The 57,065-nt window shown below is 60.9% G+C and carries 50 protein-coding genes and 1 pseudogene (2 of these 51 running past the window's edge); 31 read left to right on the top strand and 20 right to left on the bottom strand.

Going from position 1 to position 57,065, the window contains the following annotated elements; translation table 11 throughout:
• Positions 1-72, top strand: partial view of a DUF2790 domain-containing protein gene (locus BLQ09_RS16570; protein WP_092357843.1) — the end only. It extends 198 nt beyond the left edge of the window; only the last 72 of its 270 coding nucleotides appear in the window; the start codon falls outside the window, past its left edge; it ends in the stop codon at positions 70-72.
• Between the two features lie 61 nt (positions 73-133).
• Here the strand turns inward: BLQ09_RS16570 and BLQ09_RS16565 are convergent, their stop codons facing one another.
• Both BLQ09_RS16565 and ilvA read right to left on the bottom strand, forming a co-directional pair.
• Positions 134-403, bottom strand: coding sequence for a DUF1652 domain-containing protein (locus BLQ09_RS16565; RefSeq protein ID WP_027606409.1), 270 nt, complete (start codon positions 401-403; stop codon positions 134-136).
• A 233-nt stretch (positions 404-636) separates the two neighbouring features.
• On the bottom strand, positions 637-1,659 hold the full coding sequence (gene ilvA / locus BLQ09_RS16560; protein ID WP_081744442.1) for a threonine ammonia-lyase, biosynthetic: 1,023 nt from the start codon (positions 1,657-1,659) through the stop codon (positions 637-639).
• Between the two features lie 248 nt (positions 1,660-1,907).
• On the opposite strand from ilvA, the gene BLQ09_RS16555 reads away from it, so the two are divergent.
• Together BLQ09_RS16555 and map are read left to right on the top strand one after the other, a co-directional pair.
• Positions 1,908-2,108, top strand: a complete 201-nt coding sequence (locus tag BLQ09_RS16555; RefSeq protein WP_027606410.1) for a ParD-like family protein — start codon at positions 1,908-1,910, stop codon at positions 2,106-2,108.
• A complete protein-coding gene (gene map, locus BLQ09_RS16550) occupies positions 2,108-2,863 on the top strand; it encodes a type I methionyl aminopeptidase (RefSeq protein ID WP_092357841.1) in 756 nt (251 codons plus the stop codon). Before BLQ09_RS16555 ends, map begins: the two co-directional genes overlap by 1 nt.
• Positions 2,864-2,895: 32 nt before the next feature.
• Here map and BLQ09_RS16545 read toward each other — a convergent pair whose 3' ends face one another.
• On the bottom strand, positions 2,896-4,482 hold the full coding sequence (locus BLQ09_RS16545) for a RimK family protein (protein WP_027606412.1): 1,587 nt from the start codon (positions 4,480-4,482) through the stop codon (positions 2,896-2,898).
• A 94-nt stretch (positions 4,483-4,576) separates the two neighbouring features.
• Here BLQ09_RS16545 and BLQ09_RS16540 point away from each other — a divergent pair.
• Positions 4,577-5,026: pseudogene (locus BLQ09_RS16540) on the top strand (GNAT family N-acetyltransferase); the annotation flags it as partial.
• Here BLQ09_RS16540 and sfnG read toward each other — a convergent pair.
• The gene (sfnG, locus tag BLQ09_RS16535; protein WP_092357837.1) at positions 5,022-6,107 is read right to left on the bottom strand and encodes a dimethylsulfone monooxygenase SfnG; all 1,086 of its coding nucleotides are present in this window, start codon (positions 6,105-6,107) and stop codon (positions 5,022-5,024) included. The pseudogene BLQ09_RS16540 and the gene sfnG sit on opposite strands and share 5 nt — an antisense overlap.
• Before the next feature lie 268 nt (positions 6,108-6,375).
• Here sfnG and BLQ09_RS16530 point away from each other — a divergent pair, with 268 nt between their 5' ends.
• A complete protein-coding gene (locus BLQ09_RS16530; protein WP_092357835.1) occupies positions 6,376-7,614 on the top strand; it encodes an acyl-CoA dehydrogenase family protein in 1,239 nt (412 codons plus the stop codon).
• Between the two features lie 292 nt (positions 7,615-7,906).
• Here the strand turns inward: BLQ09_RS16530 and BLQ09_RS16525 are convergent, their stop codons facing one another.
• The 4 genes from BLQ09_RS16525 to BLQ09_RS16510 all read right to left on the bottom strand — a co-directional run bounded on the left by BLQ09_RS16525 (position 7,907) and on the right by BLQ09_RS16510 (position 11,622).
• The gene (locus BLQ09_RS16525; RefSeq protein WP_027606416.1) at positions 7,907-8,692 is read right to left on the bottom strand and encodes a sulfite exporter TauE/SafE family protein; all 786 of its coding nucleotides are present in this window, start codon (positions 8,690-8,692) and stop codon (positions 7,907-7,909) included.
• A 91-nt stretch (positions 8,693-8,783) separates the two neighbouring features.
• A complete protein-coding gene (locus BLQ09_RS16520; protein ID WP_027606417.1) occupies positions 8,784-9,554 on the bottom strand; it encodes a class I SAM-dependent methyltransferase in 771 nt (256 codons plus the stop codon).
• A gap of 58 nt (positions 9,555-9,612) precedes the next feature.
• Positions 9,613-10,917, bottom strand: a complete 1,305-nt coding sequence (locus BLQ09_RS16515) for an ATP-binding protein (protein WP_027606418.1) — start codon at positions 10,915-10,917, stop codon at positions 9,613-9,615.
• 3 nt (positions 10,918-10,920) lie between these two features.
• On the bottom strand, positions 10,921-11,622 hold the full coding sequence (locus BLQ09_RS16510) for a response regulator (RefSeq protein WP_027606419.1): 702 nt from the start codon (positions 11,620-11,622) through the stop codon (positions 10,921-10,923).
• 171 nt (positions 11,623-11,793) lie between these two features.
• Here BLQ09_RS16510 and BLQ09_RS16505 point away from each other — a divergent pair, with 171 nt between their 5' ends.
• From BLQ09_RS16505 to BLQ09_RS16475, 7 genes are all read left to right on the top strand, one after another.
• Positions 11,794-12,951: an efflux RND transporter periplasmic adaptor subunit gene (locus tag BLQ09_RS16505; protein ID WP_027606420.1), complete on the top strand. Its 1,158-nt coding sequence runs from the start codon at positions 11,794-11,796 to the stop codon at positions 12,949-12,951.
• A 12-nt stretch (positions 12,952-12,963) separates the two neighbouring features.
• Positions 12,964-16,053, top strand: coding sequence for an efflux RND transporter permease subunit (locus BLQ09_RS16500; protein WP_027606421.1), 3,090 nt, complete (start codon positions 12,964-12,966; stop codon positions 16,051-16,053).
• Positions 16,054-16,145: 92 nt separating this feature from the next.
• Complete coding sequence (locus BLQ09_RS16495; RefSeq protein ID WP_092357833.1) at positions 16,146-16,787, top strand: DUF1345 domain-containing protein; 642 nt, start codon at positions 16,146-16,148, stop codon at positions 16,785-16,787.
• Positions 16,788-16,859: 72 nt separating this feature from the next.
• A complete protein-coding gene (locus tag BLQ09_RS16490) occupies positions 16,860-17,729 on the top strand; it encodes an AraC family transcriptional regulator (protein ID WP_027606423.1) in 870 nt (289 codons plus the stop codon).
• Between the two features lie 22 nt (positions 17,730-17,751).
• Positions 17,752-18,357, top strand: a complete 606-nt coding sequence (locus BLQ09_RS16485) for a LysE family translocator (RefSeq protein WP_027606424.1) — start codon at positions 17,752-17,754, stop codon at positions 18,355-18,357.
• Between the two features lie 129 nt (positions 18,358-18,486).
• Positions 18,487-19,287, top strand: a complete 801-nt coding sequence (locus BLQ09_RS16480) for a hypothetical protein (RefSeq protein WP_085205426.1) — start codon at positions 18,487-18,489, stop codon at positions 19,285-19,287.
• A gap of 110 nt (positions 19,288-19,397) precedes the next feature.
• Positions 19,398-19,838: a hypothetical protein gene (locus BLQ09_RS16475; protein WP_027606426.1), complete on the top strand. Its 441-nt coding sequence runs from the start codon at positions 19,398-19,400 to the stop codon at positions 19,836-19,838.
• A 62-nt stretch (positions 19,839-19,900) separates the two neighbouring features.
• Here the strand turns inward: BLQ09_RS16475 and BLQ09_RS16470 are convergent, their stop codons facing one another.
• From BLQ09_RS16470 to BLQ09_RS16460, 3 genes are all read right to left on the bottom strand, one after another.
• A complete protein-coding gene (locus BLQ09_RS16470; protein ID WP_043293609.1) occupies positions 19,901-22,156 on the bottom strand; it encodes an autotransporter outer membrane beta-barrel domain-containing protein in 2,256 nt (751 codons plus the stop codon).
• Positions 22,157-22,405: 249 nt separating this feature from the next.
• Positions 22,406-24,397 (bottom strand): hypothetical protein, encoded by a 1,992-nt coding sequence (locus BLQ09_RS16465; RefSeq protein WP_027606428.1) that lies wholly within the window; start codon positions 24,395-24,397, stop codon positions 22,406-22,408.
• 150 nt (positions 24,398-24,547) lie between these two features.
• On the bottom strand, positions 24,548-26,512 hold the full coding sequence (locus BLQ09_RS16460) for a hypothetical protein (protein WP_098479688.1): 1,965 nt from the start codon (positions 26,510-26,512) through the stop codon (positions 24,548-24,550).
• Between the two features lie 238 nt (positions 26,513-26,750).
• Here BLQ09_RS16460 and BLQ09_RS16455 point away from each other — a divergent pair, with 238 nt between their 5' ends.
• The 5 genes from BLQ09_RS16455 to BLQ09_RS16435 are packed head-to-tail and all read left to right on the top strand — an operon-like array spanning position 26,751 to position 31,865.
• Positions 26,751-27,770 (top strand): LacI family DNA-binding transcriptional regulator, encoded by a 1,020-nt coding sequence (locus BLQ09_RS16455; protein ID WP_043293610.1) that lies wholly within the window; start codon positions 26,751-26,753, stop codon positions 27,768-27,770.
• Between the two features lie 60 nt (positions 27,771-27,830).
• Positions 27,831-28,613 carry a sugar phosphate isomerase/epimerase family protein gene (locus BLQ09_RS16450; RefSeq protein ID WP_027606430.1) on the top strand — a complete coding sequence of 261 codons (783 nt, stop codon included), beginning with the start codon at positions 27,831-27,833 and terminating at the stop codon, positions 28,611-28,613.
• Positions 28,606-29,547: a sugar kinase gene (locus BLQ09_RS16445; protein WP_027606431.1), complete on the top strand. Its 942-nt coding sequence runs from the start codon at positions 28,606-28,608 to the stop codon at positions 29,545-29,547. The genes BLQ09_RS16450 and BLQ09_RS16445 overlap by 8 nt, the downstream gene beginning before the upstream one ends.
• A 45-nt stretch (positions 29,548-29,592) precedes the next feature.
• Positions 29,593-30,891: an MFS transporter gene (locus BLQ09_RS16440; protein ID WP_027606432.1), complete on the top strand. Its 1,299-nt coding sequence runs from the start codon at positions 29,593-29,595 to the stop codon at positions 30,889-30,891.
• Positions 30,888-31,865 (top strand): NAD(P)-dependent oxidoreductase, encoded by a 978-nt coding sequence (locus tag BLQ09_RS16435; RefSeq protein WP_027606433.1) that lies wholly within the window; start codon positions 30,888-30,890, stop codon positions 31,863-31,865. The genes BLQ09_RS16440 and BLQ09_RS16435 overlap by 4 nt, the downstream gene beginning before the upstream one ends.
• A gap of 75 nt (positions 31,866-31,940) precedes the next feature.
• Here the strand turns inward: BLQ09_RS16435 and BLQ09_RS16430 are convergent, their stop codons facing one another.
• Positions 31,941-33,566, bottom strand: coding sequence for a methyl-accepting chemotaxis protein (locus BLQ09_RS16430; protein WP_027606434.1), 1,626 nt, complete (start codon positions 33,564-33,566; stop codon positions 31,941-31,943).
• 233 nt (positions 33,567-33,799) lie between these two features.
• Here BLQ09_RS16430 and BLQ09_RS16425 point away from each other — a divergent pair, with 233 nt between their 5' ends.
• From BLQ09_RS16425 to BLQ09_RS16415, 3 genes are read left to right on the top strand one after another with little or no spacing between them, the layout of a single operon-like run.
• Positions 33,800-35,227: a nucleobase:cation symporter-2 family protein gene (locus tag BLQ09_RS16425; RefSeq protein WP_027606435.1), complete on the top strand. Its 1,428-nt coding sequence runs from the start codon at positions 33,800-33,802 to the stop codon at positions 35,225-35,227.
• A 13-nt stretch (positions 35,228-35,240) separates the two neighbouring features.
• Positions 35,241-35,702 carry an LEA/WHy family protein gene (locus BLQ09_RS16420; RefSeq protein ID WP_027606436.1) on the top strand — a complete coding sequence of 154 codons (462 nt, stop codon included), beginning with the start codon at positions 35,241-35,243 and terminating at the stop codon, positions 35,700-35,702.
• Positions 35,703-35,709: 7 nt separating this feature from the next.
• Positions 35,710-36,261 carry a GNAT family N-acetyltransferase gene (locus BLQ09_RS16415; protein ID WP_027606437.1) on the top strand — a complete coding sequence of 184 codons (552 nt, stop codon included), beginning with the start codon at positions 35,710-35,712 and terminating at the stop codon, positions 36,259-36,261.
• Between the two features lie 27 nt (positions 36,262-36,288).
• Here the strand turns inward: BLQ09_RS16415 and BLQ09_RS16410 are convergent, their stop codons facing one another.
• Entirely contained in the window at positions 36,289-37,215 is a 927-nt protein-coding gene (locus BLQ09_RS16410) for a carbon-nitrogen hydrolase family protein (protein ID WP_027606438.1), read from the bottom strand.
• Between the two features lie 91 nt (positions 37,216-37,306).
• Here BLQ09_RS16410 and BLQ09_RS16405 point away from each other — a divergent pair, with 91 nt between their 5' ends.
• Complete coding sequence (locus BLQ09_RS16405; protein WP_027606439.1) at positions 37,307-38,227, top strand: LysR family transcriptional regulator; 921 nt, start codon at positions 37,307-37,309, stop codon at positions 38,225-38,227.
• On the opposite strand, the gene BLQ09_RS16400 is transcribed toward BLQ09_RS16405, so the two are convergent.
• On the bottom strand, positions 38,199-38,453 hold the full coding sequence (locus BLQ09_RS16400) for a hypothetical protein (RefSeq protein WP_003190904.1): 255 nt from the start codon (positions 38,451-38,453) through the stop codon (positions 38,199-38,201). The two genes, BLQ09_RS16405 and BLQ09_RS16400, sit on opposite strands and share 29 nt — an antisense overlap.
• Positions 38,454-38,618: 165 nt before the next feature.
• On the opposite strand from BLQ09_RS16400, the gene BLQ09_RS16395 reads away from it, so the two are divergent.
• Positions 38,619-38,939 carry an ElaB/YgaM/YqjD family protein gene (locus BLQ09_RS16395; RefSeq protein ID WP_032887039.1) on the top strand — a complete coding sequence of 107 codons (321 nt, stop codon included), beginning with the start codon at positions 38,619-38,621 and terminating at the stop codon, positions 38,937-38,939.
• 40 nt (positions 38,940-38,979) lie between these two features.
• Here the strand turns inward: BLQ09_RS16395 and BLQ09_RS16390 are convergent, their stop codons facing one another.
• Positions 38,980-40,014: an Ldh family oxidoreductase gene (locus BLQ09_RS16390; protein ID WP_027606441.1), complete on the bottom strand. Its 1,035-nt coding sequence runs from the start codon at positions 40,012-40,014 to the stop codon at positions 38,980-38,982.
• 180 nt (positions 40,015-40,194) lie between these two features.
• Between BLQ09_RS16390 and BLQ09_RS16385 the strand changes: the two genes are divergently transcribed.
• On the top strand, positions 40,195-45,300 hold the full coding sequence (locus BLQ09_RS16385) for a dermonecrotic toxin domain-containing protein (RefSeq protein ID WP_092357829.1): 5,106 nt from the start codon (positions 40,195-40,197) through the stop codon (positions 45,298-45,300).
• 20 nt (positions 45,301-45,320) lie between these two features.
• On the opposite strand, the gene BLQ09_RS16380 is transcribed toward BLQ09_RS16385, so the two are convergent.
• Entirely contained in the window at positions 45,321-45,590 is a 270-nt protein-coding gene (locus BLQ09_RS16380; protein WP_034104642.1) for a PepSY domain-containing protein, read from the bottom strand.
• 142 nt (positions 45,591-45,732) lie between these two features.
• On the opposite strand from BLQ09_RS16380, the gene BLQ09_RS16375 reads away from it, so the two are divergent.
• From BLQ09_RS16375 to BLQ09_RS16345, 7 genes are all read left to right on the top strand, one after another.
• The gene (locus tag BLQ09_RS16375; RefSeq protein ID WP_092357827.1) at positions 45,733-46,728 is read left to right on the top strand and encodes a FecR family protein; all 996 of its coding nucleotides are present in this window, start codon (positions 45,733-45,735) and stop codon (positions 46,726-46,728) included.
• A gap of 325 nt (positions 46,729-47,053) precedes the next feature.
• Entirely contained in the window at positions 47,054-47,503 is a 450-nt protein-coding gene (locus BLQ09_RS16370; protein WP_027606445.1) for a hypothetical protein, read from the top strand.
• Complete coding sequence (locus tag BLQ09_RS16365) at positions 47,503-48,054, top strand: hypothetical protein (protein ID WP_027606446.1); 552 nt, start codon at positions 47,503-47,505, stop codon at positions 48,052-48,054. The genes BLQ09_RS16370 and BLQ09_RS16365 overlap by 1 nt, the downstream gene beginning before the upstream one ends.
• Positions 48,055-48,121: 67 nt before the next feature.
• Complete coding sequence (locus BLQ09_RS16360) at positions 48,122-48,868, top strand: hypothetical protein (RefSeq protein WP_027606447.1); 747 nt, start codon at positions 48,122-48,124, stop codon at positions 48,866-48,868.
• Positions 48,869-48,929: 61 nt separating this feature from the next.
• Complete coding sequence (locus BLQ09_RS16355; protein ID WP_027606448.1) at positions 48,930-49,610, top strand: C39 family peptidase; 681 nt, start codon at positions 48,930-48,932, stop codon at positions 49,608-49,610.
• Between the two features lie 38 nt (positions 49,611-49,648).
• Positions 49,649-50,392, top strand: a complete 744-nt coding sequence (locus tag BLQ09_RS16350) for a hypothetical protein (RefSeq protein WP_027606449.1) — start codon at positions 49,649-49,651, stop codon at positions 50,390-50,392.
• Between the two features lie 49 nt (positions 50,393-50,441).
• The gene (locus BLQ09_RS16345; protein WP_027606450.1) at positions 50,442-51,746 is read left to right on the top strand and encodes a hypothetical protein; all 1,305 of its coding nucleotides are present in this window, start codon (positions 50,442-50,444) and stop codon (positions 51,744-51,746) included.
• 81 nt (positions 51,747-51,827) lie between these two features.
• Here the strand turns inward: BLQ09_RS16345 and BLQ09_RS16340 are convergent, their stop codons facing one another.
• Positions 51,828-53,150: a sigma-54 dependent transcriptional regulator gene (locus tag BLQ09_RS16340; protein ID WP_027606451.1), complete on the bottom strand. Its 1,323-nt coding sequence runs from the start codon at positions 53,148-53,150 to the stop codon at positions 51,828-51,830.
• 344 nt (positions 53,151-53,494) lie between these two features.
• Between BLQ09_RS16340 and BLQ09_RS16335 the strand changes: the two genes are divergently transcribed.
• The gene (locus BLQ09_RS16335) at positions 53,495-53,755 is read left to right on the top strand and encodes a hypothetical protein (protein ID WP_027606452.1); all 261 of its coding nucleotides are present in this window, start codon (positions 53,495-53,497) and stop codon (positions 53,753-53,755) included.
• Positions 53,756-53,820: 65 nt separating this feature from the next.
• Here the strand turns inward: BLQ09_RS16335 and BLQ09_RS16330 are convergent, their stop codons facing one another.
• The 3 genes in view from BLQ09_RS16330 to gnd are tightly spaced (each overlapping or abutting the next) and all read right to left on the bottom strand, a layout consistent with a single transcriptional unit that may run on beyond the window.
• Positions 53,821-54,645, bottom strand: coding sequence for an HAD family hydrolase (locus BLQ09_RS16330; RefSeq protein WP_092357825.1), 825 nt, complete (start codon positions 54,643-54,645; stop codon positions 53,821-53,823).
• Positions 54,642-56,165, bottom strand: coding sequence for a glucose-6-phosphate dehydrogenase (zwf, locus tag BLQ09_RS16325; protein WP_092357823.1), 1,524 nt, complete (start codon positions 56,163-56,165; stop codon positions 54,642-54,644). Before zwf ends, BLQ09_RS16330 begins: the two co-directional genes overlap by 4 nt.
• Positions 56,162-57,065 carry the 3' portion of a phosphogluconate dehydrogenase (NAD(+)-dependent, decarboxylating) gene (gene gnd, locus BLQ09_RS16320; RefSeq protein ID WP_223841635.1) on the bottom strand. It continues 125 nt past the right edge of the window, so only the last 904 of its 1,029 coding nucleotides appear in the window; its start codon lies beyond the right edge, outside the window — the gene reads right to left on this strand; the stop codon is at positions 56,162-56,164. The genes zwf and gnd overlap by 4 nt, the downstream gene beginning before the upstream one ends.

Here is a 57,065-nt window from a genome sequence, read left to right as displayed (position 1 = left end):
CTGGACAAGGCGGGCAAAGTGGAAGACGTGAGCTACTGGAAAATGTCCGAAGCCTGCGATTTCCAGAATTGATGGGCAAACATACACAGCATTGGGCCTGGCATTTACCAGGCCCACCGTTCATGACCAACGATCAGTAGTAACCGCGCCCTCCAGCCCGCTGCTGGACAGGTGCATGGCTGTGCTTGAGGTCTTCACGCAACCCGGTAATGAGGTTGCAAATAGCTCGACTGCTGTCGAGTTTGTCAGCATTGATACCTTTGACCTCCAAATCCACCCGGTCACGGTCGCGGTCGTCATAGACCTTGATCGTCAGCGAAGCATCTTCGGCTTTGGTGCATTCGCACCGTTTAGGCAGGAAACTTCCTTCAATAATGCTGCGAAGTTCTAATTCCGAAAGCATGGCCAACCTCTCCTTTTTTGAGACTTGCCAATCGATTGTTATAAGTCTGCAGGCGCGTGCCTGCCACGTCTCGCCAGCCCTGGAAGACGCTTACCTTTACCAGCCTACTCGGCAAATTCCGTTTTTGTTGTAACTTTTCTTCATAAGCAATGTAGGAATTTATATAGCTTAGATCACCTCAGTTAAATCATCGTCGAACCGCTTCGATTAATCGTTTAACCCCACGCTTCGAATTAAACTGCAGCTTGTGCCGCCACTCTTTCAGCAACATATCGCAAACTATCAAAGTTGATATTTGCACCTGAATTAACCGCGACCAAGGTCTGCCCACTTACCCCACGACTGGCCACGTACTTGCGAACCCCCGCCACCGCCAGCGCACCGGAAGGTTCGGTGATGGAACGCGTATCGTCATAGATCAACTTCATCGCGCTGCACAGTTCGTCATTGCTGACGGTGATCACTTCGTCGACCCAATCGCGGCAGATCTCAAAGCCATAGGCGCCGATCTGGGCGACTGCGGTGCCATCGGCGAACCTGTCGACACTTGGCAACACCACCCGTTCCCCGGCCTGCAGTGCGGCGAGCAGGCAACTGGAGCCTTCGGGCTCGACCCCGATGATGCGCACTTCGGGCCGCAGGTATTTGACGTAGGCCGCAATGCCGGCTATCAGGCCGCCGCCGCCCACGGGCACGAAGATCGCGTCCAACGGGCCTTGTTGCTGGCGCAGGATTTCCATGGCCACCGTGCCCTGGCCGGCGATCACTTCCGGGTCATCGAAGGGCGAAACGAAGGTGCAGCCGGACATCTCGGCCAGTTGCAGCGCATGGGCCAGGGCAAACGGGAAGCTCTCGCCGTGCAGCACCGCTTCGGCGCCCCGGGAGCGCACGCCCAGCACCTTCAATTCCGGCGTGCTGCACGGCATCACGATCCGCGCCTGGAGCCCCAGCGTCTTCGCCGCCAGTGCCACGCCTTGCGCATGGTTACCCGCCGACGCCGTCACCACACCGCGCGCTTTCTGCGCGCCGGTAAGCTGCACCAGCTTGTTGTAGGCGCCGCGAATCTTGAAGGAAAAGGTCGGTTGCAGGTCTTCGCGCTTGAGCAGCACCTGGTTGCCGAGCATTGCCGAGAGTGCCGGCGCGGCTTGCAGGGGCGTACGCACCGCGAGGTCATAGACCGGCGCGGCGAGGATCTTTTTCACATAGTGTTCAAGCAATGCCGTATCAGCGGTAGGCGGTGCGGGGCACGTGCTCATGGGTGTCTCCTGGTTTTTAAAGGCCCTGGAGACGGAACAAACAAAACCCGCCTCTAAGGCGGGTTGGGGTGCAGCCGTGTGCTATCCCGCCAAATGAGGAATGGCGGTAATAATGCTTGGCTGGCTGCGGAAGGCTGGATAGGTCATGCCTGGAAATTAACCGGCCATCCGGATCAAGTCAACATCATGTTTACTGACGACATATGAAACATATACGATTCGTATATCCAACCACTACAGTGAACCTCATGGGCATCGTCAAGATCAGCGACCAACTGCACGAACAACTCCGGCTGGCCAGTGCGGCCATGGACCGCTCCATCAACGCCCAGGCCGAGTTCTGGATCAAGGTCGGCCTGCTCGCCGAACTCAATCCCAGCCTGCCCTACCACGAGCTGATCAACAAACTGTTGCTGGACAAGCCCGACCTGATCCGGGGGCGCAGCTGATGATCAAGACCGCCGCCCAACTGGCTGTGATGCGCGAGTCCGGACGCCTGCTGGCCCAAGTGTTCGACATGCTCGACGGTTTTGTCGCCGCCGGCCGTTCCACCCTGGAACTGGACAGCGCCGTCGAAGCCTTTATCCGCAACGAATTGAAAGCCCGCCCCGCCAGCCTCGGGCAATACGACTACCCCTTCTCCATCAACACCTCGATCAACGAGGTGGTGTGCCATGGCATGCCCAGCGCCAAGGAAATCCTCAAGGACGGCGACATCGTCAACATCGACATCACCCTGGAAAAAGGCGGCTTTATCGCCGATTCCAGCAAGATGTACATGATCGGCACCGTCGCGCCCAAGGCGCGGCGCCTGGTGGACATGACTTTCGAGGCGATGTGGGCCGGGATCCGCCAGGTCAAGCCCGGCGCGCGCCTGGGTGATATCGGCCATGCGATCCAGAGCCATGCACAGGCCAATGGCTACAGCGTGGTGCGTGAATACTGCGGCCACGGCATCGGCAAGCAGATGCATGAAGAACCGCAGGTCCTGCACTTCGGCCGCCCTGGCACCGGGCTGGAACTGCGTGAAGGCATGGTGTTCACCATCGAACCGATGCTCAACCAGGGCGGCGCCAAGGTGCGCAGCCTGAAAGACGGCTGGACGGTGGTGACCAAGGACAACAGCCTGTCGGCGCAGTGGGAGCATACGGTGGCGGTGACGGCGGATGGCTTTGAAGTGCTGACCTTGCAAACCCGCCCTTGATTCACCCACCGCCGTAGATACCGCCTTGAACCTCACCAGACCTGGCCCTGGCGTTTCAACTCCAGGCGCCGCACGAACTCTTCCAGCACCAGGCTGTACAGGTCGTCCTGCAGGTAGGCGTCTTCGATGCCGGCATCCAGGTTGGGGTTGTCGTTGACCTCGATCACCACCACCTTGTCGCCGGACTGCTTGAGGTCCACACCATAGAGGCCGTCGCCGATCAGGTTGGCGGTCTTCACCGCCAGTTCCACCACCGCCCGGGGCGCTTCATGGACAGCCAGGGTGCGGCATTCGCCGTTGATGGCCTGGCCGATGGCCTTGTGGTTATAGATCTGCCAATGGCCCTTGGACATGAAGTACTGGCAGGCAAAGATCGGCTTGCGGTTGAGTACGCCGATGCGCCAGTCATACTCGGTGTAGAAGAATTCCTGGGCCAGCAGCAGCACCGAATGCTCGAACAACTCGGCGGTGGCCTTGAGCAAGGCTGCCTGGCTTTCGACCTTGATCACGCCACGGGAGAAACACCCGTCGGGAATCTTCAACACCAGCGGAAACCCGAGGCGCTCGCCGACCCGTTCGAAGTCCTGCGGTCGTTCCTTGTAGAGAATCTCGGTGGCAGGCATACCCAACTGATGGCTGTTGAGCAGGTCGGTAAGGTAGACCTTGTTGGTACAACGCAGGATCGACGCCGGGTCGTCCATCACCACCAGGCCTTCACTTTCGGCTTTTTTGGCAAAGCGGTAGGTATGGTTGTCGACACTGGTGGTCTCGCGGATCAGCAAGGCGTCGTATTCGGCCAGGCGCGCGTAGTCCTTGCGCTCGATCAGCTCCACATCAATGCCCAGGCCCTTGCCCACGCGGATGAAATTCTCCAAGGCACGGGCGTTGGACGGCGGCAATTGCTCCTGGGGATCATGGAGGATCGCCAGGTCATAACGGGCCAGGCGCCGTGAACGGGGCTGGCGCCAGATCCTGCGGCTGAAGTTATCGAGGGCGTGGGCGAATTGATCTTCCTGGTCGTCGCGTAACTTGTGCAATACGCCGGACTTGACCCCTACGATATGCCAACCGTTATGTTTTCTGAACTCAACTAACAAGATCGGACATGGGAATGTTTCAAACAACTGGCGGGCCAATTCCTGCAACGGCTCTATAGTGGTCCTGCCGAAGTAAAGTGTCAGGGTAAACCCTTCGGTATTACTGTAGAGGTGATGACTCAAGGCTTTATCAAGGGTTTTATCCAAGTCGTCCAGCGCCAGGCCGTACAGCGACTTCCTGGTCAGCTCACTGATGGTGCGCACCGAAGGAATCACCTTGTGTCCGCGCGCTTCGGCCAGCAACGAGCAGTAGTAGCCGTGCCCCAGGTACTTGTAGCTGCGGCACAGGTTGATCACCTGCACCCGCTTGCCTGACTCGTTCTGCCGGGTTTGTTCCAGGTACTCCTGGGCGGTGACGATGTCTTCGCTGGGAAAGTAGGAGGCCCAATCTTCCTTGCGCTCAACAATGATCACCACTTGACTGTTACTTCGAGGCGGCGCCGAAAAAAAGCCCTTCGATGTTATTGTCGCCGCGACGATTTGCTCGGATACTTCACGCCAATGACCTTGTACCGCCGACATAATATTTGATCCGCTTTAGAGAACTCGACCTTTTCTATTAAGCACGATCTTTTAGGGAAGTCCCGTTTCGTTACGCAACTTTTACGGCGGTTATATGGCTCTTTTCTCTCGCATTGCATTACCCGGTGATATACCGGCATTAGTGGCATTGGAGCACCAGTGTTTCACCACCGACCGGCTCTCATCGCGCAGTTTTCACTGGATGATCAGCCGCGCCCACGGCCAGTTGCTGGTGGCGGAACAGGACGGGCAGTTGCTCGGTTATGCGCTGGTGCTGTTTCGTCGTGGCAGCGTGTTCGCGCGCCTGTATTCCATCGCCATTGCCGAGCACGCACGCGGCCTCGGGCTGGGCAAGCAGTTGCTCAGCCATGTCGAGGCCTGCGGGGTGACGCACGGGTGCGCCCACCTGCGCCTGGAGGTGCGCACCGACAACCGCGGCGCCCTGGCGCTGTATGAACGCAACGGCTACCGGCGTTTCGCCCAGGTCAACGACTACTACGCAGACCACACCCCGGCCCTGCGCCTGGAGAAAACCCTGGTCAGGCCACCTGCTTGATCCCGGCCTTGGCTTCCAGCTCGCGCACCAGCGGCAATACACGTTTGCCGAAGTACTCCACTTCTTCCTGGAAGTGCAGGAAGCCCGCCAGCACCAGGTCCACGCCCACTGCCTTGAGTGCGACGATGCGCTCGGCAATCTGCTGCGGGGTGCCGATCAGGTTGGTCTTGAAGCCATCGTTGTACTGCACCAGGTCTTCAAAGCTCGACTTGGCCCAGTTGCCCTCGCCTTCGGGTGATGCCTTGCCGGCCTGCCTGGCCGCGTCGCCAAAGGCGTTCACGGCTTCCGGGTCGGCCTTGTCGATGATCTCTGCGAGCACGGCGCGGGCTTCTTCCTCGGTGTCGCGGGCGATGATGAACGCATTCACGCCGACCTTGACCGAATGGTTGTTGGCAGCGGCCTTGGCGCGAATGTCATCGACCTGGGCCTTGATGCCTTCCGGGGTGTTGCCGTTGGTGAAGTACCAGTCCGACACGCGCGCCGCCATGTCTCGTGCGGCCCGCGAGCTGCCGCCCTGGAACACTTCCGGCTGGCCCAGGGGCTTGGGCTTGAGGGTGTAGTTGTTGAAACGGTAGAAGTCGCCCTTGAAGGTAAAGTCGTCCTGGGTCCAGATGCCTTTGAGGGCGCGGATGAATTCTTCGGAACGGCGATAGCGCTCGTCGTGCTCCAGCCAGTGTTCGCCGATGGCCTGGAACTCGCCCTTGAACCAGCCACTGACGATGTTCACCGCAATGCGGCCATTGGTGAGCTGGTCGATGGTCGCCAGTTGCTTGGCCGCCAGCGCCGGTTGCCATGGGCCGGGCAGGATCGCGGCGATAACCTTGAGCCTGGTGGTAGCGGCCAGCAAGGCATGGCTGAACGCCACGGACTCATGCTGGTTCTCGGCGCCGTAGCCGGCGGTGAAGCGGATCTGGGTCAGGCCGTATTCGAAGCCGGCTTCCTCGGCCAATTGCGCCAGTTTGCGGTTGTAGTCGATGCCCCAGTGGGTACGTTGTTCGATCTTGCTGACCACCAGCCCACCGCTGACGTTGGGCACCCAATAGGCAAATTTCACGGCTTGCTGACTCATCGAACGGTACCTCGCACTAAGGAATGTACTGAGGGGTTGAGCAGCAAGCGTGCCAGACGCGGGCAAACGCCCGCGCCACAAGGGTTGCGACACGAATTCGGGGCTGGGAAGCTTGGAATGCCAATGTCAGGGATTGCAGCGCTTTGTCGGTTTGCTGTTGCTGGAGCAACAGTAAACAGCGTGCATCCCCCCGTAAACATTGGGCCTGGCACCCGGCACGGAGTGTGCAATCACTCCCGGCACCGATCACTGCCCCGGAGCCTTGCTCATGACCGAACACCACGTTATCAACCCGTTGTCTGTCGGCGTCGACTACCCCACGCTGGCGGCGCGCTTTCGTCCGATTTTCCAGCGCATCGCCGCTGGCGCGGTGGAGCGCGAACAAACCCGCGCCCTGCCCCATGAACCGATCCAGTGGCTCAAGGAAGCCGGCTTCGGCGCGGTGCGGGTGCCGGTGGAATATGGCGGTGGCGGTGCTTCGCTGCCGCAACTGTTCGAACTGCTGATCGAACTGGCCGAGGCCGACTCCAATGTGCCCCAGGCCCTGCGCGGGCATTTCGCCTTTGCCGAAGACCGCCTGAATGCGCCGCCCAGTGCCGGCCGCGACCTGTGGTTCAAGCGCTTTGTCGACGGCGACATCGTCGGCTGCGCCTGGACCGAAATCGGCACCGTGGCCATCGGCGAGGTTGTCACCAAGGTCAGCCCGGACGGCGATCGGTGGAAACTCAACGGTGAAAAGTTCTACAGCACCGGCAGTATTTTCTCCGACTGGATCGACGTGTACGCCCAGCGCAGCGACACCGGCGGCGATGTGATCGCCGCCACCCGCGCGCGCCAGCCCGGCGTGGAACACAGCGATGACTGGGACGGCTTTGGCCAGCGCACCACCGGCAGCGGCACCTCGCGCTTTACCGATGCGGTGGTGGAGGCGGAAAACGTCATAGACTTCGCGACCCGCTTCAAATACCAGACCGCGTTCTACCAACTTGTCCTGCTGGCCAGCCTCGCCGGTATCGGCCGTGCCGCGTTGCGCGATGTGGCCCACCAGGTGCGCAGCCGCAAGCGCATCTACAGCCACGGCAATGCCCAGCACGTCAGCCAGGATGCCCAGATCCAGCAGGTGGTGGGCGAAGTCGCCGCCCTGGTCTACGCCGCCGAAGCCAGCGCGCTGAAAGCCGCCGTGCCGGCGCAGCGGGCGTACCTGGCGCGGTTCGGTGGGGATGAAGTCGCCGAGCGCGAAGCCAACGTCGCGGCCGAAATCGAGTCAGCCACCGCGCAAGTGGTGGTGTCGGAGCTGATCCAGCGCGCCACCAGTGAGTTGTTCAACGCACTGGGGGCGTCGGATGTGCGCCAGGGCAAGTCCCTCGACCGCCATTGGCGCAATGCGCGGACCGTGTCGTCGCACAACCCGGTGATCTACAAGGCGCGGATCGTGGGGGACTGGGTGATCAATGGCACCGAGCCGCCGTTTGTGTGGCAGATCGGCAATGGCCCGGCGAAAGCCTGAGGCTGAGCGGGGTCAAAACTGTGGGAGGGGGCTATGCCGATCAGTTAAGAGATAGAACGGGCAAACAGTAACCTGTGGTGAGCGGGCTTGCCCCGCGTTGGGCTGCGCAGCAGCCCCAATAAGAGCGCTGCAGTGTGCCAGGCAGGTCCGGGGCTGTGTTTTGGGGCTGCTACGCAGCCCAACGCGGGGCAAGCCCGCTCACCACAGTTACAGTGTTCCTCCTTAACTGACTGGCATTAGGGCTTGCCCGCTCCCACATTTGGCCCCTGTGTATTTGAATCCTGTGTACGCCTCAAAAGGCCAATTTGTAGCCGATGGTCATCAACATGATCGCCAGGCACGGGCGCAATACGCCGTCCGGGACCTTGCCGGTCATGTGGCTGCCGAAGTAAATGCCCGGCAGCGACCCCATCAGCAGAAAGCCCAGCAGGTGCCAGTCCATATTGCCCATGCCGGCATGGCCCAGGCCCGCCACCAGGGTCAGGGGCACGGCGTGGGCGATCTCGGTGCCGACCAGGCGGCGCGTGGCCAGGAACGGATAGAGGATAAACAGCGCGACGGTGCCGAGGGCGCCGGCGCCGATGGAGGTGAGCGCAACCATGGTCCCCAGCACCGCACCGGTCACCACGGTCAGGGCATTCAGGTTGCGCGGGTTCATATGGTAGTGATCGCCGGCGTGGCGCTGGGCGAATGCCAGCAGGCGTTGCTTGAACAGGATCGCCAGGGCGGTCAGCAGCAGCACCACGCCGAGGGCCTGCTTGATCACCGCGTTCATGGCGCTGGGGTCGGTGTGCAGGCTGGCGAGGAACCACAGGGTCAGCAACACCGCAGGCACGCTGCCCAGGGTCAGCCAGCCGGTGATGGTCCAGTCGATGTTCTTGTTCTTGCTGTGGACCAGCACGCCACCGGATTTGGTGATGGCCGCGTACAGCAGGTCAGTGCCCACGGCCGTGGCCGGGTTGATGCCGAACCACAACAGGATCGGGGTCATCAAGGAGCCCCCGCCGACACCGGTCATGCCGACGATAAAACCAACGATCAGGCCCGCAATTACAAAACCAAAGTTACCCACTTCCATCAACGCTACCCGCGGCCTTATAAATTTCTGGCCGCAGGATAGCGATTTTTCTTATAACGACTTATATCAATATGATCTGACTTTATGCCTTTTATGGCAGTCGACGACAGACATACGCCTGGGTCTGATAAGGAAACGCCACCGTGTCGCGGTCCTTCAGGGCCGGATGGCTGGCGATCAAGCCACGCAACTGCTCGCTCACAAGGGCTTTTTCAGCCTCGGGCAACGCAGCAATAAAGCTCACGGAGAGGAAGCGATCCATGATCACTTCCTGGGGGCTGCCGACGTGGCTATAGGGGAAACAGGTCATTTCGGGGTCGGAAAAGTACTTGCCGTCGAAGGCTTCGCGCCAGCGTCCGGAGTGAAAACGCGGGGTGTCACCCTCGTAGGGCGTAATGATCGCAGTGATCGCCGCTACCCAGTCCACCGACTCATCGCGCACATTCCACACCAGCCCGAGGCGCCCTTCGGGCTTGAGCACGCGGTGGATTTCCGCCAGCGCGGCCTGGGTGGAGAACCAGTGAAAGGCTTGCGCGCAGACCACCGCGTCGGCGCTGGCGGTTTCCAGGGGGATGGCTTCGGCGGTGCCGTTGACCAGGCGCACGTCCGGCAACAGCCGGGTCAACTGCGCACCCATGGCCTGCACCGGTTCGACGGCGATCAACGTCGGTGCCAGGGTGCTGAGCAGGCGCGTGAACTTGCCGGTGCCGGCGCCCAGGTCGATCACCCGTGAGTGCCCATCGACGCCGAGTACATCCGTGAGCCAGCCCGTGAGTTGCCTGGGATAATTCGGCCGGCCCTGGGCGTAGGTGGCGGCCTGGGTAGAGAAACCTCGTTGAGCAGACGTGTGGACACCAGTCATTGCCAATCTCTCCTCGGGTAAAGCGGGGGCACAGTGTGCGCCTTCCCCGGGAGATTTTCTAATCGGCAGCCGTGGGCAACCACACCCGGAACCGTGCGCCGCCCAACGGCGAGGCCAGTGCGGTCAGGGTGCCGCCTTGGGCCTCGAGGGCTCGCCGGCTGATGGCCAGGCCCAGGCCAAAGCCACCGGTGGCGCGGTCGCGGCTGCGGTCGAGACGGTAAAAAGGCTCGAAGATACGCTCGCGCTGGTCCAGCGGAATGCCGATGCCATCGTCATCCACCCAGATTTCACAGCCTTTGGCGCAGACCTTGACGCCCACCTGAATGCGCTTGTCGCAGTAACGCGTGGCATTGCGCAGCAGGTTCTGCAGGGCACGGGCGGTGAGGCGCGGGTCGAGGCTGAAGCGTTCCACAGCGCAGTCGAGTGCTACATCGATGACGATCTCGGGATTTTCCAGTTCGTCATCGACACTGCCGAGCACGCTGTCGATAAACTCATCGAGCACCACCTCCACACGCTCGGGCAATTGCGCCGGGTTTTGCAGGCGGCTGTAGGACAACAACTCCAGCACCAATTCATCCAGCTCGCGAATATGCGCAACCAGGCCATGCAAGCGCTGGCGACTGGCCTCCGGCAAGTCTTCCGACAGCGCCAGGGCCAGGCCGAAATCCAGGCGCGTAAGGGGCGTGCGCAGTTCGTGGGAGACCGCGTTGAGCAGGTCGCGCTGTTGGTTGAGCAGGTGTTCGATGTCGTCGGCCATGGTATCGAACACCGCTGCCAGGCTGCCGATATTGGAGCTGGCCGGGATGTGTGTGCGCTCGGCCAGGTTGCCTTTGCCCAGTTGCGTGGCGGTGCTTTTCAGGCGTTCGAGATCGCGCCAGTGCGGACGCAGCCAGAACAGCAGGCAGGCCAGCAACGCCGCACCGATCAGCACGTTCATCGACCAGTACAACAGGTTCATGTCCAGCGGGTCTGGCGGAATGGTCAGCTTGACCACGAACTGCTCGTTGAGCGGCGAGCTGATGTCCTCCATCCAGCCGAACTCCCCCAGGTGAATCACGGGGTTGCCCTGCTCCAGCAGTTTGGCTTCCTGCGTGGTGTAGCTGGCGTCCTGGCGCAACAGCAATTGCACTTTGAGGGGGGCGAAGTCACGTCCCAGTTGCTCGGTCACCTGGGACCAGCGCTCCACCGGCGCGCGCAGGTACTGCTTGACGATCAGCTTCTGCATGCCTCGGGACTGCTCGACGTTGTAGTCCAGGTAACGGTGCTCGAACAGTTGGATCACCAGCTTGGGAATCAGGAAGATCGCCGCGCTGTAGGTAATGATGGTGATCAGGTAAAGGCGTAGCAGTACACGAAACATCGGTCAGCATTCCCACTCGGAACGGCTGAACAGGTAGCCTTTGCCCCATACGGTCTTGATCTTGCGCGCTTCACCGGCGTGGTCGTCGAACTTGCGGCGCAGCTTGGAAATGGCCACGTCCACCGAACGGTCGGTGCCGTTGAACTCGATACCGCGCAGGCGTTGCAGGATCTGGTCGCGGCTGAGCACCTCGCCCGCGTGCCGGGCCAGTACCACCAGCAGGTTGTATTCGCCGCTGGACAACTCCACCGCCTGCTCGCGCCAGGTCACGGTGCGCTCCGACAGGTCGATGCACAGGTTGCCCATCAGGATCTGGTCGTTGGCCACCTGGGGCTCGGACAGGCTGCTGCGCCGCAGCAAGGTGCGCACCCGCGCCAGCAGCACACGCGGCTCGCAGGGTTTGGTCACGTAGTCGTCGGCGCCCATTTCCAGGCCCAGCACCTGGTCGTGGCTGTCGTCGCGGGCGGTGAGCATCAGGATCGGCAGGCCCGCCGAGTCGGCGCGCAGCAGGCGGCACACTTGCAGGCCGTCGAGGCCGGGCAGCATCAGGTCGAGGATCACCAGGTCCGGCGGGTCGAGGCGCGCGCGCTCGCGGACGTGGTCGCCACGGCTGAGCACACTGACGTGGTAGCCATTGCGTTCCAGGTAGCTGGCAATCAGCTCGGAGAGTGCGGCGTCGTCTTCCACCAGGAGGATGTTGGGCATGGTGTTTCCAAATAATGCGGTTTGTTGGTGTGTTGCAGGATTGTGCAAGGATATACGCCCTCGGCGCCCCGCGCGCCGCACCTTACATTTCTTCACAGACGACCTACACAGCTTCACAGCACCACGGCGCAGGTGCCCTTAGGATGCGCCAGTCAATATTGGGATAAGAGCATGTCGAAGAATCTGTTTGCGCCATTCTGCCTGTTGGCCCTGACGCTGGCCCTGAGTGCCTGTGACCAATCGGCCGACGAAGCGCCGCCAATGCCCCTGGCCAAAGTGCGCATCGAAACCCTTGAGGCCAAGCCCCTCTCCATCACCAGCGAATTGAGCGGACGCATCGCCGCGCCACGCATCGCCGAAGTGCGCGCACGGGTGGCCGGGGTGGTGATGCAACGGGTGTTCAAGGAAGGCCATGACGTCAAACAGGGCGACGTGTTGTTTCGCATCGATCCGGCACCGTTCAAGGCTGACCTGGACAGCGCCCAGGCCAACCTGAGCAAGGCCGAGGCCAATGCGTTCCAGGCGCGCCTGCAGGAGCAGCGCTACAGCCAACTGGTGGAAGGCAATGCCATCAGCGGCCAGGACTACGACAACGCCCGCGCCAACCTGCGCCAGACCAACGCCGAAGTCGCCGCCAACAAGGCCGCCGTCGAGCGCGCCAGGTTGAACCTGGGCTACGCCACCGTGACCGCGCCGATTTCCGGGCGCATCGGCCGCGCCCTGGTGACCGAAGGGGCACTGGTGGGCCAGAACGAAGCCACGCCCCTGGCGATCATCCAGCAACTGGACCCGATCCACGCCGACCTCACCCAGTCCACCCGCGAGCTCAACGACCTGCGCCGCGCCTTCCGCGCCGGCAGCTTGAAGCAGGTAGGCCAGGACCAGGCCAAGGCCACGTTGATCCAGGACGATGGCAGCCTCTACCCGCTGCCGGGCAAGTTGCTGTTCGCCGAGATCAGCGTCGACCCGGGCACCGGGCAGATCATCCTGCGCAGCGAGTTCCCCAACCCGGACCTCGACCTGTTGCCCGGCAGCTTCGTACGGGTCCGCCTGGAGCAGGCCGTCGACAAACAGGGCATCAGCGTGCCGCAACGCGCCATCACCCGCGACAGCGCCGGCATCCCCATGGTGCTGCTGCTCGACGCCGAGCAGACCGTCAGCCAGCAGCCGGTGGAACTGGGTGCGGTGATCGCTGACCGCTGGGTGGTCAGCCATGGCCTCAAGCCCGGCGACCGTATCGTCGTCGAAGGCCTGCAGCACGCGCGCCCCGGTGAAAAAGTCGAGGTCGATGACAGCCCCACACCCGTTGCCCAGGCTTCCGGCCAATAAGGATCTTTGACAATGCCGCAGTTCTTTATTGACCGCCCGATCTTCGCCTGGGTGGTCGCCCTGTTTATCCTGCTGGCCGGCTTGCTGGCCATCCCGCAGTTGCCGGTGGCCCAGTACCCCAACGTCGCGCCGCCGAAGGTGGAAATCTACGCGGTGTACCCGGGCGCCTCGGCCCAGACCCTGGATGAAAGCGTGGTCAGCCTGATCGAGCAGGAGCTCAACGGCGCCGATCACCTGCTGTATTTCGAATCCCAGAGCAGCCTCGGCTCGGCAACGATTACTGCCACGTTCCAGCCCGGCACCAACCCGGAAATGGCCCAGGTCGATGTGCAAAACCGCCTCAAGGCGGTGGAGCCGCGCCTGCCCCAGGCCGTGACCCAGCAGGGTTTGCAGGTGGAGAAAGTCTCCGCCGGTTTCCTGCTGCTGGTGACCCTCACCTCCAACGACGGCAAGCTCGACGATGTGGCGCTCAGCGATTACCTGGCGCGCAACGTGATGAACGAGCTCAAGCGCCTGGACGGGGTCGGCAAGGCCCAGCTGTACGGTGCCGAACGCGCCATGCGCATCTGGATCGACCCGCAGAAACTGATCGGCTTCAACCTCACGCCGGCCGACGTGAATGCCGCGATCAGCGCACAGAACGCCCAGGTCTCGGCCGGCAGCATCGGTGACTTGCCGGGTACCAGGACCCAGGAAATCACCGCCGCGATCCTGGTCAAGGGCCAGCTGTCCACGCCGGCGGAATTCGCCGATATCGTGCTCAAGGCCAACCCGGACGGCTCCACCGTGCGCATCGGCGATGTGGCGCGGGTAGAAGTGGGCAGTCAGGAATACCAGTTTTCCACGCGCCTGAACGGCAAGCCGTCCACCGCCGTCAGCGTGCAACTGGCGCCCGGGGCCAATGCGCTGAACACCGCGACCCTGGTGCGGGCGAAGATGGACGAGCTGTCGCGCTATTTCCCGGCCAATGTGGAGTACAAGATCCCGTACGACACCTCGCCGTTCGTCAAGGTCTCGATCACCAAGGTGGTCTACACCCTGCTCGAAGCCATGGCCCTGGTGTTCGCGGTGATGTTCCTGTTCCTGCAGAACGTGCGCTACACCCTGATCCCGACGCTGGTGGTGCCGATCGCGCTGATGGGCACCTTCGCCACCATGCTGTTGCTGGGCTTCTCGATCAACGTGCTGACCATGTTCGGCATGGTGCTGGCCATCGGCATCCTGGTGGATGACGCCATCGTGGTGGTGGAGAACGTCGAGCGGATCATGGCCACCGAGGGCCTGTCGCCCAAGGAGGCGACGAAAAAAGCCATGGGCCAGATCACCGGCGCCATCGTCGGCATTACCCTGGTGCTGGTCGCGGTGTTCCTGCCGATGGCGTTCATGGCCGGCTCGGTGGGGGTGATCTACCAGCAGTTCTCGCTGTCGATGGCCACCTCGATCCTGTTCTCGGCCTTCCTCGCCCTGACCTTGACCCCAGCCCTGTGCGCCACGCTGCTCAAGCCGATTGCCAAGGGCGAGCACCATGCCAAGGGCGGGTTCTTCGGCTGGTTCAACAAGCGCTTCGAGCAACTCACCGACCGTTACGAAGGCTGGGTCGCCTATGCCCTCAAGCGCAGCGGCCGTTACCTGCTGATCTACCTGGTGCTGCTGGTGGGCCTGGGGCTGATGTTCAGCCGCCTGCCCTCCTCGTTCCTGCCGGTGGAAGACCAGGGCTACACCATCACCGACATCCAGCTGCCGCCCGGCGCGAGCAAGAACCGCACGGTGCAGGTGGCCGAACAGATCGAAGCGCATAACGCCGGGGAGCCAGGGGTGGGTGACACCACCATGATCATGGGCTTCAGCTTCTCCGGCTCCGGGCAAAACGCCGCGCTGGCGTTTACTACGCTCAAGGACTGGTCGGAACGCGGCAGCGATGACTCCGCCGCCTCGATTGCCGACCGCGCCAACATGGCCTTCAGCGAACTCAAGGACGCGATTGCCTATGCAATCCTGCCGCCCCCGGTGGACGGCCTGGGCACCTCCAGCGGTTTCGAGTTCCGCTTGCAGGACCGCGGCGGTGTAGGCCATGCAGCCTTGATGGCGGCGCGTACCGAATTGCTCGACGCCGCCGGAAAAAGCCCGATCCTGGCCAACGTGCGCGAAAGCGCCCTGGCCGAGGCGCCGCAAGTGCAGCTGGAAGTCGACCGCAAGCAGGCCAACGCGCTGGGCGTCTCGTTTGCGGATGTGGGCAATGTGCTGTCTTCGGCCATCGGTTCAGCCTATGTCAACGACTTCCCTAACCAGGGCCGCATGCAGCGCGTGGTGGTACAGGCCGAAGGCGACCAGCGCAGCCAGGTGGCGGATTTGATGAAGATCCACGTGCGCAACAAGGATGGAAAGATGGTACCGCTGTCGGCGTTTGTCGAAGCCAAATGGACCCAGGGCCCGGCGCAACTGACGCGCTATAACGGCTACCCTGCCATCGCCATTTCCGGCGAGGCCGCACCCGGCCACAGCACCGGCGAGGCGATGGAGGAAATCCAGCGCCTGGTCAGCCAATTGCCGGCAGGCCTGGGCCAGGAGTGGACCGGGTTGTCGTTGCAGGAACGTTTGTCCGGCTCCCAGGCCCCAATCCTGTTGGGCCTGTCGCTGCTGATCGTGTTCCTGTGCCTGGCGGCGCTGTATGAAAGCTGGTCGATCCCGACGTCGGTGTTGCTGGTGGTGCCGCTGGGCGTGCTCGGCGCAGTGCTGGCGGTGACTTTGCGGGGCATGCCAAACGATGTGTTTTTCAAGGTCGGCCTGATCACTATCATCGGCTTGTCGGCGAAGAACGCGATCCTGATCATCGAGTTCGCCAAGGACCTGTATGACCAGGGCGAAGACCTGATCGACGCCACCCTGAAAGCCGCACGACTCCGGTTGCGCCCGATCATCATGACCTCGCTGGCGTTTATCCTCGGCGTGGTGCCCTTGGCGATTGCCACCGGTGCCAGTTCGGCGAGCCAGCAGGCGATTGGTACCGGGGTCATCGGCGGGATGATCACCGCGACCCTGGCGGTGGTGTTTGTGCCGGTGTTCTTTGTGGTGGTCATGAAGCTGGTGCGCAAAAAGCGCTAAGGCTTTTGGGGGGGACACTGTAACGGTGGCAAGCCCGCTTGCCACAACAAAAATGCGCTAAGGTGCTCACAGGTAACCATCTGTGAGCTGCCATGCCCTTTCTAGCCCGTACCCACCCTCGCCTCTCCGCCGCCGCTGTGCTCGGCCTTGCCGTCGGCATCCTGGCGCCGGCCGACACCCTCGCCAGCAAAATCCTCATCGGCTGGAACGCCGGGGTCTGGACCTACCTGGTGCTGATGCTGTGGCTGACCAGCCGTGCCAAGGCCGACGAGGTGAAGCGTATCGCCGAAATCGAGGACGAAAACGCCGGGCTGGTGCTGTTCACCGTGTGCATCGCCGCCATCGCGAGCCTGGCCACCATCACCTTCGAACTGGTGGGCAGCAAAGACCTGGCCACGTCCGAGCGCCTGCTGCACTACGGGTTTACCGGGCTGACGGTGATCGGTTCATGGCTGTTGATCGGGGTGATTTTCAGCGTGCATTACGCCCGCCTGTATTACACCTGGAATGGCAAGGAGCCGGCGTTGCGGTTTGCCGAAGGGCTGTTGACGCCGAACTACTGGGACTTCCTGTATTTCTCCTTCACCATCGGCGTGGCGGTGCAAACCTCTGACGTCGGCGTCGCCACCCGCGGCATGCGCAAGGTGGTGCTGGGGCAGTCGCTGATCGGCTTTTTGTTCAATACGGCGATCCTGGGGTTCTCGATCAACATCGCCGCCGGGCTGTTCGGCTAGGCTGCACAAACCTTCTAGACGCTCAGGTGTCGGTGGGCGCTAATACCCTTACACATTCCGTCCCGGTGTTTCATGGCTGCGCATAATTGGATCGATCTGTCCCAGGACGCCGACACCGGCATCGAGACCCTGCGCGCGCATTTCGAGGGCCACGCCTACGACCCCCACTGGCATGACAGCTATCTGGTCGGCGTCACCGAACAAGGCGTGCAGCAGTTCAACTGCCGCCGCACCCGGCACAACAGCGTGCCCGGCCAGGTGTTCCTGGTGGAGCCCGGTGAATTGCATGACGGTGACGCGCCCACGCCGGACGGCTTTACCTACCACATGCTGTACCTCGACCCGCAGTGGCTGGCGCGGGAAGTGAGTGCGGTGTTCGAAGAAGCGCCGCTCAACAGCCAACTGGGTTTCGCCACGACCTTGACCAGCGATCCACGCCTGGCCATCGCCACCAGCCAGGCGTTCCAGACGCTGCACAGCGGTGAATTGCGCATCGTGCGCCAGCGTGTCATGGACCAATTGCTGGAGCGCCTGACCGGTCACCTGGCGTGGCGCGCGCGCTACCGTGACGATCCACGCTTGCCACTGGTCGCCCATAAGGCCCGCGAATACCTGCATGCCCACTTGCATCAAGACGTCGGCATGGACGAACTGGCCGTAGCCTGTGGCGTCGACCGCTTCCGCCTGACCCGCGCGTTCAAGAGCGCCTTCGGCCTGCCGCCGCATGCCTACCTCGTACAACTGCGCTTGGCCCGTGCCCGGCATTTGTTGGCCAAGGGCGAGCAACCGGCGGATATGGCGATTGCCCTGGGCTTTGCCGATCAAAGTCACCTGGGCCGCTGGTTCGTGCGCGCCTACGGCTTGACACCGGCCGCGTACCGCAAGCGCTGCTCAAATCTTCCAGACAGTAACGCACAGGCTTGTGAGGATGGACGCCACTGAACGATTCACTGGAGTCCCCAGCATGTCCTCCCCGTTACTGCCCTTCCTGTTATTTGCCTTCGTTGCCTCCATCACCCCCGGCCCCACCAACATCCTGGTGCTGAGCAACAGCGCGCGTTATGGGCTCAAGGCTGCACTGCCTATCGTATTGGGTGCCTGTCTGGGGGCTGCGGGAATTGTGTTGCTGGTGGGCTCGGGCGTGGGCCAGTCGCTGGCGCAATTGCCCAGGGTGCAGGCCGCGATGCAATGGGTGGGCGTGGCCTGGCTCAGCTATCTGGCATGGCAGATCTTCCGCGCGCCGGCCGAAGCCATCGACCCGAACACCCCGCAAAAACGCCTGGGCCTGGCCGGCGCCGCCAGCCTGCAATTGGTCAACCCCAAGACCTGGATGATGGCGCTGGCGGTGGTCAGTGTGTTTGCCGACAACGGTGAGGCGCGCCAGAGCCATGTGCTGTACCTGTCGTTGGCGTTTTTTATGATTTCGTTGCCGTGCCTGGGGGCGTGGGCGTTGCTGGGGGTGGGGTCGAGCCGGGTGTTTCGCTCGACCAAGGCCATGCAGCGTTTTAACCAAGGTATGGCGTTGCTGTTGTTCGGCTCCGCCTGGCTGAGCGTTTTAGCGGGAGCATAGAAAAGGCGACGAATGGCGAGCAAACCTGTGAATTCTGACAGTTGTGGGCAAGGCGTTAATGGCGCTGAATAAAGCCACTTGTCAAAAAGCACGGGCCATGACGGGTATCAAAGCCTGCGGGAGCACGCCATGTCACCACTTGTTCCGTTAAATAAGAATCTGATCCTGAATGGAAACTTTATCGACCATGGAACCCATTGGACAGCCACCGCGACACTTCCCGGCAGGGTTGATTTTTCCCAGCACAGTTGCATCGTCAGAACTCAAGGAATGGCTGAGCAAACGGTACCTGTGGTTGAGGCAACGGTCTATACCCTCAGCCTGTTTACGCTGATTACTTACAGAGGTACCGGCTCGATAACGGTGGTTTTTCAGCCTTCGGGGGTCAATGAATCGATATCGATGTCCGGCAACCAAGGCTGGTTGCGTCAGTCATTAACGTTCACGCCTCCCACAGGCACTGTCAGCGCAACCGTGCAATTGACAGGAACGTCGGGGGACGTCTGGTTCGATAACGTCAGGCTAGTGGAGGAAGAAGGGACGATCATACCGATTGAGTTGATCGGTAACGGGGACTTCTCACGCAACGGCGATGAATGGACTTCGTCACCGCCACCCAATTCCGCGACCTTCCACGATCAACGGTGTCAGTTGAATCTGGGCGCTTATATCGAGCAGGACATCAGGGTCGTTCCCGAGCAGGCGCTGGTCTTCTCTATCGATGCACAAACACCAACCGGCGGCCATGGGGTTGTAATGTTTCATATAACCCCCGATCACGTACCTGAGTTCGAGTTACGCGGAGAGGGAGGCTGGGATTCATACACCTACTTATTCACCGTCCCCGCTGGCATTCATGACATCACGCTGCAAATACAGGGCATTACTTTTCTGATCGTCGACAATATTTCATTAAAGGCAATGGAATGAAAGCGCGTGCAAAGGAAGCAAACGTAAACCGTCGCATTTAACAGGCTTGTCCCAAGTGGGCAATGATGCCTTCACAGGACATTTATTGACGAGAGCGGGAGACTATAACCATGAGTACTGCAACTGCATCTGCGGTAAGTGAAAACAGCCGGTCCACTAACCAAGTTTACTTTCAGGGAACGATCGCGACTCAGGCTTTCAAGGACGATTTCCCCAAACATGAACTCAAATCCGATTATTGGTGGGTTGAGGCCACTCAGCGGGATTTAGGCATTGGCAACCGCCGGCGAATCGTTGTTTTCCAATATCTGGCGGATCCGGCGACATTGCCCTCCGGCCGGTACACCCTCAAGCCCGACGAACCCGACGAGCGTTTTTCAATTATTTATATGGAGCTCAATGACGCGCCACCTCCCGCTTATACAGCCTCGCGCGGCACGATTGAGTTTATCCATAACCAGCAAACCAACCATGTCAGTGGCGCCTTGGACGTCTACTACGTTGACGTCAATATGAAGGATCAACGTATGCAAATCCTGTTCAATGTTTGACCCGCCAAAAAACGCCCCGGAAACCGGGGCGTTTTTTATCACTTGATCCAGGGCATTGTTGATTACCAGCTGTAACGCACGCCCACGTTGGCGCCCCAAGGCTGATCAATCCGCTTGCCTTTCGCATGTTCGAAGTCGGCATGCAACTGCAGGTTCTGGGACAAGGACACCGAAACCCCCGCACCGAACTCTGCACGGCTGCCCGAGAGATCGTTATTGAAAGCCTGGTTATTCACCGACACCTTGTTGTTCTTGGCAAATTCATGAGCGACCGCACCGCGCAAGTAAGGCTGTACAACGCTACCGCTATCGAGCACAAAATCACGGCCGACAGTCACCCCCAATTTACCCAGGACCGAGTGGGTGTGATCGCCCTTGGCCTGCATCCCGTTATCCAGTTGGTAGCTCTTGCCCTTGGTAGTCACCACCGACGCTTGGGCAAACGGTTCAACGAAGAACGCATCATCCAACCGAATATTACGCCCGACCTCTGCCGAAACACCCAAGGCATTAGTGGAGTAGTTACCCTTGGCCTGTGCGCCATCGCTCAACCCCACCTTGGAGTCATTGCGCAGGTGGTTCACCTTGGCCACACCGTCAAAGTAGTAGCCACTGTCTTCATCCATCCAAGTGGCATAGGCACCGACGTAGTAACTTTTGATAGTGCCCGACGTTCCACGGCCAACATCCAGATCTGATTCACTATGACCGGCCATGACCCCCAATAGCCATGGGCTGTCCATCATCGGCATATCCGCACCGAGGGAAAAACCGCGTTGCGATTGGGTGTAGCCATTTCCGGCACCACCTTTGGCCTCGAACTTGTTGCCATAACTGCGGACCCATCCGCCGGACTCAGCACCACTGTGGCGCAGTTCACCCATACGGGTACGCAGAGAAGACAGCTCGCCATACCACACGGTAGGCGCGGCATTGAACAGCGCCAGCACCGAGCGGGTGCCAGGGCTGATGACCCGCGACGACGGGTCGAGGAACCAGTCATTGCCGTCTTGCTTGAGCCCATAAGACCACGCCCCCACATCGACCGATCCGCCTATCAGCGAAAACTGCGCATCACCGCCACCGGTATGAACAATACGCACCTCATTGGCACTGACCGGCTCGACGCCGCTGCTGGATAGCAGCAATTGATGGTTGCCGCTGGCGGAACCCGTGATGTTGAGGAAGTCGGTCAAGCCCCGGGCAAAATCAGTGCCCATCACAAACGTGCCGTTACCTGACAGGCTGGTCAGGTCCAACTGGTAAAAGGCGTCACTCGCACCAAACCTGATCATCCCGCCCGACAGATTCAAGGCGCCGACCTGGCTGTTGCCGGTCATGTCCCACAGCGACTGGCTACCGATACTCAACGACGAAACATTTTCCAGGCGACCGGTCAACGCAGCCCGGTTCTGCAAGTCAAGGTGTGTGGTACTGCCCGACTCAACGATCACGTTGCCCAGTAGTTGGCTGTTATCAACCCGTACAGTGGCCGAAGACCCATCCTTGACCTCAAGGAGGTTGCCGTTGCCACCGGACAGTGTCGAGCCATTCAGCACCTCAATCGATGCGTTGGCCCCTCTGCCCAGCAGGCCTTCTACCACAATCGCTGCACCGGTTTCGCCAGTCACGTGGGTATTGTCCAGTACCAAGCTATTGGCAAGCACACTACGGGGTTCATTCGTCAGGACTACGCCGTTAAGGCCGCCTGTGATTACACTTTGACGAGCATGGGCCTCTGCGCCCTGCAACTTCAAACCGAAACTGCCAGCGTCTGTACCCTGCACGATGCTGCGGTCCAGGTTCAGCACGCTGTGGCCTCCAACCGCTGCGCCGCCGGTTGCCCCGGAAACCACGCTGCCATTGACAGTCGCGTTGGAACCCACGGTGGAGCCTGAGAAACGACTGAGCACCAACCCATCGTAGTCGGCACTGGAAATCACGCTGCCGTTGATCAACGCATTACTGCTGTACAACGTGATACCCGCATTGAAATCCCCCTGCGCCACAACACGACTGGTATCCACGTTGACGTTCGAGCCCGCCTGTGCAACGACGGTGCCGAGGACGGTACTCGAGTCGCTCAGGTTCAGGTTGGAGCGGGCGGCATAGACGCTCTCGGTTCGCCCCTCTATCACGTTGAGCGTGGCATTTTCCAACGTATAGCTGTCGAGCACGTCGTGAAAGTCAATGGTCTCGGTTCGATTTTCGATCAGCCTTGCCTGAGCGTGCGGAGCGAGAGCTAACAGTGATGCAATCGACGCAACCTTAACGACGAAGGCTAAAGGATTTAACTTAAAAATAGACTGGGTATTCATGATCACTCACTCGTTCAACAGGCGTTCCATAACAGAAAAGTTCGGCCTGTTTCGAATGCAGTGAAAACTGGCCAGTTAAGGCCCGCAAAATTACCGGTGAGCACTAACGACGGATGTAGGAATTATCCGAACCACCCTAAGGAAAATCGCGTATCAATGGCGGGAATGGGGTAACGCAACTACGCAAGGAAGCTCATGACAGGTGAAAACCAAAGGGCGCCGAAGCGCCCTTTGAACAACGTGTATTGACTATTCATCCTCCCCGAGAACCGGCAGCTCCTCGCAGTACAGCGGCGGCGTAGACCGGTTTGCGAACAGCGTCGTTGTAAAGCCCTTCTCAGATGGCTCCTCAACGCCATTAACCATCGCAAAGTATTGAATGCTGACTGAGTTGCGCCCAGCAGGCCTGATGACGGTGGTGTAAGGCTGAATCGTCAGGAAGAAACCATTTGAAACCATATCCGGTGTCAACGGTAGCGAGTTGAACGATACAGGATCCCCCAATGGCGTAGTGCTGGCCCTGTCGCTGTATACCTGCCATTCCACGCGGACGACAGCGTCCTCCTGGAAGTAGGTGGTATTGCCCGGCACTCTGACACGTGCGGAAAAGTTAAACGGATCCAGATCCGTACAAGCCATATCCGTGCCAGCCTTGACGAAGGTCGGCTGCTCCATGACGACTATGTTGGCGTCGACCTCGACATTCTGGGGACGAGATCGCTGGAGGTTGTCATTGACTTCCCAACTCAAGGTATAGAACACCGGGACCGTGCCATTGCCAACCTCCTTGATGATTGGCCAAGGCACGTTGAGGGTAACGGTGTCTCCACCGGTTTCGCCATCCAGCTCGATTGAATCGAAGGGGTACGCAAAACTGCCCCAATAACCAGTAAGGGTGATACCGGGTACAGGCGGGGGAACCTCCCACAGCACAATCTCGACGGTCGCGTCGTTACCGAAATCTTCCGGCAGCAAATGGTTTTCCTGATCGGGATCGCTACCGTACACGTTCACCAGGTTGAGCCGAGAGTTTTCCGGGTCTGGCGTCGGGTCGGGGCCGGGGCCTGAAAGATCCACTTCAATGGTTAGCGTGGGCGCGGGATATTCGTTGCCATTGCGATCAACCAGGTAATCGATATCCGTGTCCACTTCCCCGGGGCCGGTACCATACACGTCGAAGATGATATCGGTATCAACCGGCAGCCTTAGAGGAAACGGCGTGTAATCCCTGACATTGAAGCGCCCCACGCTCTCGCCGCCCCAGGTGAGGTCAATGACATCCAGCTCCTCTCGCACATTGGCGTACTGAGGAATCTCCACCGTCACGCCATCGGGCTCGTGAGCATCCGCCAGATCAATCAGGCCATCGGCCGGCAACAGCGCCAACGGCACCCTCGCCTGCAAAGGATCAGGAACCCCCACCAGGTTCAGCCGGACGGGACAGGGAACAGATTCCCTGCTTTTGTTACGGGCCAGGTCTTTCAGGATATAAAACAAATAGTATGTGCCAGCTTCCAGCACTTCGATCCGGTCCCATGGAATAACAAACTCAAGGCTATCTTCCACCGGCACCGTGTCGATCTCTGTAGCAAGAAGCGATGAGGAATACTTCGAGAAATAGACCGTGATTGTGTCACCGTCTGCTCGACCATAGTCCTCGTAATTCGGGTAGGTACATACCAATCCCTCATCATGTTCCTCTACATAGAGTTCGTCGATTTCCGGCCCTAGGTCGGCCGGTAATAACGGAGCAAACGGATGGATATCGTGTTCTTCATCGTCGTCGACATTGAATTTGTAGGGTGCCGTCAGATCCACCTCCAATGGCGCGATTCCTGACAGGGTAGGGAGCTTGTCTTCATACAAGATATAGGCAATTTCGTATTTCCCCTGACTCAGGCGGGAGCTCGGAATATTCCTGACAATAATGTCGCCCGCATTGATTGCACCGGCTCCCGAATAGCGAAGCGTATACAGAGACGGTGCCCAATTTGTCACACCTTTATCGCGCATCACCAATTCCAGCCGGGCTTCTGCAGGAGGCACCTCAAGCGATGGGGCTACAAACGTAACAGGTAAGTCTTTTCTTGAGGCCGCTGCGAGGATCAGCCCCTGATCATTTAGCGAGCTGAACTCCGGCGCCTCAAACTCAAAAATACCGCCGCCATACTTGGAAACATACTCTCGATTGAGCTTTCGAGAGGCAAGTGCAGCCTGTTGTTTCTTACTAAAGATAGTCATCTACGTTCTCCATAAGCGAATTATTAACGCCGGTTACCACTTCAATGTCACAGGCGAAACGAGAAATCGCTCGCCTTGAACCGAATAGTTGGCCCCGCCTCTAAAACACTTGAGACCACTATCGAAGCTCAATTTTATTATTGGACTCAGTCACTCGTTAACAGGCGAGTCCTGTTCCCCGTCTTCGTCGGGACCGCAATAACGTCCACTGGAGTAGCGTTGGTCAATCTTGACTTGCCGCTCCCGTGCCCTGCCTATGATTCTGGTGCCACGGAGCACTTCGTAAGACACCAGTGCCGAACTCCCCACGCTTGCCGGATTGTCTGACCGTATGGGCTTTATCTTTTCTTCATAGTTATCTTGCTTAAATATATAACCCTTCTTCGCTTCTTCCGCCGAAAGGAAATGCAGCAAAGAGTCTTCAGTCCCGTCAATGGGCCCGGTAAAAAAACCCTCATAACCCTGCCAACTCAAGAGCACCGCATCGCCTTCTCTGAGCTGTGTATTTCCCGGAATTCCCAGGGGGATATGGTCCCACATGGGAGGAACAGTCTGACAATTTATCCAGGCGTCTGCAGTTGCACTGGGAAATTGCACTTGCGTAAGACTCAATATAGGAACCACGGCCACTGTCACGTTGGTGAAGTTGGCCAATTGTTCATTAACGCCGTTAGAGGTCGTGTAATAAACAGGCATTCTGTCGTTATTGCCTGCTCCCGTGATGACATTCCAGGGAATATCACTGAACTCGACAATGCTGCCTTCCGCATCGCCCTTACTTACATCCACCGTGTAGTGTGCAACCGGTACAGCGGTACTGGGAAAGTTGCCCCAATACAGCGTCAACTTTTCCCCATCCTGAGGCCGGTGGTACAACGGAACACTGGCGTAAATGCGCTGATCCTGATCACGTATATCGATAAGGTTCTCGGTCATGGAACCTTCACCCCAGACCATCACGGCAGGAAGGTCGAGATTAAGCAGTTGCGGTGCATCGCCGTGGTCTTGCCCCGCCACCGTGAAGTTCCATCTGATCACCGTCGGTGGGCTGGGAGGGGTGGGGAGCGTTCCACCGGTGCGAGTAATGGTGTACGTAGCAACGCCGGAAGCTTGCCCCAGCCCCTGGGCAATCAACGTTTCCCAAGGGATGCTGACATCAAGAGGCAGCTGGGTGACCGGCTGTGGCGATAACGGCGTAGCGCCCCACGTAACCGTGACATGGTCCCCCTCCTGCCAATTGTCGTACAGCACCTTCCCCACAACGCCAAGGCGTGCATCCTGGCGATCAATCAAGCCGTTCACCATCGCCGGAACAACCAGTGCCTGGAGGTCGGAGGGCGAGGGATCCAGATCAACAATAACCGGTGTCTGGATTGATCGCGGCCCTGGGTTACCGGAGCGGTCCCGCAACACAATATGCATGTATTGAAGGCCGTTTCGATAAAGCCGAAACAGATCTCCTGGTACGGGGAAAACCAACGGCTCAGTTTCAGAAACAAAGTCAAAAAAACCATCAGGCGTATCCCGCTCCGGTGGTGGTGTTTCATCCGAAAGGTAATACTCGACCCGGTCCCATGCGCGACGGCCAGTGTAAAAAGGTATCCGCATGTTCACAGTCGGGTTCTCAGCCAGATAATCCTCATCGATGATACTGACGGGAAATTCAGGCACCTGGGGGGCGATATTGTTGTTGGGTGGGGTACGGTCCAGCACTAACACGCGCGTTGGCGAAGAGGTGGGCAAAGTGCCCTGCTCAAGCACCTCATAGCTCAGCAGCACGGTGCCGTCGTTCTCCAGATACCTCCGGTCAACGGGAATACGCAGTGGAAAAATCGCCGGATCAATCGGGCCATTGAACCGCCGGCGCAGGAGCGGCTCTCCCTCACTTCCACTACGGCGCCAATGAACGACCAGGACGTCGAAACTCCCCTCCGGCGCGGACTCTGGCCAAAGCTCCTCGATGACCACCTCAATATCCGAGTCAAGGTACTCGCGCGGGATATACCCCTCGATAATCGGGGGCACGGCATCATCAAGGATGGGCACCTTGATCTCGGAAAAAGACAAAATATTGCTTCTGGAGACACGTCTGCGACGAGGGTTGGAAGTGTTCATATAACTGTCCTGCCGACGATACAACGGAAGATGCCCTTGGCAAGGATTAAGCGCCCAAATACCACGCTTGGGTACTGTCAAAACTAACAGGTAGGCATCGCCGCTCGTCGGTTTCAACAGCTACGTCGGCGCCGCATTGGCTTGACGGATCTTCTGATTTGGTGTTTTCTGAAACCGGTTTCAAGCATCCTTGTCGATGTTTAATGACCTCCAACACCAATAAGAAAGGCCCGCGACCGTGACCCCTTTTTCCGCCGCCCAACGCACCCGTGTCACCATGCTCGACGTCGCCCAACGCGCCGGCGTGTCCAAAGCCAGCGTGTCCCGCTTTATCGGCGAGGACCGCGCCCTGCTCTCCGATGCCATCGCCCTGCGTATCGAACACGCCATCGAACAACTCGGCTACCGCCCCAACCAGATGGCCCGCGGGTTGAAACGTGGCCGCACGCGCCTGATCGGCATGCTGGTGGCCGATATCCGCAACCCCTATTCCATTGCCGTGATGCACGGCGTCGAAACCGCCTGCCGCCGGCACGGCTACAGCCTGGTGGTGTGCAACACCGACCGCGATGACGAACAGGAGCGCCAACACCTGGCGGCGCTGCGCTCCTACAACATCGAAGGGCTGATCGTGAACACCCTCGGCCATCACCTCGACCAATTGCTGGAACTGCAACGGGAAATGCCCCTGGTGCTGGTGGACCGCAAGGTCGAGCCGCTGCACAGCGACCTGGTGGGGCTGGATAACCCGGCGGCGGTGCGCATGGCGGTGGAACACCTGGAACAGCAGGGTTACCGCGATGTATTGCTGGTGAGCGAAGCCTGCGATGGCACCAGTTCACGGCAGGAACGCCTGGACAGCTTCAAGGGCGAAATCGCCCGGCACCCGGCGCTGACCGGCGCGGTGCTGGCGCTCGATGACGGGCTGGAACCACGCCTGCAAGCCTTTCTCGCCAAACCCGGCCCCAAGGCGGTGTTCTGTGCCAACGGCGTCGCCACACTGGCCTGCACCCGTGCGCTCAAGGCGCTGGACTGCAACCTGTTCGACGATATCGGGTTGATCGCCCTGGACGACCTCGACTGGTACCCGTTGGTGGGCAACGGCATCACCGCCCTCGCCCAACCCACCGAAGCCATTGGCGCCAGTGCGTTCGACTGCCTGCTCAAGCGCTTGCGCGGTGACACCGAACCGACCCGCACCCTGGACTTTTTGCCCCAGTTGATCATTCGAGGTTCGACCCAGCGTCCTTACACGTAGCAGAGTCGATTCAACCTTTATAACGTGAAAAAATGAAACCGGTTTCAGAGGTAAACAACAATGCACAAATACCCCGTCTCCATCAGCCTTTCCAGCTACGGCGCCGACCTGGTCCGCCAGCAAGGCCAATTGAGTTTTGTCGAACTGCTGGCCGCCGCCGGTGCCCGGCGCATCGAGTGGCGCGAAGAACTGCTGACCAGCGAGCAACCTGCACAACTGGCCCAGGCTGCCGCCGAGCAAGGCCTGGAGTGTGTGTTCTCATCGCCCCTGGAATTGTGGATCGCCGGCCGCGCCCAGCCGAATGCCGATCTCAACGCAACCCTGGACCGCGCCCAGGCCTTTGGTGCGCGCTGGCTGAAAGTCTCCCTCGGCTACTTCACCGATACCAACGACCTGGAAAGCCTGCACGCCCTGCTCGCCCGCCATCCGGTCAAACTCTTGGTGGAAAACGACCAGACCCTGCACGGCGGGCGCATCGAGCCGATGCAGCGCTTCTTCACTGAAGTCGAACGCCTGGGCCTGCCGGTAAAGATGACCTTCGATATCGGCAACTGGCAATGGCAGGACCAATCCGCCCTGACCGCCGCGCGCCTGCTCGGCCGGCACGTCGACTACCTGCACTGCAAGGCCGTGGCCCGTCGCGCGGACGGCAAGCTGGTGGCACTGCCGCCCGGCGCCACCGACCTGCATCTGTGGGAACAACTGCTCACCCACATGACTCAAGGCATTACACGGGCGGTGGAATTCCCGTTGCAGGGCGATGACCTGGTCGACGTCACCGCGCAACAGGTGGCCGCCCTCGCCCTCCTTGGCCAACCCCGTGGGGAGAATGCCCATGTCTGAGATCGATATCCTCTCGTTTGGCGAAACCATGGCGATGTTTGTCGCCGAGCAGACCGGCGACCTGGCCCAGGTGGCGCAGTTTCACAAACGCATTGCCGGCGCCGACAGCAATGTTGCCATCGGCCTGTCGCGCCTGGGCTTCAACGTCGCCTGGCTGAGCCGGGTGGGCAATGATTCCCTTGGGCGCTTTGTGGTCGACACGCTGAAAAAAGAAGGCCTGGATTGCCGGCATGTGGCGGTCGACCCGTTGCACCCCACCGGCTTTCAGCTCAAGTCCCGCGAAGAAGCCGGCGATGACCCGCAGGTGGAGTACTTCCGCAAGGGCTCGGCCGCCAGCCATTTGTCCACTGCGGCCATCAGCCCGGTGCTGTTGCAGGCCCGCCATCTGCATGCCACCGGCATTCCGCCGGCCTTGTCCGAGGCCACCCGCGAGCTGTCCCGCGAGTTGATGACCCAGATGCGCAAAGCCGGGCGCAGCGTGTCGTTCGACCCGAACCTGCGCCCCTCGCTGTGGGCCAGCCAGGAACAGATGATCCGCGAAATCAACGCCCTCGCCGGCCTCGCCGACTGGGTCCTGCCGGGCCTGGGCGAAGGCCGTCTGCTCACCGGTTTCGACGACCCGGCGGATATTGCCGCGTTCTACCTCGACCAGGGCGCCGAAGCCGTGGCGATCAAGCTCGGCCCGGACGGCGCCTACTTCCGCACCCAGCTGGACCAGGGCTTTGTCGCCGCCGTGCGCGTGGACAAGGTGGTGGACACCGTCGGCGCCGGCGATGGCTTTGCCGTGGGCATGATCAGCGCCCTGCTGGAAAACCTCAGCTTCCCCGAGGCGGTACAACGCGGCAACTGGATCGGCAGCCGCGCCGTGCAAAGCCGCGGCGATATGGAAGGCTTGCCCACCCGCTCCGAATTACCCACCCGATCCGTCGCTTGACCCACACCCTGTTGCCACAACTACAACAAGCTCAGGAGCAACCTTATGGACACCGTGAAACTCGCCACCCGCCGTTGGTGGTACATCATGCCCATCGTCTTTATCACCTACAGCCTGGCCTACCTGGACCGCGCCAACTACGGTTTTGCCGCCGCCTCCGGGATGGCCGAGGACCTGATGATCACCCCCGGCATGTCGTCGTTGCTGGGTGCACTGTTTTTCCTTGGCTACTTCTTCTTCCAGGTGCCGGGCGCCATCTATGCGCAAAAGCGCAGCGTCAAGAAGCTGATTTTCGTCAGCCTGATCCTCTGGGGCGGGTTGGCCACCCTGACCGGCGTGGTGTCCAACGCCTACATGCTGATCGTCATTCGCTTCATGCTCGGCGTGGTCGAGGCCGCCGTGATGCCGGCCATGCTGGTGTACCTGTGCCACTGGTTCACCCGTGCCGAGCGCTCGCGGGCCAATACCTTCCTGATCCTCGGCAACCCGGTGACCATGCTGTGGATGTCGGTGGTGTCCGGCTACCTGGTGCAGCATTTCAGCTGGCGCTGGATGTTTATCATCGAAGGCCTGCCGGCGGTGCTGTGGGCATTTATCTGGTGGAAGCTGGCGGATGAAAAACCCGCAGACGCCAAGTGGCTGAGCGAGCAGCACAAAAAAGACCTGGAAAGCGCGTTGGCCGCCGAGCAGGTCGGTATCAAGGCGGTGAAGAATTACGCCGAAGCGTTCCGTTCGCCCAAGGTGATCATCCTGGCGCTGCAGTTTTTCTGCTGGAGCATCGGCGTGTACGGCTTCGTCTTGTGGCTGCCGTCGATCCTCAAGAAAGGCCTGCAGATGGACATGGTCGAAGCCGGCTGGCTCTCGGCCCTGCCCTATCTCGCCGCCGTGATCGCTATGCTGGCGGTGTCGTGGGGCTCGGACAAACTGCAAAAGCGCAAGCGCTTCGTGTGGCCGCCGCTGCTGATTGCCTCCATCGCGTTCTACGCTTCCTACGCTCTGGGCGCCGAACATTTCTGGTGGTCCTACACCCTGCTGGTCATTGCCGGAGCCTGCATGTATGCGCCGTACGGGCCGTTTTTTGCCATTGTCCCGGAAATCCTCCCCGCCAACGTCGCCGGTGGCGCCATGGCGCTGATCAACAGCATGGGCGCCCTCGGCTCGTTCGGCGGCTCCTACCTGGTGGGTTACCTCAATAGCAGCACCGGCTCGCCCGGCGCCTCGTACCTGCTGATGAGCGGCGCGCTGATGCTGTCGGTGGTGCTGACGATTTTCCTCAAGCCCGGCGCCAGTGACCGTGAACGCGCGCCCATCTCGACCCTCGAATTGAAGGTGAAAACCCCATGAAAAAGTCTGTGGTTCTGTACAAGAAGCTCTCCGCACCGTTGATGGCGCGCCTGCATGAACAGTGCGACGTCACCCTGATAGACGCACTGGACGAGACCGGCCTGGCCAAGCTGCGCGATGCACTGCCTACCGCCCATGGCCTGCTGGGTGCCAGCCTGCGCCTGGATGCCGGCTTGCTCGACCTCGCGCCGCAACTGGAAGCCGTGGCCAGCGTGTCCGTGGGGGTCGACAACTACGATATCGACTACCTGACCCGGCGCGGCATCCTGCTCAGCAACACCCCGGACGTGCTCACCGAAACCACCGCCGACACCGGCTTCGCGCTGATCCTGGCCACCGCCCGGCGTGTGGTGGAGCTGGCCGACATGGTGCGCGCCGGCCAGTGGAACAAGAATATCGGCCCGTCACACTTCGGCAGCGACGTGCATGGCAAGACCCTGGGCATCATCGGCATGGGCCGCATCGGCGAAGCCTTGGCCCAGCGCGGGCATTTCGGTTTTGGCATGCCGGTGCTCTACCACAGCCATTCGCCCAAGCCGGCGGTGGAACAGCGCTTTGGCGCGCAGTACCGCAGCCTCGACGACTTGCTGCAACAGGCCGATTTTGTCTGCCTGACCCTGCCGCTGACCGCCGAAACCGAGAAGCTGATTGGCGCCGAGCAATTTGCGCGGATGGGCCCGCAGACGATCTTTATCAATATCTCGCGGGGCAAGGTGGTGGACGAGGCGGCGTTGGTGGACGCCTTGCAGCAACGTACGATTCGGGCGGCGGGGTTGGATGTGTTCGAGAAAGAACCGCTCAGCCACGACTCGCCGTTGCTGCGTTTGAACAACGTGGTGGCGACGCCGCATATCGGCTCGGCGACCCATGAGACGCGGGAGGCGATGGCCAAGTGTGCGGTGGATAATCTGTTGCAGGCGCTGGCGGGTGAAAAACCCAAGAATCTGGTGAACCCAGGGGCCTGGAAGCAATAGCTTCTGACACCACACAGAACACATGTGGGAGGGGGCTTGCCCCCTCCCACATTTGATTGCATTGCAAAAAGTGGGTCAGATAACGAACCTCGCCACCATCCCATTCAAGTCCACCGCCAGGCGCGACAGCTCATGGCTGGCGGCACTGGTCTGGTTGGCGCCCGCCGCCGACTGGGTCGCCAGGTCGCGGATGTTCACCAGGTTGCGGTCCACTTCGCGGGAGACCTGGGCCTGTTCTTCCGACGCGCTGGCGATCACCAGGTTGCGTTCGTTGATCAGGCTGATGGACTGGGTGATCTGCTCCAGGGCCACGCCGGCGGCGCGGGCCATTTCCAGGGTGTCCTGGGTGCGCTGGTTGCTCTGCTGCATCGACTGCACCGCTTCACCGGTGCCGTTCTGGATGCCGGCGACCATCTTCTCGATTTCCTGGGTCGACTGTGCCGTGCGATGGGCCAAGGCCCGCACCTCATCCGCTACCACCGCAAAGCCGCGGCCGGCTTCACCGGCGCGGGCCGCTTCGATGGCGGCGTTGAGCGCCAGCAGGTTGGTCTGCTCGGCAATCGCGCGGATCACGTCCAGCACCTTGCCGATGTCACGGCCCTGGGTGGCCAGGCCTTCGATCATCGCGGCAGTGTTTTGGACGTCCTGGGTCATGGTCTGGATCGCGCCGACGGTTTCCATCACCCGGTCGCGACCCGACCGCGCGGCCTGGTTGGACTGGTTGGAGGCCTCGGAGGTGGACACCGCATTGCGCGCCACTTCTTCCACCGCCGCGGTCATCTCGTTGACCGCCGTGGCGGCCTGGTCGATTTCATTGTTCTGTTGCTGCAGGCCCCGGGACGCTTCCTCGGTCACGGCGCTCAACTCTGTCGCCGCCGAGGCCAGCTGCGTGGCCGAACCGGCAATGTGCTGGATGGTCTGGCGCAGGTTGGTTTGCATGGTCGACAGGGCGTTGATCAGGCGCGCGGGTTCATCGTTGCCATTATCTTCAACGACGCTGGTCAGGTTGCCACCGGCGATGGTTTCAGCCACCTGAACGGCTTTGCGCAACGGCGTGACAATGCTGCGGGTCAGCAGCCAGGCCAGCAGCACCGTCAGCAGTGCAGCGCTGACCGAAACCACGATAATCCCGGTGATGGCACTGGTGTAACTGTGCCCTGCCGCGTCGCTGGCTTGCTTGGCGTTGGCGGCATTGATCGCAATCAGCTTGTTCAACTGCTCGCCCATCTGATCGGTGCCTTCCTTGATCCGGGTATTGATCAGGGTGCGCATCTGCTCGACGTCGCCTTGCTTGGACAGCGCCAGCATGTCCGCCTGGGCCTTGAAGTAGTTATCCAGGGTGCTGACAAACGTCTTGTACAACGCCGCTTCCTCAGTACCGGCGGGTAATGCCGCGTAGCCGGCCTGGGCCGTCTTGACCTTGTCGACCAGCACGCCGATGCGGGTTTCGGCTTCCTGCAGGCCGGCTGGCTCGCGGTTGACCAGCACTCGAAATGACAGGATACGCATGCGCAGGACGTTCTCCGTCATCTGGGCCAGGTACGTCACGCTGGGCAGCTGGTTGCTGCTCATGTCCACCGAGGCCTGGCGGATCAACGTCATGCGGTTGGCCGCGAACCCGCCCAACACCACCACTAACAGGGCGATGAAGGCGAAACCGAGGGAAGCGCGAGGGGCGATATTCAGGTGACGGAGCGACATAAGGGCGATCTCGAAATAGAGTGGCGGCGCGCGTCCATGCCACGAAACGATCAGCCAGCGTCAACGCACTGCCTGACACCGGCCATCACTGTTGTTTTTGATAGATGGGCCTATAAGCAGTATCGGCAGGAATCGGGGTTTTATGCAGGGTCTTTATAAATATTTTTTTACACTTCTGACGCCGGGCCGTTTCTGGCATCCTGCGCCTCCATTTTCTGACCCGAGCCCTCATTTTGTCTGACGCTCAAGCCCCCCGCCCCCGCTATAAATCCGACCTGATCTACGGCCTCGAGGACCGCCCGCATTTCAGTGCGGCGATATTTGCCGCGTTGCAGCACGTGCTGGCCAGTTTCGTCGGCATCATCACCCCCACCCTGATCGTCGGTGGCGTGCTCGGGCTGGAAAGCGAAGTGCCCTACCTGGTGAGCATGGCGCTGTTTGTCTCGGGGCTCGGCACCTTTGTGCAGGCGCGCACGTTCGGCCCTATCGGTTCGGGGCTGCTGTGCCTGCAAGGCACCAGTTTCTCGTTTATCAGCGTGATTCTCAGCGCGGGGTTCATGGTCAAGGCCCGGGGCGGCGGCACCGATGAGATCCTCTCGACGATCTTTGGCATCTGCTTTTTCGCGGCGTTTATCGAAGTGGTGCTCAGCCAGTTCATCGGCAAGTTGCGCAAACTGATCACCCCGGTGGTGACCGGCACCATCATTACCCTGATGGGCCTGTCGCTGATCAAGGTGGCCGTTACCGACATGGCCGGCGGCTTTGGCGCCAGCGACCTGGGCGCGGCGAGCAACATGGGCCTGGCGGCCCTGGTGCTGCTGACCATCGTGGTGCTCAACCGCTTCAATAACCCGTTCCTGCGCCTGGGTTCGATCGTGATCGGCCTGGCCCTGGGCTTTGTGGTGGCCTGGTACCTGGGCCGCGTCGATATGGCGGCATTGCCCCAGGTGCCGCTGATCAGCGTGCCGGTGCCGTTCAAGTACGGTTTTTCGTTCGACTGGGTGGCGTTTATCCCGGTGGCGGTGATCTTCCTGATTTCGCCCCTGGAAGCGGCCGGTGACTTGACGGCCAACTCGATGATTTCCCAACAGCCGGTCAAGGGCCCGCTGTACATCAAGCGCATCAAGTCGGGCCTGTTGGCCGACGGCCTCAACTCGGCGATGGCGGCGACCTTCAACAGCCTGCCGATGGTGACGTTCGCCCAGAACAACGGCGTGATCCAGTTGACCGGCGTGGCCAGCCGCTACGTGGCGTACTTCATTGCCGGCCTGCTGGTGCTGCTGGGGCTGTTCCCGATGATCGGCGCGGTGCTGCAACTGATGCCCAAGCCGGTGCTGGGCGGCGCGACCCTGATCATGTTCGGCACTGTCGCCGTGGCCGGCATCAAGATCCTCGCCGAAGCCGGGCTGCACCGCCGCAATGTGCTGATCGTGGCGATCTCCCTGGGCATGGGCCTGGGCGTGGCCGCCGTGCCGGAAGTGTTGCGCGACCTGCCCAAGGCGCTGCACAACATCTTCGAATCGCCGATCACCGTGGGCGCGTTCTGTGCAATCCTGCTGAACATTTTCCTGCCGGAAGCGTTCATAGAGCTGGAAGAAGATGAATTTGATCCGGAGTCCTCTACCCTCAAAGTGATGCAGGACCCGGACGTCACGAAATAGGAGCACCCTTTGCATGCGCAAGCTCATGGTTCTATCGCTGCTACTGCTGAGCCTGAGCGCCTGTGCGCTGTTCCCCAACCGCGACCCGGTGAATATCAATGTGGTGGGCATCGAGCCGCTGCAAAGCCAGGACCTGGAAGTGCGCTTCGCCGTGAAACTGCGGGTGCAGAACCCCAATGAAACGGCGATCGACTACAACGGCGTGGCCCTGGATCTGGAGGTCAATGGCCGGCCGCTGGCGTCGGGGGTGAGTGATCAGCGCGGCAGCATCCCGCGTTTTTCCGAGACCGTGCTGATGGTGCCGGTGAGCGTTTCGGCGTTTTCCGTGCTGCGCCAGACCTTGGGCCTGAGCCAGACCCAGAGCCTCAACAACCTGCCCTACGTGCTGCGGGGCAAATTGGAGGGAGGCCTGTTCGGCACGATGCGCTTTGTGGACCGTGGCACGCTGGATTTGCCCAATACCGCGACTTGGTAATGACCCCATGCAACCGACACTCTTCACCGAACGCCTGATCCTGCGCCCGCTGACCCTGGACGATGCCGAAGGGATCCAGCAGCAATTCGCGCATTGGGACGTGGTGCGTTACCTCAACGCCCTGGTGCCGTGGCCCTACCCGGCCGACGGCGCGCGCACCTACCTGGAGCACATCGCCCTGCCCGCCATGGCTTGTGGCGAGGAATGGCATTGGTCCCTGCGCCTGAAAAGCGCGCCTGGACAGTTGATTGGTAACGTCAGCTTGATGGACGAGCAGGATAACAACCGCGGGTTCTGGCTGGGGCCGCAATGGCAGGGGCAAGGGTTGATGGCCGAAGCCAGCGCGGCGGTGACCGACTACTGGTTCGGCGTGCTCAAGCGCCCTGTGCTGCGAGTGCCCAAGGCCGCGCCCAACCTGGGCTCGCGGCGGATTTCCGAGCGTACGGGTATGCGTTTGATCAGAACGGATGAAGGTGAGTTTGTGGCAGGTACTTTCCCACGGGATATCTGGGAAATGACCCGCGAGGAATGGCTGGAAAATCAATCCTCTAAACGCTGAGGGGCCCTGCCACATTTCCACCGGCTTTCAGTCGGTGATATAGCGCACACCTGGCTTGGCGCGCTCATCCACCACCAGCTCGAACACATCCGGGCGGGCGTAATGCCCCACCACGTCATAGTCGTACCGCGCTCGCACCAGGTCATCGGTGTCGATCTGCGCCGTCAGCAGCCCGGCCTCCCCCACCAGTGGCCCGGCGAGGATGTCGCCCATCGGGCCGACAATCACGCTGCCGCCGGCGATCAACGGGCGTTCCGCAGGCCAGTTGGCGACCTCGATGCCCAATGCCTGGGGCGAGGCCTGCACCTGGCACGCACTGACCACAAAGCAGCGCCCTTCATGCGCCACATGGCGCATGCTCACCTGCCACATCTCGCGCTCATCCACCGTCGGCGCGCACCATACCTCGACGCCCTTGGCGTACATCGCGGTGCGCAGCAGCGGCATCATGTTTTCCCAGCACACCGCACCGCCGATACGCCCTGCCGCCGCGTCGATCACCGGCAAGGTCGAGCCGTCGCCCTTGCCCCAGATCAGCCGCTCGGTGCCGGTGGGCATCAGTTTGCGGTGCTTGGCCACCAGGCCGCCCGTGGGTTCGACATACAGCACGGTGCAATACAAACTGCTGCCACTGCGCTCGATCACCCCCAGCACCAGGCTGGCGCCGGTACGTGCCGACAGGCCGGCCAGGGCCTCGGTCTCGGCGCCCGGCACATCGATGGCGTTGGCAAAGTAGCGGGCAAAGGCTTCGCGGCCTTCGGGCAGGCGATAGCCCAATTGGGTGCCAAACCCTTCACCCTTGGGATAGCCGCCGAGCAGCGCTTCGGGCATCACCACCAATTGCGCGCCGCTGCGCAGGATCTCGTCTTCATAGGCGAGGATTTGCGCCAGGGTGTCGGCCTTGCCGCCTGGCAGGGAACCGATTTGCAGGGCCGCCACAGTAGAAACGGGCATCACGATCACTCCAGATAAGGGGGGTTGCCCATTCTCTCGCCAGGCTCGATCATGAATAAAGCCCACCTCAGTGCTGAATGATATGAGCCAGATGAATATCGCCCAGGTCGACCTGAACCTGCTGAAAACCTTCGAAGCCCTGCACGATGAGTCCAGCGCCAGCCGCGCGGCGTTGCGCCTGGGTGTCACGCAGTCGGCCATCAGTGCAGGCCTGCGACGTCTGCGCGACGTCTATGGCGACCAATTGTTTGTGCGCACCGGCCGTGGCCTGGCGCCGACGCTGCGGGCCAACCAATTGAAACCGGTGATCAGCGAGGCGCTGGCGCGCTGTCGGCAAAGCCTGGCGATGGTCAATCCGGACAACCCGAATTATCAAGGCCGGTCGGTGGTGGTGGGCCTGTCGGATGACTTCGAGATCGCCTATGGCCGCCGGCTGATGGATGCCATCGCACAGCGCCTGCCACAGTTGCGGGTAATCTTCCGCCAGACCCACAGCCAGATCGTTGCCGGTGCCCTGCTCGACCGCAGCCTGGACCTGGCGATTACCGCAGGCGGCTTTGCGCAAAGCCGGTTGAGTCGGCAGGTACTGGGAGAGGGGGATTATCGCTGCGTCGTGGACCCACGCAGCCTGGCGCCGGGCCAGGAAAGTCTCAGCCTGGATGAATTTGTCACCCGCGAGCATGTGCTGGTGTCGTCAGGCGGGTTCATCGGCATCACCGACGAAGGGCTGGCAGCGCAGGGCCTGAGCCGCCAGGTGTGCGCCTCGACCAGTCATTTTGCCGCACTGCCGTTTCTGCTCAAGGGCAGCCAGGCGGTGGCGACCATTCCCGGGCATGCGGCGCAGGCCATCGCCGAGATGACCGGCCTGCGGGTCCTGCCCTGCCCGCTGGCGCTGCCGCGCTACCCGGTGGAACTGGGTTGGCGCACCCAGGCCCAGCTTGATCCGATGTTGCTTAAAGTACGCGAAGCGATTGCCGCCGGCTTTACTTCGCCGCCGCCATCAACTTGTTGACTTCGCTGCGCACCATGTTGGAAAACTCCGGCGGCGACATGCCGTCGAGTTCGGCGCGGACCCATTCGGCCCACTTGCCCTTGCGCTTGGCGCGCTCACCGAACAACCGCGCGGCTTCGCCCTTGGCTTTGCCCAGGTTGGTTTGCCACAGGTCGTAGAGGCGGGACTTTTCATCTTCCAGCTCGGCGCGTTCGGCGAGGGTCTTGTTGGCGAGATTGAAGCTCATGTTGAAATTCCTGCTGCACAAATAGACGACATCTTACACTGTAGGTCGATTTTTCCGGATTCGGATTTCGTTCGCCAGTGCCGACCCGGCAAAAAAACTGCAACTTTTGCCACCGCCCGGCACTCCATTGTTCACTGTCACATTCACCTGCAAGGAGTCACACCCATGGCCCGCAAAACTGCCGCCCAAGCTGTTGAAGATCAAATCAAGGATCAAGCATTCAGTGAACTGACGGCCCTGATCGAAGAATCGGACAAGCTGCTTAAAAGCAGCGCTGCCCTGGTGGGCGAAGAAGGCGAAACCCTGCGCGAACAGGTCGCCATCAAACTCAAGCAGGCACTGGACTCGGTATCCAACGTGCGCGAGCGCAGCAAGCCGGTGGTCGATGCCACCGAAACCTACATCGGTGGCCATCCATGGCAGACCGTGGCGATCTCCGCGGGCTTTGGCCTGGTGGTTGGCCTGCTGCTGGGTCGCCGTAACTGACCGACACATGCCCGTAGCAGCTGACGAGCCTCGTCAACTGCTACGTAGCCCAGTCCCGCAGCTGGTTCAACGCGTCCAGATCCACCACCACGCCCTCCTCCAACGACTTCGCCCGTGTGCGATGACGTCGATCCCCCGGTAAGCGCCGCAACCCCGCCGCATGCATCTGCCGCACCAGTTCCTGGCTGCGCTCGGCGAAGCTTTGCCCGGCGGTTTTGCTGGGGTCGATCACGATCAACAGTTGCCCGGTCCAGGGCGTGCGTGCGCCGGGGTGGTCGGCCCAGTTGAACTCGAAGGAAAAGTTACCGCCCGTCAAGGCCGCCGCCAGCAATTCGACCATCATCGACAACGCCGAGCCCTTGTGCCCGCCAAAGGGCAACAATGCGCCGCCTTCCAGCACAGCCTTGGGGTCGGTGGTGGGCTGGCCGAGGCTGTCGACCCCCATGCCCGGCGGCAGGCGCTCACCCTTGCGCGCGGCAATCTGCACGTCGCCGTGGGCGATGGCGCTGGTGGCCAGGTCGAACACAATCGGCAAGCCGTCGGCACGCGGCGCGGCAAAGGCAATGGGGTTGGTGCCGAACAGCGGCCGGTCGGCGCCATGGGGCACCACGCACGTCATGCTGTTGACCACGCTCAGCGCCACCAACCCTTGCTCGGCGAAGGGTTCGACATCCGGCCACAAGGCCGCGAAGTGATGGGAATTGTGGATCGCCAGCAGTGCGATACCGGCACTGCGAGCCTTATCCACCAGCAGCGCGCGCGCCGCTTCAAGGGCCGGCTGGGCAAACCCGTTGCCGGCGTCTACCCGTACAAAGCCGGACGCCACATCAGTGACCACCGGCACCGCCTTGCCATTGACCCAGCCACTGGCCAACGTGCTGAGGTAACCGGGGATGCGGAAAATGCCGTGGCTATGGGCGCCGTCACGCTCGGCACTGGCGCAATTGCGCGCCAGGATTTCGGCCACTTCCGGCGCGGTGCCGTGTTTCACGAATACCGCACTCAGCAACCCCACCAGGTCGTTGAAACCGATGAGGGCTGTGGCGTTGTCGACTATCGGGGACTGGGCAGACATCTGTAGCTCCGATTTTATAATTGGAAGAGACAACAAGAATCCAGGCCGATGATTAAACAACGCCTGCCGTGCCTGCTGTCAACGGGCGCTTGAGATCTGCGCCAGTTATCTACCGCCCTCCACGTGATGCCAGCACCTATTTTGGAGCCTCAAACGCGCCATACCGATGGAGAGTGCAGCATGGCAAACGTCACCCCACCTTATTTCTTCGAAGAACTGTTGCGCCCGGACCGACGCAAGGAACCGACGGAACGGGAGCGTGCGCTCGGGTTCACCGTCAAGGACCTTGATTGGCTGAACACGCTGTATTACGCCACTGACGCGATACGCATGGCGCCGACGGAAACCGGCTATCCCATGCGGGTGGAAAGGCTGCTGGTGGGCCTCGCCGACCAACCTGCCATCCCATTGGCCGGCGCCTTCGTGATGAGCCCGACACCCGACGAGGCCAAGACCGTGCTCTATACGCCCTACGGCGGCCTGGAGCTGTTCGCAAGCCACACCGGGTTGTTCGATGCACTCGGCGACCGCCTGGCTCAACCGCAGCACCGCGCCGACCTGCTGAGTTTCCTGTCGATCGACGAGCGGGATGGGCTTGGGGCGGACACACGACTGACAGTCACCACCGCAGTGATCCAGGGCGCAGTGATGGAGGACCAGGAACGCGTGATCCTCGCGGCCCAGCAGAAAAATGTGCTGGCGATGCTCGCCGAGCTGCGCAAACTCCCCAGCCTGCGCGAGATGCTCGACACCTTGCTCGGCATCATGGCCCGCACCTATTTTCCAGGAGTGAACCAGAGCAACACCCGGGTGAACTTTTTCCGCCGTGCGGCCACGGCCGAGGACATACACTGGGTCGCCTCCGAACCGCTGCGGGATGCGCTGTTGCGCTTCTATGTCCAGCAGGCCTGGCCCACGGACCAGACCCATACGTATTTCAACATCGGGCATGACACCCGGGCCTTCAGCGCCGAGCAACTGGCCCAGGAGCAACAGCGCTGGGACAGCGTGGTCGAACAAACCGCCAGCATTCTTTCAACGTTATTGAACAGCCTGCTGCAGACCTACTGGAACGAAGACTTTAAGGATGGCCAGTCGCGCGTGCGCTTCTTCAGCCGGGTCATGGCTGACAAGTTTCGCGCCGACCTGTTGTTCAAGCACCAGGCAACGGTCCTCAGCAGCGCTGAAAGCCTGCGGCTGCGCACGGTATTTCTTCCGGACCAGGCCGCGCGCAAAGCCGTTGACAGCCAGCTGAACATCGAAAAAGTGCGGGTGCATGCGCCTTTTCAGCATTACGTCGAGCTGGCCAGCACCCTGATGATCAGCACTGCCCACGCGTACCTCTACACCCAATCCCGTGGCTTGCAGGTACTCGCCGACCTCAAGGACCTCAACGACACCCTGCTGGCCATGCTCAAGACCGCGGGGCACGAAGACGAGTTGCTCAATTTCCTGTCCATGGATGAGCGCAGCGTATTCGTCGGCATGGATCAAATCCAGGTGACCGGAACACCTGTCGCCGGCGATGTGTTCCAGGAAACGGTCGCGGACATCGTCGCCAAACAGCTCGGCAACCTTGAGCATGCGCTCGGGCTTTATCGGCGCAGCGCAGGCAACGTCGACCTGGCCGCCCTGCTCGACAGCGCCCTGGACGTACGCAACATGCTCGACACTCGGTTGCTGGAGCAGGAAAGCGACGGACGCTGGTCCATCCATCCGATTAGCAGCGGCAATGGCCGCCCCTCCACCGTCCAGGCGGAAAAAGCCAGGCTGCACCTGCAACGACTGCAGGCGGTCGAGGCGGCAATGGCACGGGAGCGCAGCCAACTCCCAACCCTGCGCACCCTGGCCGCCCATGCCCTGCAGGTGGAGTTGAGCAGACGAAACCTGGACCTGCAGCCCGAAGACGTCTACATCAATACCTACCCCACCCAGGCCCAGGAGCGCGAAGAGCGCTTGCCCCAGGCGTCTTCGAGCATGGTCGAGCACTTTATCGCCCGCCTGGCCAGGCAAGCCGATGCCCTGCCCGCGTCCTACCTGACCTGGTTCTACGGCAAGCGCAGCGCCGGTGCCGCCTACAAACTGAACAACCTGACCCTCGCGACCTTCAACGCGATCATCGACCAGGTAGTGAGCACGTTTGCCCGCAATGACCTGCGCAGCTTGCCGAATGTGCTGCTGGAGAATAACCAGGCGCACCTGAGCCAGGGCATGCTGCAAGGCCTGAACGGCGAAGCGCAACTGCGGGCGCTGAACAAGAGCCTGTCGCCCGCCGGCCTGGCGTTGCTGGACAGCACGCTCCAGGCCGACAGCATGACCCGCCTCACCCGCCATGGCTTGAACGGCTTTATCCCGGATGCGTTCGGCCTGACTGTCCGCATCGGCTCGGATCCCACGCCCCATGCCCTGGCCAATTGTTTTGTATTGACCGAACGTGGCGGCCTGGACAACGTGCATTCAGGCATGGCGCTGTTGTGGACGCCCCATGGCGGCTATGAAGCCTTTGCATCGATCAAGGCCCTGCGCGATGACCTGGAGCAACGCCTGCAGCATCCCCGGCGGCGACTGCCCCTGATGGAAAACCTGCGCGTCTCCAAGCGCGTGCCCCATCAGGCCTGTCAGCTCGGCCCACTGCAACGTATCGACGATCACCTGCTGCATGACCGGCAACAGACCTACAGCGACTTCACCCGTGACGAGATCAATCATCTGTTCTGGATGGGACTGAAGGCCGCGCGTTTGCAGACCGGCATGGACAACCTGATCCGCCGCCCGCCACCGAGCAACCTGCCCAGGGCCATCGCCATCGCGCACGCGCTGGTCCGCCAGCAGGCGCTGCCGGTAGGGCTGGGCATGGCGCCACCCCACGAGCAAATCCTCCACGCCGAACTGCTGGAGCAATACCGCATCAGCGCACCGGACGCACGTGACTACCTGCACAGCATCACGCCGATGCGCAATGAAGCCCGGCGTGTGCTTGCGGAACTGCTCAACGCGCGTTTTCCGGGGCAAGTGGTCAATCCGGATAACGTATTGATACCCGGCCGTATCGACCTGAAAGGTAACGCCCAGACCCTGACGGACTTTGCCTTGCGGCACTTGCCCGAACTCAGTGGCGACGCCATACGGCCACGTTCGCGTACCGCCACGCCGCTGCCGGCGGCATTGGACGGCAATGCCATCGTGCAACTGGTGCGCCAACTGGATTTGAAACGCCTCTACCAGGCCCGGCTCACCCCTCTTCTCAAGGGTCAGTCCGAAGAGGCCCGCGAACGGCGTCGATTGTTCTGCCGGCAATTGCCCTGGCAATTGCTGCAATACGCCCATGGGCAAACCCTCGATGAGCGGCTGTCCGCCTCGGCCTGGAGCTATATCCAGCAAGCCTTCGACATGCCCGATGCGGTGGCGCGGGCCGCCGTGCGTGGCGCGACCGCGATCGTTCGTCCGCTTGAGTTGATCGCCACCGAGGGCGCGGCGCGGGTCAAGGCGCTGGGCTGCTACCTGATCGGGCCGGCCGCCGGCGTCCGCGGCCCACTGGTCCTGTACGCGCCCTACAGTCCCAGGCATCTATTGCGCGAATACGCGGATGAAGCCGCGCTGCTCCATGAATTCACCACCCCGGGCGCACTGCAGGATTGGATAGTCGGGCAGCTGGATGCGCCCCATCAAGCGACTTACCGCAACTTGCTGGGCGAGCGTTGGAGCCAAGGATTGTCCGAGATTCGTCTTGGCGTATCGCCCATCGGCGGCAACCTGCTGAACCAGTTGTTCGATGACAATAGTGAGATGCTGCTGCGGATGCTGGCCCGCCAGTTCGAGCGATTGGGCAGCGCCCAATGGGACGCGGTCACCAGCCTGTTCAGCGAGGAAATCCCCAAGGGCCTGCAATTGCTGGCCGGCAAGCTCGCCTATCCGCTGGTGGTGTGGCGCAGCTATGAATTGTTCAAGGCCTCCGCTGAAGACCTGCAGCAACATCGCTGGCAACACGCGCTCAAGACCTTTGCCGCCGGGGTGGCCGAGCTGGCCTCTTTGCGCAGGGACATGGACAAGGCCTTTGCGCCCTCACCCGATAGGTCGGCTGACCTGGACCTGACCGCTCCCGGGCGTACCCATTTGCAAGCGTTTGAAAACCATGGGGTGGCCTTGGCTGATTTGAAGCAAGTTTCACCCAACAGCCCCTATCGAGATGAGACCGGCACCCGCGATTTTGTCGCGGTGGCAGGCAAGGTCTACCCGGTGAAAAAAGCCGGGCAACGCTGGCGCCTGAGCAACGGCGAGTTGCACGGCCCTTATGTACAACACCATGCCCAGGGCGGCTGGACACTGGACCTGGATCGACATCATCCACGCTACGGAAAAACCTTGAGTCGCTACACCGGCAGGGTGCAAACACGGGCGGCCGAGCGCGATGCCATCAATATCGAAGCGGCGGGCATGCGGGAAATTGCGGCGTTGTCGAGTTGGAAAGCCCAGTGCATCGATGAAGCGCTCAATGTCGCGACGTACTATGCGGTCACCTGCAAGCGCAACCTCCTGCACTTTGCCACGCACCTGGACCCCAACAGTCGTGCCGGGCGGTTTTTCAGTGAGTTGTTCGGCGTGATCACGCTGACCTCCGATCAAGTGCAAAGAGTCGAGCGACGCGTCGACGAACTGCTCGATGAGTTGACCAATCACACCCTGATCGGTCCCGACTCACAGCGTTTTGTCGCCGGCACCCATCGCTATAGCCCACACGACACGTTTGCCTTCGTGCTGCCCAATGACACGGAGCAGAAAATCTATTTGCTCGATCGCTTCTTCGACCCGCACATGGATATCTACCAAAACCGTCTGAACACGCCCTTCAACCTCTCTGCCCATGCACGGGCAACGGTGCTGATTCACGAAATCACCCACATCAAATCCTTGACCGAAGACCTGGCCTACCTGGACAGCATGCGGCCGTTCCACGACCTGATCAATGTCAGCATCCGCGGCGCCAGGCCGATGCAGACCGACCTGGCCGACTTGCGTGAGACCGCCTTGTCCACCCTCACGCCCGCCGCCCTGCTGTTCAAGACCTGGGACGATTTTTCCCAGGAATGGGAAGACTTCGGCAGCAACCGCGGGACCACACCGGCCAAGGACAAGGTGCTGAGCACCACCGGCACTCGCACCCTCAGTGATGCCCGTGCCATCTTCATGAGCGACGCCGATAAACGTATCGATACCATTCTGGCGAATGCCGACTCGGTGACCTACATGATCAGCCAACTCGGCCGGGAACTGGATGCGGGAGCCTGAACAGGCTCCCGGCGGGTCTATCAGTCTTTCTGGTCACGCAGGATATTGCCCGAAGCGCCATCGATGCGCGCTTCATACACGGTGCCGTCTGACTTGCGGCCCTTGACTTCCCAATAGCCGTTGTCATCGGCTTCGGCCGCATAGACTTCGATGTAGCCGGCCTTGGTCTTGGCCACTTCAATCGCCTTTTCAATGGTGATCCAGCCCGCACCGGGCTTATCGGCCATGGCGGCGCCGGCACTGAGCAGCGCGGTGGTTGCACACAGGGCGACTAAGGTTTTCTTCAGCATATTCGTACTCCATTGTGGGAATGTCCTGAATTTTTTAGGTCCTGGCAAATAAGAATAAGTTCCAATTGATGTGCAATCGCCATGACGCCTGTTCTCGCGGTCCACCTCGGGAGGTTAGAATGTGCGAAATCAGGATGAGTTAATGAGCGAAAAGTCCGTTTCAGAAGCCGAATATGACGCCATCACCGACGCCGCCGCGCATTGGTGCATGCGCCTGCACGCCAGTGATTGCACCGCGGATGAACGTCAGGCTTTTGCGCAATGGCATGACTCCCATCCGCTGCACGCCTTTGAATACGCGGCCATGCTGGAAATCTGGGACGTCGCCGACCACCTGCCGCGCCACGAGATCCCGTCGGTGGTGGTGCCGTTCAAGCCGCGCAGCCGGCTGCGCACCTACGCGGTCGCGGCGGCGATCTGCCTGGTCGCCTTGCCTCTGGCCGCCTTCACTGGCTGGGAAGCCGGCTGGCTGCCGAGTTCCTATGAGCGTTTCCAGGCCGCCAACGGCTTGCGCCAGGTCACCCTGGGCGACGGCAGCCAGGTGGAACTCAACCTGGGCACCGAGCTGGTCTACAGCAACTACAAGGATCAGCGCCGCGTCACGTTGAACAAGGGCGAGGCGTTCTTCAAAGTCAGCCATGACAGCGCCCATCCGTTTATCGTGCACGCAGGCGAAGGCCAGGTGCGCGTCACGGGCACCCAGTTCAACGTCTGGAAGTATGAAGACCAGGTGCGGGTCACGTTGCTCGAAGGCTCGGTGCAGATTGCCAGCGACGCGTTACACGGCAGCGTGCCCCTGACGCCGGGCATGCAGGCCAGCTACCAACAGGGCGATGCAACGCCGCGCATACAGGCAATCACCGCCAATGACAGCGCCCTGGCCTGGCGCCAGGGCAAGCTGGTGCTCGACAACCTGGCGCTGGTGGATGCGTTGCCGTTGATCAACCGCTACCTGAACAAACCGGTGATGCTGGCAGACGCCAACACCGGGACGATTCGCATCGGCGGCATCTACAACATCACCGAGGTCAATAACCTCATCCCCTCCTTGCCCAAGGTCTTGCCGGTCTATCTGACCCAGAACCAGGATGGCAACCCCGTACTCAATTCCATCCCGCGTAAATCCCCCAAAGGCTGAGCTTGCCCCCGGCTCGGGCGTCGTTGCGCCTGAAGTGTCCATTTTTGAGACACTCGACTCCCCTGGACCGCCCCTGTGGTGCGGATTCATCGTTTTGTCATAGGCAGTGTTACAACGCTGATACAGCTTGGTGAATCGTTTGTGGTACGGCGCTGTGTGTATGCCTGGGCGGCAGGTGTCTCAGCGCTGAAACAGCACTGACATCACTTCGCCCACAAACAACTCCAAGCCATTGAATAACAACGGTAAATAAAAAGCGGCACGGCTTCTGCTCTATCCCTTGCAGCGCTGTTTAGGGTCAGCGCGACGAATAAGGAATGCCGCCGTGGCCACACTCACTCAAGGTTCGATGAACGTGCTGCTGATCAGCTGTGTACTCAGCGTCGGCATCAGTGTTCCCAGCTTTGCAGAGGATGGCGTGATCGTGACAGGGCGCAACGTACAGGCTCATATGTACGGCCGCGCCGCCTTCGGTAAAGACCCCTACCCCACCACCGCCAACGCCAACCCCAGCCGGGACATCATCGGTGCCACTGGCGAGCTCAGTGATATGGATATCGGCGGCATCAGCAGCGGCTCAAGCATTGTCCGCGCAGTTCAGACCAACGGCACCTTGACCGGCCTGCACGCCACACAAAACAGCATGTCCACCCTGGGGGCCGGCTCCGCTGCGGGCCACGGTGCGGGCAGCGGCATGGGCGGGCAGATCAGCGACTCGGTCCAGCGCGGCATGGCGCCGTTGAATAACATCGGCAGCATGCTGGGGGGCAAGTGATGAATCGTTCCCTGCTCGTTCTCGCCCTGTTGGCCAGCGCCCCGGCATTCGCCGACGACACGGCGGTGATCCACAACAGCGGCCAACAATACCAGGGTGTCGTGTCGATCAACCAGGCGGCCGGCAACCAGCAACAAATGTCCAACAGCCGCGCCATCGCGCTCGGTGGCCAGGCCACCAACGTCAACATCCAGCGCCTCGACGGCAGTGTCGACCCGTCCCTGAACGCCAGGGCGGCGATCCAGGGCAGCTCATTTACCAACGGCAACGGTGTACTGGGCATCAACCAGTCGGCCGGGGCCAATAACCAATCCATCAATGCCGTGCGGATCAGCATCAACCCTGGCCCGCAAAGCATCGATGACAGCGTCCTGTTGCAACAGAACACCACGACGCTGGCAACCGACTCAGGGCTCACCCCCACCACTGGCAGCCGCCTTGTCGTTACGAGCGACCAGGCCTTCACAGGCAGCCGAGGAGTGATTCAGGTGAACCAGAGTGCCGGGGTGGGGAACCGAGTGGCTAACACCCTGGGCATCACTATCAAGTAAACGCTTGGTAGCACTCGTTAGACCGTACCAACACTTAACCAACTAATTAGAAGCAAGGAGAAACACCATGAAACCTCAAATGGCTCTGAAACCACTGGTTTTCGCACTGGCCGCACTCATGGCTGCTGCTGCTCAAGCAGGTGGTGGCTGGCACCCTGCACCTCAACCCACCGGTGTGGTTGCCTCTGTGGTGACCGATGTGCAGAACAGCGTGGGCAACAAGTTCGATGACACCAAAACCGAAAACAACGCCTCCGCCGACGGCTCGGTCACCAGCAACAGCGGTAACACCGGGGTCAACGTACAGGCGGGCAGTGGTAACCAGGCCGACAACTCCGGCGCCATCTCCAGTGCCAAAGGTGACTTTGCAACGGTATTCGCTGTCGTCGATGTCAATCAAAACAGCGGGCTCAACAACTTCGTCAACAAAGGCACCCAGAACAACGCCTCGTTGGATAACTCGGCTAACGGGAACTCCGGCAACCTGGGTTACAACGGCCAGGCCGGTCAAGGCAACCAGGGTAAAAACAACCTGGCAATCACCACCGCTGATGGCAAAAACATCGCAGCGGCCGCCAACACCGAGCAAAACTCGCTCGCCAACAGCTACCTGAACACTGCCGCTACCAGCTACGGGTATGGCCATGGCAGCAAAGCCCAATACGTGTCCAACAACTCCAGCCTCGACAACTCGGTTAACCGCAACTCCGGCAATGTGGGTGTGAACCTGCAATCCGGTTCGGGCAACCAAGGCAGCAACAGCCTGTCGATCGGTCAAGGTTGCAGCGTCTGCGCCAGCGGCGTGCGCTTCTGATCCAACGGGGCCTTGGCAACAAGGCCCTTTTTTATTCCAGTGTCCAGCAGGTCACACGATCATGCGCCTCGCGACCCTCACCCTCCTGATGCTGCTCACCGGCCCGACCTGGGCAGGCACCATGGCGATCTCCGCCCTGCCTGGCGGTACAGTGATCTACAAGAAGGTCGAGAGTATTCGTGAACGCCGGTTCGCCAACCTGGTGGAACAGAAAACCGATTTCAGCTGCGGTGCTGCGGCACTCGCTACCATTCTGCGCCAGGGTTATTGGCTGGATGTAGACGAAGATCACGTCATCAAAGGCATGCTGGTCAATGCCGACCAGGACCTGGTGCGTACCCAGGGCTTTTCCATGCTGGACATGAAGCGCTACCTCGAAAGCATCGGCATGCGTGCCCGGGGCTACAAAATCGCGCCAGAAACACTGGTCACCGTAAGGATCCCCGTGGTGGTCCTGCTGGAAATTCGTGGCTACAAGCACTTCGTGGTGATGCAGCGGGCCGACAAGGACTGGGTCTATATCGGCGACCCGGTACTGGGCCATAAGCGCTATTCCCATGATGACTTCGTCAAGGGCTGGAACGGCATCGTGTTCGCCGTGCTGGGTGAAGGTTACGACAAGGCCAACGCCCTGCTCGACCCGCCCACGCCACTGACCGCCAAGAACCAGTTGAATGAGTTCAGGCCCGTAGGCGATGCCGAGCTGATGGATTTCGGTTTTATCCAGAGCGACTTCTTCTAAGAAGCGCAATAAGGGGCAGGACGCTCCAGGAGCAAAAGATGAACACTTCCCGTTGGCTGACGGTCTTGTGTCTGGCAGCCTCAATGCCCGCTTATGCTTCGTCGGGGTTCAAACCCATCGAGCTCAAGGATTCGGAAATGGCCGACCTGCGCGGTCGTTACGTGATGCCGGGACGGATCATCAGCTTCGGCATTGTCATGAGCAGCACCTGGACCAACGCCGTGGGTGACACCATCACCGGCAAGGCCAGCATGCAGATCGATTCGTCGACCATCACCCCGCAATTCTACGTACAAACCACCGGCTCGACCGGCAACGGCACGAACCCGAACACCGGCACCGGCACGGTAACCGGCGGCGCCGGCCTGGGCAGCGGCCAGGGTGTGACACAAAGCGTACGCACCGCCGGCGATGGCAACACCGCCTACAACAATGTGGGCATCACCGTCGAGAACGGTTTTGCGCCCTCCAACATCGTGCAATCAGGACAGGTGCTGGTCGCCGGCGGCACGGTGACCGGTGACAGCGCGGCAGGCCGCGTGAGCGTGTCGGCCAACAACGGTGGCTTGCAGATGGCGATCCAGGCCAACCACAACCAGGGCAACAGCCTGCAGCAGATCGGCGGCGGGAATGTGCTGCAAGGCACGGTGCTGACCGGCAACACTAACTTCGTCAACAACATGACCCAACTTAACGTCGTGATGAACAACAACGGTTTGAACAACGGTGCGTTGAACTGCAATCTGGATCAACTCAAAGCCCTACGCACGCTCGGTTATTGAACTACGCTGACCGTCGACACTTACGCATTAGAAAAGGACGGCTTATTTCATGCATCGATCGTTATCGCTCCGTGCTGTGATCTGTTTAAGTACGCTCTTGCCCGCATCCGTTCTGTATGCAGCGCCAGACAGCGACATCGAAACCCTCAAACGGGAACTCCTGGAACTCAAGCAGCGGTACGAAGTGCAGCAAAAAGCGCTGGCCGTGCTGGAGCAGCGCGTGCGTCAGGTCGAAGACCAACCGGCAACCCCGGCCCCCAAACGCCTGGCCAAGTCGCCGGCAGACTTTCAAAAAGCCAACGGCACCACCGTCGCGGGCACGGGGGCCGCGGCGGCATCCGGTGGGGCGGGGGGCGGCGGCAGTTCCTACGGCCAGTCCCTCAAGGATGATTCGGCCCCGGCGCAAAGTGTCAGTAACCTCTATAACGAAGCCAGCGGCTTTTTCGGCAACGGCAAGTTCAGCTTCGAAACCGGCGTTACCTATGCCCGTTACGACGCCCGTCAGTTGACCCTCAACGGGTTCCTGGCGCTGGACTCGATTTTCCTCGGCAATATCAACCTGGACCGAATCAAGTCCGATAACTGGACCCTGGACCTGACCGGGCGCTACAACGTCGATAACCGTTGGCAGTTCGACGTGAACGTGCCGGTGGTGTACCGCGAGTCGACTTACCAGTCTGCCGGTGCCGGCAACAACGGCACCGCCACATCGGAACAATCGGTCACCCGCGACCCGACCATCGGCGACGTCAACTTCGGCGTGGCCTACAAGTTCCTCGACGAAACCCCCACCCTGCCGGATGCGGTGGTGTCGGTGCGGGTCAAGGCGCCCACCGGCAAAGAACCGTTTGGTATCAAGCTGATCAATACACCCGGCAACGACAACCTGTTCGTGCCGGAAAGCCTGCCTACGGGCAATGGCGTGTGGTCGATCACTCCGGGCATTTCCCTGGTCAAGACCTTCGATCCTGCCGTGTTATTCGGCTCGCTGTCCTACACCCATAACTTCGAAGAATCCTTCGATGACATCAGCAGTGACGTCAACCAGAAGGTCGGCGGCAAGGTCAGCCTGGGCGACAGCTTCCAGTTCGGGGTCGGCGTGGCCTTTGCCCTCAACGAGAAGATGAGTATGTCGTTCTCGGTGTCCGACCTGGTGCAGCGCAAGAGCAGGCTCAAGCCCAACGGCGGCGACTGGCAATCGGTGGTTTCCAGCGATGCCAACGCCGGTTATTTCAACGTGGGGATGACCATTGCCGCGTCGGATAACCTGACCATCGTGCCGAACCTGGCAATCGGCATGACAGACGATGCGCCGGACTTTACGTTCAGCTTGAAATTCCCGTATTACTTCTAACCCGACCGCTACAGAATCCGGTGCACAAGGAAAAGCCCCGCAACGATAAGGGTCGTTGCGGGGCTTTTCGGTTTACCCGCCCTAGCGGATCTGGTGTTTGTGCAGCAACCGGTAGAACGTCGGCCGGGAAATCCCCAGCACACGGGCCGCGACACTCAGGTTGTCGCTGTGCCGATTGAGCACATCGCACAGCGCCTGGCGTTCAGCACGGTGCTTATAGTCTTCCAGTGTAGCCATGGGTGGCGAAATTGCCTGTTCGCCCAGCAATCCCAGATCGGCGGCTTCGATCTGGCGCCCTTCGGCGAGTACCAGGCCGCGGCGCACGCGGTTGGCCAGTTCGCGCACATTGCCCGGCCACGGGTGTTGCCCCATGGCCACCAGGGCGTCATCGCTGAAGCTGCGGGGGCGGCGGCCGGTTTCCTGGCTGTAGAAGCGTGAAAAGTGGTTGGCCAGCATCGCCACATCACCATGGCGCTCGCGCAAGGGCGCGGTGACCACCTGCAGCACATTGAGCCGGTAGTACAAGTCTTCGCGGAAAGCGCCCTTGGCGACGGCCGCCTCAAGGTCGACGTGGGTGGCCGCCAACACCCGCACGTCCACCGGAATCGGCTGGCTGCCGCCGACCCGCTCGACCTGCTTTTCCTGGAGAAAGCGCAGCAGGTTGGCTTGCAGTTCCATGGGCAAATCGCCGATTTCATCGAGGAACAGGGTGCCGCCATGGGCCGCTTCGATGCGCCCGACCTTGCGTTGATGGGCGCCGGTAAACGCGCCCTTCTCATGGCCGAACAGTTCGGATTGGATCAGGTGTTCAGGAATGGCGCCGCAGTTGATCGCGACAAAGGGCCTGGCATGGCGCTGGGATTGGCGGTGCAGGGTCTTGGCCACCAGCTCCTTGCCGGTGCCGCTGTCGCCACGGATCAGTACCGGGGACTCCGTGGGCGCCAGCTTGGACAATAATTTGCGTAACTCACGAATGGGGCGGCTTTCCCCCAGCAACTCGTGCCCTTCATCTACCGGGGTGTGACCCTTGCCACGCAGGCGCGCCATGCCAAACGCGCGGCCCAGGGTCACCTGCACCCGCGCCACGTCGAATGGCAGGGTATGGAAGTCGAAAAACCACTCGCAGACGAAGTCCCCCACATTTTGCAGGCGCAACACATCCTGGCTGAGTACGGCGATCCACTCGGTGCCACTACGACTGATCAGTTCCTTGACCGCTTCAGGCCGCTCCAGATGATAGGGCTGCAGGCGCAATAGGCCGACATCGCATGAGCGCTCTCCTACCGATTCCAATGTGCAACTGTCGACATCCCACCCGGCCGTACGCAAACCGGGCAGCAACCCGTGGCAGTCGTCACAGGGGTCAACCACGAGCAAACGACGTTGGACGAGGGGCACACCCATGACTGATCCTTGGCGTCAAAAATCACTAAAGTTATTTAGAAACAACAGTTTGTAATGGTTGCCGATAACCCTAGCAAGATCTTGACAGCGTGCTTGTATCGTTTCGCTATAAGTGCGGACAAAAAGCCACTACTCGCGTTTGCAGGTCAAAAAGTTGCGTCTTCGCAAAACTTTCAATCAGCTTTCAAAACAGCCGCTTACATGACGTCCATCAGGAAAAGTTGAAATTTGTTGCTCTAACATGTGACCCGCACCCCGTCATCGCGCATCAGTACAAGTAACCCGCCGCACGGTCAGCCCAACCGCCGGTACTCACTTGAATGGGCATTTAGAGAGAGACCCACATGAACGCCCCGCTCCGCATCAACGAAGCTCTTTTGATCGCAGACCGTGCTTTCCAGCCCTTTCAATGCGTGGCCTGGCACGATGGCAATGGCGCCCTGAGCCTGAGTGTCATCGACCGCACCAATAACCGTATCGGCAGCAAACAGCTGTCGTCGAACACCTATAGCGACCCGGCGCAATTGGAAGACTTGCTGTTGCAGGCCCGCGCCGAACTCGACAAAGATGGCTACCAGTTGCAGTCCTGGGCCATGCCGAAGTAAATCGCGGCTAACTTGCGATCACTGCAAAACAGTGATCGCAAGTTGCACAATGGAACTTAAGACGCTTATCGCGCCGCTAGAATAAACCGTTCGATTGCTTCCGCAGCGCCCTCCTCGACATTGCTGCCGGTGACCACGCTGGCCTGGCGCTTGACGGCTTCTTCCGCCTGCCCCATGGCAATCGACAGCCCGGCCACCTGAAACATCGCCGGATCGTTCCCCCCGTCCCCGATGGCCGCCGTCTGCTCCAGCGGCACCCCAAGGTGCGCCGCCAGGGTCTTCAACGCCTCGCCCTTGTTGGCCAGCATGGCCGTCACATCCAGGTAAATCGGCTGCGAACGCGACACCTGGGCCAAGCCCTGGACCTTGGGCTGCAATTGCGCTTCCAACGCCACCAGCAATTGGGTGTCGTTGCTCGCGGCGACGATCTTGTCGATACGCTCCAGGTAGGGTTCGAAACTTTCCACCACCACCGGCCCATAACCCAGGCCATGGGCTTCCCGCGGTTCCACCGGCCCTGGCGGACCACGGCGCAGCCAGTCGCCGTCGGCAAACACCCAGACTTCCACATCCGGCTCGGCCGAGAACAGCGCCAAGGTCACCAGCGCCGCCTCCGCCGGCAGGTGGTGGGCAACCAGGATGCTGCCATCCGGGTTGATCAAGGTGCCACCGTTGAAGCCCGCCACCGGCACATCGATCCCGAATGTCTCGATCAGGTGCAGCATGGCCTTGGGCGGTCGCCCGCTGGCCAGGCTGAAAAACACCCCGGCCTCGCGCAGGGCGCTCACCGCGTCGACAGTACGCTGGCTCAGGCGGTGATCCGGATGCAGCAAGGTGCCGTCCACGTCGCTGAGGATAAAACGGATGGGATGAATCGCTGCATCACTCATCCGAGCGAGTGCCAGGTGCGGCCATCGCGCGCCAGCAACCCATCAGCCGCTGCGGGCCCGTCTTCACCGGCCTTGTAGGTCTGGATCCCGTCGTCCTCCTTCCATGCATCGAGGAACGGTTGCACTGCTCGCCAGCCGTTTTCGATGTTGTCGGCGCGCTGGAACAAGGTCTGGTCGCCGGTCATGCAGTCGTAGATCAGGGTTTCGTACCCGGTCGACGGTTGCATCTCGAAGAAGTCCTTGTAGGCAAAGCCCAGCTGGATGTTGGCCATGTCGAGGGTCGGCCCGGGCTTTTTCGCCAGCAGGTCGAACCACATGCCTTCGTTGGGCTGGATCTGGATCTTCAAGTAGGTGGGCTTGACCTCGTCCACCTCGGTGTCACGGAATTGCGCATAGGGCGCCGGCTTGAAGCAGATCACGATCTCGGTGTCGCGCACGCTCATGCGCTTGCCGGTGCGCAGGTAGAACGGCACGCCGACCCAGCGCCAGTTATCGATCATCACCTTGAGGGCGACGAAGGTCTCGGTGCTGCTGTCGGGAGCGACGTTGGCTTCTTCGCGGTAGCCGGGCAGTGGCTTGCCGGCGATTTCGCCCGCGGTGTATTGCCCGCGCACCGAGTTGGCCCGCGCGTCTTCCAGGGACCACGGGCGTACCGCGCCGATGACCTTGGCCTTTTCACCGCGCACCGCATCGGCACCAAAGGCAGCCGGGGGCTCCATGGCCACCATCGCCAGCAGCTGGAACAGGTGGTTGGGCACCATATCGCGCAGGGTGCCGGTTTTTTCGAAGAAATTGCCTCGCGTCTCCACGCCGACGGTTTCGGCGGCGGTGATTTGCACGTGGTCGATGTAATGGTTGTTCCAGAACGCTTCGAACAGCACGTTGGAGAAACGGCTGATGAGGATGTTCTGCACCGTCTCCTTACCCAGGTAATGGTCGATGCGATAGATCTGCTTCTCGCTCATCACCTTGAGCAGGCTGGCGTTCAACGCTTCGGCGGTGGCCAGGTCGGAGCCGAAGGGCTTCTCGATCACCACGCGCCGGAAACTGTCATCGGTTTCCGTCAACAGGCCGGCACTGCCCAGGCGCTGCACCACGTCACTGAAGAAGCGCGGTGCGGTGGCCAGGTAGAACACCGCGTTGCCGGTACCGCTGCCGGCGATCTTCTTGCCGATGTCGGCGTAGGTGCTGTCATCGAGGAAATCGCCCTCGACGTAGCTGATGCCTTTGGCCAGTTGCGCCCACAATGCCGGATCGAGGGCGTTATCCCCATTGCCCTTGACCTTGCTCGCCGCCTCGGTGCGGATAAAATCCTCGAGTTTCTGGGCGAAGTCGGCATCGCTGATGGCGTTGTGATCGACGCCAACGATACGCAGGCCATCGCCCAGCAAGCCATCACGACTGAGGTTGTACAGCGCCGGCATCAGCAGGCGCTTGACCAGGTCGCCATGGGCGCCAAACAGAAACAGGGTGGTGGGTGGAGCAGGTTCGGCCTTGAGTTTCTTGCCGTTGGCGGTCATTTTTTGGAAGTCTCCACGTGGCCGCCAAAGCCAAAGCGCATGGCAGACAGCATCTTGTCACCGTAGGTGCTCTGCTGGCGCGAGCGGAACCGCGCGAACAACGACGTGGACAGTACCGGCACCGGTACGGCTTGCTCCATGGCGGCTTCGATGGTCCAGCGGCCTTCGCCACTGTCGGCCACGGAACCGGAGTAACCGTCCAGCTTGGGGTCGGTGGCCAGGGCGTCGGCGGTCAGGTCCAGCAACCAGGACGAGACCACGCTGCCACGGCGCCAGACTTCGGCGATATCGGCAACGTTGAGGTCGAAGCGCTGGTCTTCGGGCAGGTTTTCCGAGTTCTTGGTCTTGAGGATGTCAAAACCCTCGGCAAACGCCTGCATCATCCCGTACTCGATGCCGTTGTGGATCATCTTGACGAAATGCCCGGAGCCCGCCGGGCCGGCGTGGATGTAGCCCTGCTCGGCACGCTTGTCAGCCGACGCGGAACGGTCCTTGGTGCGCGGGATGTTGCCCAGGCCCGGTGCCAGGCTGGCGAAGATCGGGTCGAGGCGCTGCACCGTCTCGGTGTCGCCGCCGATCATCATGCAGTAGCCACGCTCCAGGCCCCAGACGCCGCCGGAGGTACCGACATCGACATAGTGCAGGCCCTTTTGCGCCAGGGCCTTGCCGCGACGCACGTCATCCTTATAGTTGGTGTTGCCGCCGTCGATGATCACGTCACCGTCTTCCAGCAGCTCACTGAGTTCATTGATGGTGTTTTCGGTGGGGTCGCCTGCCGGCAACATCACCCAGACGGCACGGGGTTTCTGCAGCCCGGCCACCAGGGCCTTCAAGTCGGCAACGCCGGTGGCGCCTTCTTCGCTCAAACCTTTGACAAATGCTTCGTTACGGTCGTAAACA

The sequence above is a fragment of the Pseudomonas sp. NFACC25 genome (genome assembly GCF_900100935.1).
GTDB classification, from domain to species: Bacteria; Pseudomonadota; Gammaproteobacteria; order Pseudomonadales; family Pseudomonadaceae; genus Aquipseudomonas; species Aquipseudomonas marginalis.
The sequence above is the reverse complement of the archived record's forward strand: the minus strand, read 5'-3'. Positions and strand labels throughout refer to the sequence as shown.

Excerpts from the sequence above, each read along its gene's own strand:
- ilvA (WP_081744442.1), bottom strand. The coding sequence starts at position 1,659 with ATGAGCACGTGCCCCGCACCGCCTACCGCTGATACGGCATTGCTTGAA.
- BLQ09_RS16465 (WP_027606428.1), bottom strand. The coding sequence starts at position 24,397 with ATGACTATCTTTAGTAAGAAACAACAGGCTGCACTTGCCTCTCGAAAG.
- BLQ09_RS16505 (WP_027606420.1), top strand. The coding sequence starts at position 11,794 with ATGTCGAAGAATCTGTTTGCGCCATTCTGCCTGTTGGCCCTGACGCTG.
- BLQ09_RS16405 (WP_027606439.1), top strand. The coding sequence starts at position 37,307 with ATGAATATCGCCCAGGTCGACCTGAACCTGCTGAAAACCTTCGAAGCC.
- BLQ09_RS16355 (WP_027606448.1), top strand. The coding sequence starts at position 48,930 with ATGCGCCTCGCGACCCTCACCCTCCTGATGCTGCTCACCGGCCCGACC.
- BLQ09_RS16335 (WP_027606452.1), top strand. The coding sequence starts at position 53,495 with ATGAACGCCCCGCTCCGCATCAACGAAGCTCTTTTGATCGCAGACCGT.
- BLQ09_RS16525 (WP_027606416.1), bottom strand. The coding sequence starts at position 8,692 with ATGGAAGTGGGTAACTTTGGTTTTGTAATTGCGGGCCTGATCGTTGGT.
- BLQ09_RS16475 (WP_027606426.1), top strand. The coding sequence starts at position 19,398 with ATGAGTACTGCAACTGCATCTGCGGTAAGTGAAAACAGCCGGTCCACT.
- BLQ09_RS16400 (WP_003190904.1), bottom strand. The coding sequence starts at position 38,453 with ATGAGCTTCAATCTCGCCAACAAGACCCTCGCCGAACGCGCCGAGCTG.
- BLQ09_RS16565 (WP_027606409.1), bottom strand. The coding sequence starts at position 403 with ATGCTTTCGGAATTAGAACTTCGCAGCATTATTGAAGGAAGTTTCCTG.
- map (WP_092357841.1), top strand. The coding sequence starts at position 2,108 with ATGATCAAGACCGCCGCCCAACTGGCTGTGATGCGCGAGTCCGGACGC.
- BLQ09_RS16385 (WP_092357829.1), top strand. The coding sequence starts at position 40,195 with ATGGCAAACGTCACCCCACCTTATTTCTTCGAAGAACTGTTGCGCCCG.
- BLQ09_RS16395 (WP_032887039.1), top strand. The coding sequence starts at position 38,619 with ATGGCCCGCAAAACTGCCGCCCAAGCTGTTGAAGATCAAATCAAGGAT.
- BLQ09_RS16340 (WP_027606451.1), bottom strand. The coding sequence starts at position 53,150 with ATGGGTGTGCCCCTCGTCCAACGTCGTTTGCTCGTGGTTGACCCCTGT.
- BLQ09_RS16510 (WP_027606419.1), bottom strand. The coding sequence starts at position 11,622 with ATGCCCAACATCCTCCTGGTGGAAGACGACGCCGCACTCTCCGAGCTG.
- BLQ09_RS16515 (WP_027606418.1), bottom strand. The coding sequence starts at position 10,917 with ATGTTTCGTGTACTGCTACGCCTTTACCTGATCACCATCATTACCTAC.
- BLQ09_RS16500 (WP_027606421.1), top strand. The coding sequence starts at position 12,964 with ATGCCGCAGTTCTTTATTGACCGCCCGATCTTCGCCTGGGTGGTCGCC.
- BLQ09_RS16445 (WP_027606431.1), top strand. The coding sequence starts at position 28,606 with ATGTCTGAGATCGATATCCTCTCGTTTGGCGAAACCATGGCGATGTTT.
- BLQ09_RS16420 (WP_027606436.1), top strand. The coding sequence starts at position 35,241 with ATGCGCAAGCTCATGGTTCTATCGCTGCTACTGCTGAGCCTGAGCGCC.
- zwf (WP_092357823.1), bottom strand. The coding sequence starts at position 56,165 with ATGACCGCCAACGGCAAGAAACTCAAGGCCGAACCTGCTCCACCCACC.
- BLQ09_RS16430 (WP_027606434.1), bottom strand. The coding sequence starts at position 33,566 with ATGTCGCTCCGTCACCTGAATATCGCCCCTCGCGCTTCCCTCGGTTTC.
- BLQ09_RS16480 (WP_085205426.1), top strand. The coding sequence starts at position 18,487 with ATGTCACCACTTGTTCCGTTAAATAAGAATCTGATCCTGAATGGAAAC.
- BLQ09_RS16460 (WP_098479688.1), bottom strand. The coding sequence starts at position 26,512 with ATGAACACTTCCAACCCTCGTCGCAGACGTGTCTCCAGAAGCAATATT.
- BLQ09_RS16375 (WP_092357827.1), top strand. The coding sequence starts at position 45,733 with ATGAGCGAAAAGTCCGTTTCAGAAGCCGAATATGACGCCATCACCGAC.
- sfnG (WP_092357837.1), bottom strand. The coding sequence starts at position 6,107 with ATGAGTCAGCAAGCCGTGAAATTTGCCTATTGGGTGCCCAACGTCAGC.
- BLQ09_RS16450 (WP_027606430.1), top strand. The coding sequence starts at position 27,831 with ATGCACAAATACCCCGTCTCCATCAGCCTTTCCAGCTACGGCGCCGAC.
- BLQ09_RS16495 (WP_092357833.1), top strand. The coding sequence starts at position 16,146 with ATGCCCTTTCTAGCCCGTACCCACCCTCGCCTCTCCGCCGCCGCTGTG.
- BLQ09_RS16520 (WP_027606417.1), bottom strand. The coding sequence starts at position 9,554 with ATGACTGGTGTCCACACGTCTGCTCAACGAGGTTTCTCTACCCAGGCC.
- BLQ09_RS16555 (WP_027606410.1), top strand. The coding sequence starts at position 1,908 with ATGGGCATCGTCAAGATCAGCGACCAACTGCACGAACAACTCCGGCTG.
- BLQ09_RS16380 (WP_034104642.1), bottom strand. The coding sequence starts at position 45,590 with ATGCTGAAGAAAACCTTAGTCGCCCTGTGTGCAACCACCGCGCTGCTC.
- BLQ09_RS16410 (WP_027606438.1), bottom strand. The coding sequence starts at position 37,215 with ATGCCCGTTTCTACTGTGGCGGCCCTGCAAATCGGTTCCCTGCCAGGC.
- BLQ09_RS16530 (WP_092357835.1), top strand. The coding sequence starts at position 6,376 with ATGACCGAACACCACGTTATCAACCCGTTGTCTGTCGGCGTCGACTAC.
- BLQ09_RS16435 (WP_027606433.1), top strand. The coding sequence starts at position 30,888 with ATGAAAAAGTCTGTGGTTCTGTACAAGAAGCTCTCCGCACCGTTGATG.
- BLQ09_RS16365 (WP_027606446.1), top strand. The coding sequence starts at position 47,503 with ATGAATCGTTCCCTGCTCGTTCTCGCCCTGTTGGCCAGCGCCCCGGCA.
- BLQ09_RS16485 (WP_027606424.1), top strand. The coding sequence starts at position 17,752 with ATGTCCTCCCCGTTACTGCCCTTCCTGTTATTTGCCTTCGTTGCCTCC.
- BLQ09_RS16440 (WP_027606432.1), top strand. The coding sequence starts at position 29,593 with ATGGACACCGTGAAACTCGCCACCCGCCGTTGGTGGTACATCATGCCC.
- BLQ09_RS16470 (WP_043293609.1), bottom strand. The coding sequence starts at position 22,156 with ATGAATACCCAGTCTATTTTTAAGTTAAATCCTTTAGCCTTCGTCGTT.
- BLQ09_RS16350 (WP_027606449.1), top strand. The coding sequence starts at position 49,649 with ATGAACACTTCCCGTTGGCTGACGGTCTTGTGTCTGGCAGCCTCAATG.
- BLQ09_RS16390 (WP_027606441.1), bottom strand. The coding sequence starts at position 40,014 with ATGTCTGCCCAGTCCCCGATAGTCGACAACGCCACAGCCCTCATCGGT.
- BLQ09_RS16545 (WP_027606412.1), bottom strand. The coding sequence starts at position 4,482 with ATGTCGGCGGTACAAGGTCATTGGCGTGAAGTATCCGAGCAAATCGTC.
- BLQ09_RS16415 (WP_027606437.1), top strand. The coding sequence starts at position 35,710 with ATGCAACCGACACTCTTCACCGAACGCCTGATCCTGCGCCCGCTGACC.
- BLQ09_RS16490 (WP_027606423.1), top strand. The coding sequence starts at position 16,860 with ATGGCTGCGCATAATTGGATCGATCTGTCCCAGGACGCCGACACCGGC.
- BLQ09_RS16360 (WP_027606447.1), top strand. The coding sequence starts at position 48,122 with ATGAAACCTCAAATGGCTCTGAAACCACTGGTTTTCGCACTGGCCGCA.
- BLQ09_RS16345 (WP_027606450.1), top strand. The coding sequence starts at position 50,442 with ATGCATCGATCGTTATCGCTCCGTGCTGTGATCTGTTTAAGTACGCTC.
- BLQ09_RS16330 (WP_092357825.1), bottom strand. The coding sequence starts at position 54,645 with ATGAGTGATGCAGCGATTCATCCCATCCGTTTTATCCTCAGCGACGTG.